A 56,013-nucleotide genomic window follows, 5' to 3' on the forward strand; every position below is an offset into this window, starting at 1 on the left:
CACATAACATAATCGGTATCAACAAACTTGGCACACTATTGAGTTCTCAAACAACAGACACACCCAGCACCACCCAAACCCACAAGGATCCAGGATCGCTCCGGAGCAACTTTCCAAACTTACCCGACCTCCAGGAGCTTCGCAAATCGGCGTTTCCGCGATTCTCTCTGCTCCCAAAACCGGCCCCACCCGCATTCGGCACGCCAAGAGGCGAACCATTTCCAGGCCATTCAGTAAGGGGGTCGGCCGCTATCTTTCCGCTTCAGCNGCCTCCAAGAACATCGCAAATCGGCGTTTCCGCGATTCTCTCTGCTCCCAAAACCGGCCCCACCCGCATTCGGCACGCCAAGAGGCGAACCATTTCCAGGCCATTCAGTAAGGGGGTCGGCCGCTATCTTTCCGCTTCAGCGGCGGCGACTCAGAAAACAATACCCGCCCCCACCCCCCACCGCAAATCGGGACCGCACAGCCCCCCGCACCACCAAAAACCCCGGAATGTCGGGGTTTGTGGCGGCGCAAGCACGAACTTTTCCTTGAATAGCGCCCGGTTACTGCTTCTATGCAGTGGCTCACATCCGCCGAGGTCCTACCCCAGCACCCGGAGGACCAGTTCGAAGTCAGCCTCCCGCGGCTTCAACCGGTACGGCTCCAAGACACCCGGCCCGCAAGCTGCGGTTCCCACACCCCTCAGTGCATGGTCCAGGTAGATGTAGCTGCGGCCGTCAGGAACGAGATCCGGCCGATGGGTTGCCGCGTGCAGAGCCTGCATGCTGTACGGCCGAACGGTCAGCGCAAAGGGTTTCCCGGAAATATGCAGTTCCCCGCCACCAGTGTGCAGAACCGCGGACCGCACGCCGGACCGGGCGCCTGATTCCTGGGGGCGGACATACTCAACATCCAGGTCCGCAAGGGGCAGTTCGAACCATCCCGTCCGTGCGCCTTGGCCGGTGTCCGGGTAGCTCTGGTGCGGACCTTGGCCGAACCATGCCACCGTAGCGGTTTCCGTTCCCAGCACGAGCTCGAGCCCGATCCGCGCCCACTCCACTTCGAAGCCTGCGTTGATCCAGTGGCCCACCGGCGTGACTTGTGTCCGCAATGCCAGCGAACCGGAACTGCTGGACCACAGGTAATCCACCAACACACCGAACTGCTTATCCGCCGCGCCCATCCTCGTGCTGACGCGGAGGTGCTCACCGCCGTCGGGCGTGGATTCCGCGCTGATACCGAGCAGGCGGGTGTGGAGGCGGTCGAGTCCCGCGTCCTTCCACTGGGTGGCAAGGGGCCGTTCATCCGTGCTTCCCCACTCCCGGCCAAGGTCGTTGTCCGTGGGGGCCCACCACAGGACCAGGCCCAGTTTCTCCACGGGCAGTCCGCCGATGAACGTGGGCATGCCGGTGGCCCGGTCGAACACGGCAGGGCCAAGCCGCAGTTCCCGGTCACCGACCTCCACGGAGTCCCGCGCAGGCACCGCCGCGCCTGGAGGAGCGGCGAGGACCACCTGCCCCCAGGCTACCTCGTGGCCTGCAGCCGCCCAGGCAGCATCAGAGGCGAGCAGGGCACTGACCGTGAGCACGGCAGTGTCGTCATCCCGCAGCCCCGCCACGTGGCTGGCAACTTCCGCCGGCAGCTCCACAACGGCCTGGGACTGCGGCGCCAGCGGCGCGACCGCAACCGTTCCTTCAAGGTGAGTCCCGCCGTCGGCCGCTAATTTGTACTGGAAGCGGAACGCGGACGTGTCAGCGAAGTCCTGCCCGTTCCACAGCGTGAAGCTGGTGCACGGGGGCCCGATCTCAATGCGCAGCGGCTCGATCACCTTCTTGAAATCCAACAGCCCGGGGCGGGGATTGCGGTTGGCATCCACCAGCCCGTCCGTGACGAAATTACCGTCGTGGACTTCCTCACCGAAGTCCCCGCCATAGGCGAAGTGCTCGCCGCCAGCCGGGGAGGGAACGGTAATCCCGTGCTCCAGCCACTCCCAGACAAAGCCGCCCATCAGCCGCGGATACTTTTGGAACAGGTCCTGGTACTCGCTCATGCCGCCCGGCCCGTTGCCCATGGCGTGCACGTACTCGCACAGTACGAACGGCATGGCACGGCGCCGCGCATCCAGTTCGACATGCTCCAAAGGCGGTTCGGTGCCCTGCCCAATGAGCGCCGTCTCGGCCTGGCTCGCGTACATCCGCGAGTACACGTCCACATAGGGCGACGACCAGTCGCCCTCATAGTGGATAGGGCGGGACGGGTCGCGGTCCTTGGTCCAGCGCGACATCGCGGCAAGGTTCCGGCCTGTGCCCGCCTCGTTGCCCAGCGACCACATGATCACGGACGGATGGTTCTTATCGCGCTCGACGGTGCGCTGCATCCGGTCCAGCAGGGCATCCTCCCACTGCGGATCATCGCTGGGGTTCTGGGCCCAACCGGCGCTGTGGAAGCCGTGCGTTTCCAGGTCGCATTCAAGGACCACGTAAAACCCCAGCTGGTCTGCCAGCGCCAGGAACTCCGGGTGCGGCGGGTAGTGCGAGGTCCGGATGGCGTTGATGTTGTGCTGTTTCATCAGCCGCAGCTCCGCCTCCACTACATCCCGCGGCACCACACGGCCCAGGCGGGGATGGTGCTCGTGGCGGTTCACGCCCCTGAGCAGGATGCGGCGGCCGTTCACCTTGAACTGGGCGTCCTCGATGGTGATGCTGCGGAAACCCAGCTGCAGTGACACGGTCTCGCCAGCGGTGCTGACCGTAGCGTCATAGAGGCGGGGAACCTCCGCGGACCATGGCTCCACTCGCTGGACACGCTGCTCCACCCCAGCGGGCAGTTCAAGGCCCAGCTCCGGCACGCGTACGACGGCGTCAATCACCTGACCGGCCCGGGTCACCTCAATGCTCAGCGTGCCTTCGCCCGTTCCAGGGTCATAGCCAGCATGGACGAAGACGTCATCGATGCCGTCCACCGGCCGAGCCAGCAGGGTCACGTCCCGGAAGATCCCCGGGAGCCACCACATGTCCTGGTCCTCCACATAGCTCGCGGCGGAGAACTGGGCCACCCGTACGGCCAGGGTATTGGACCCTTCGGCCAGGATGCCCGAGACGTCGAACTCGTGGGCCAACCTGCTCCCCCGCGTGGTCCCTAGTTCGACTCCGTTCAGCCACACGGTCCCCGCGGAATCGATGCCATCGAACCGCAGCAGGGCATGCGGGAAGAACTCCGGGCCGGCTTCAAAGGTCACCAAGTGGTCACCAACCGGGTTGGCGTCAGGCGCGTGAGGCGGTTCCACTGCGAAGGGGAACTGGACGTTGGTGTAGGCCGGTGAGCCGTGCCCGTGCATGTTCCAGCTGGAAGGCACGGGCAGAGGCGTGAAGCCGGACAGTTCCGTGCCGTGCTGCCACCCATCATTGGGGGCCGTCCTGATTCCAGGGCTCAGCCGGAACTGCCATTCTCCGTTGAGTGAGAGCCTGGGTGCGTCCGTCACCAGGTAAGCCCGCGGGGGAACGGTTCCCCGGCCCGGCGCCAGCGATGCCAACACGGCCACCTCCGCAGGACCGAGATCGAGGCTGCGGGCGGGACTCGTGGCCGCCTGGGGGGAGCGGGGGCTGGCAGCTACGGCGGAGGTGTGCACTGACATGCGTTGTTCCTTGCTGGGGAGGGTTCGGAGTGCGCTACGTGAACGTTCACGTGGGTATATCGAGCCTAGCCGTTGATTTCCCGTTTGAGTAGGGTCAGGCGGATTGCCGGACAACCAGCTGGTGCTGGAGGGTGAGGAAGGCCTCGGGACTGCGGTCCTGGATCGACCCCGAGAGCAAACCGTCGAGGAGGTCGACGGCGGCACGGCCAACCGAGCGCAGGTCAAGCGACAGGGTGGTCAGTTCCGGCGTAAGCAGCTCCCCCAGCGGTATCCCGTCCATCCCGATGACAGAACAATCGCCGGGAACGGACGTGCCGGACTCCCGCAGTGCCTTCAGTACGCCCGCTGCCATCAGGTCGTTGAAGGCGAGGATGCCATCGGCACGCTCGCCGCCCGCGGCAAGGAGGGCCACAGCGGATCGTGCGGCGGCGGCTGAGGGGTGTGCCTGGAGGCGGGTGAGCCGGATGCCGGTCTCGGCCGCCACTGCGGCCGCTGCTGCGCTTCGGCTGCTGGCGGGGCCGCCCTGGTCCGAGTCCAGGAAGAGGACGTGACGGCACCCCCTGGAGGCCAGATGGCTGAGGGCCAGCCGCGCCGCCTGGAGATAATCAAAGGAGATCCCGCCGGCAGTGCCTGCATCCGGGGAGTCAAGGGCGACGACGGGACGCCGGCCCATTAGTGCCTGCACCTCGTTCGCGTGAGGCGCGAGGTAACCGATCAGGGCGTCCACCTGCGGCGCAAGCCGGGCGGCGGCGTCCACAGCGCTGCCCGTGCCGTGGCCATAGTCGTCCACCACCACGTTCCATCCACGCTCAGCGGCAGCCTCCACCACGCTGGAGGCAAAGGCCGGGAAATAGGGATTGGTCAGGTCCGGGATGGCGAGGCCAATAGAGGTGCGGGCCCCCTGCACCAGACCTTTGGCAAAGCGGCTGGGACTGTAGCCCATCTCCGCGGCGAGCTTTTGGACGCGCTCCCTGGTCTCCTGACTGATGCCGGCCATGTCATTCATGGCCCGGGTCACGGTCTGGCGCGATACGCTGGCTGCAGCTGCCACGTCCAGGATGGTGGCGCGTTTGCCCCTGGGGCCCGGGGTTTGGGGGGTCATAGACCGTAAGTCTAGGCCCCGGCGGCCTGCAGATTGTTTTGGTTAAATGTGGGAGGCCCCAACCATGTTCTGGTTGGGGCCTCGACCTAATGATTGTCCGGCGGTGTCCTACTCTCCCACACCCTCCCGGGTGCAGTACCATCGGCGCTGTGGGTCTTAGCTTCCGGGTTNCGGCGGCGACTCAGAAAACAATACCCGCCCCCACCCCCCCACCGCAAATCGGGACCGCACAGCCCCCCGCACCACCAAAAACCCCGGAAACCCGGGGTAGGACGAGCCATCGAGGCACTTCGACGGTCTCACGCCGTCGTAATTGACTGGTGTGTGCTGCAGCACAGCGCAGCGAGAGGCGGCGAACCTGCTTGGTGCAGGTTCGCCGTCTCTCCAAGCCGGCTTGGTCTAGGCCCCCTGCCAGCGCAACCGTCCGTCAGTGGCGCGGGCGCAGACCATGGGTTTGCCCGTCTTGCTTATGCCTGTCCCCCCGCTGCAGAACGCTCCCGGCGAGACGTAGTTTGGCACCACTGGCGCAGGAGCGGGCGCGGGGGCCTGAGCGGCCTGCTGCGCTGCTTGCCGGGCAGCCGCCTGCTCAGCAGCCTGCCGGGCTGCTGCGTCCCGCGCGGCCTGGTCAGAGGCAGCTTTTGCAGCGGCCGCCTGGTCGGCGGCGGCTTTGTCCGCAGCCGCCTTCTCGGCCGCAACCTTGTCCGCCGCCGCTTTTTCAGCTGCTGCCTTCTCCGCGGCCACGTCATCGAGATTCTTAACGCCGAGATGCACTGTGGAGCCCTTCGCCGCCTGTGCACCGTTGGCAGGATCCTGCGAGATCACCTGCCAGTTCTTCTCGACCATAATCGACTTGCCCTTGGCGGTGTCCACAGCCTCCACCTTAAAGCCGAGCTTTTCCAGCTGGTCCGTCGCCTTGTCCAGGGTCAGGTTCACTACGGCCGGAACCACGACAGTCTCTGTTGTCTGCGAAACAGCCGTTGCGGTTGCCGTAGCCGTGGCTGTTGCCGGCGTTGCGGCCTGCTTGCCGCCGCAACCCGTCAGCATGAGGCCGGTCAGCACAACCAGAGCCAGCGAGGCCTTCAACCTCCCGATTGCAGGAACGGTTTTTTCTTTCATGTTTCCCCCTAGGAATGCATGTGATGGTAGAAATTGCGACTGGAAAGATCTGGACAGGAGCCTGCCTACTCGCAGGCGATGCCGTCTGAGTCGCGGTCCAGTGCAGGGCGGTAGCCGGCCTGTCCGGCGTACAACGGTGCGGCTCCCGCGGCCCTCGCCGCGGTGCAGTTGGCGAAGTAGACAGCAGCAGGTGCGGGTGCAACGGGCGCGGGTGCAACGGCAACAGGAGCGGGCGCCACTGGAGCAGGTACCGGCACAACGGGAGCAACCGCGGCGGGTGCCGGGTCAGTCACGACCGGCGCCGGAGCCTGCTGGTTCGTCGGCGCCAGTTGACCGGAGCAGTCGCCAAGGATCCTGGCCATCGCGTCGTGCTCGGCCTGGGTGACCCACAGTCCGTACGTTGCCTTCACGGAGATCTGCCGTGCAACGTACTCGCACCGGAAGCCCTTGTTCGGAGGCAACCAGGTGGCTGCGTCGCCGTCGCCCTTTTGCTGATTGGTGGGCCCATCCGTCGCCTGCAGGTTCAGCGGATCGTTCGCAAACGCCGTCCGCTGTTCCGCGGTCAACTGCTGGGCCCCCTTCTGCCACGCGTCGCTCAGCGCCACCACATGGTCGATCTGCACGGCACTGCTGGTGGCCGAGCCCCGCACAAAGCTGATGGCCGAGCCCGTATAAGGGTCCGCCAGGGTTCCCGACTGCACCTTGCACGTCACGCTGTTCGTGTAGGTGATGCCGGTGAGGTCACGCCTGAGGATGTCGTTGCGGGTATCGCAGCCGTTCCGGTCCACGTCCGCCCACGCCTGCCCGAATTGTGCCCGGTCATATCCCGTCTTCGGCGCCCGGCCCTTGATAGGGAGGGTTGCCAGCACGTCCATGGCCTTCGCGGCGTGCGCAGGCTGGGCGTTCGGCGCGGCGGCGGTGACGCCGGCGGCAAGAACATAGGGGCTCTCCGGGTCCAGCGCCTCGCCGCTGGACCCGGAGGTGGGGGTTGGAGTGGACGACGGCGACGCCTTGGCTGTTGCGGTTGGGCTTGCGTCCGCGGGGGCGGGGGCGGCCTTGGCAGTACTTTCGGAGGAAGCCGCCTCAAAATCGGCGCTGGCAACGTGCGGCATCGCCACAGCCCCGCCGATAAAGAGCGCGAAAGACGCAGCGATCGCGACGGCGCCGGCTTTGCGTTTTGCCGGAAGCCACGCCCAGGAGCGCCGCCCGGTGAGAAGGACATACAGGCCGGTGAGTGCCAGCGAGATGCCCAGGAAAATAAGGGATCCGCCAGCTCCTCCGCTCATTGCTCCGAAAGACATGAAAAGCGCGGTTATGCCTGCAACAATGAAAGTTGAAGCACGTGGTTTCCGCGGCGGCTTCGGTGTCGGCGGAGAAGGAACAAACCCCAAACGGGTTTCGTAATCGGACATTTTCCCCCATTTATTAGGGGGCACAAATCACGCCCCCTTATTTGTCGAGCCTGCTGCTAAGCCCGACAAACTCGTCGTCGACGAGCCTATGCTCCGTTCGGAACTGTATAACTTCCTTTTCGTGATCCTCGGCCAACATTCAGCCAGTCTTGATGCGACCTTGAGGAAAGGTTGTAGCAATAGGGGTTTTTGTCCTTAACGATTCGCCCAGGACAGGGCTTTAAGCCGGCCATCGAATGGGCATTCCCCTGGGGCAAGGCGCAAAGATAGAGTGGCCGCATGCACATGCGCCTTGAGGTTGTACAGGTCCCGGTTTCAGACGTCGACGGGTCGAAAGCGTTCTACACGGAAAAGCTTGGCTTTGTCCTGGACCACGATGTGGAATACATCCCTGGCATGCGGGTGGTCCAGTTGACCCCCCCGGGCTCCGCCACATCGGTGGTCATCGGCACCGGGATGACCACCATGACGCCGGGCAGCCTGGAGGGACTGCAGTTGGTGGTTCCAGACATAAATGAAGTCCGCACCGAGCTGGTCAGCCGCGGCGCGGATATCAGCGAGGTGCAGGACCTCGGCGGCGTCCTGTTCGCCTACTTCAGCGATCCTGACGGCAACCGCTGGGTCATGCAGGGCGAGACCCCGCAAGTTGTTCGGGACGCACACAAATCCTAAAAGGTCCGTCTGTTTTGAGCGCGCGGATCGAACAGCCGCCAAACGGAGCGGGCGTCCTCAGCTGGGCTGCCCCGATCAGGCGCGGGGCGCCGCCTCATCCGATTGGGACTCCAGGACGTCCTGGACGACTTCGTTGTGCCGCAGGAACCACGGCTTGAACGGCGGGTCGAAGCGCGCGAATCTGGGTGCACCCACCGGTGTCAGACCGGCCAGGGTTAGCGCCGCCTGCAGGCCGTCGTTGCGCCGCGCGAAGGCCGACGCGGAGCCACTGCCGGAAAAGCGCAGCACTGCAGCGAGGGAACCCGGCACCGCGCGTACTTTGACCTCCGGATCGGTAGGCGTTGGAGCGGTTTCTGTGGTCACGCCGGCCGGTAGGACAAACGCCACCGAAATTTCGGCGGGCTGCTCCCCGGCCCCGGGCAGCGGGCCGCTTTGGAGCACCGGGGCGGTCATGGCGAGCTTCTGCGGTCCCGCCTCCTGGATCACCGGGGCGGTCATGGCCAGCTTCTGCCGGGCAGTGTTGCTGCCGCTGATGTAGTTGAAGAGATGCCGGAAGGCGGCGTTGCCGGCACGGTCAAAATCTGCCGTCACCGTCACCTCGGCCACGACATAATCCGGATACCGGCGCAGTTCGAAATGGGGATAGCGCCGGACCAACTCATAGGGCTGCTGTTCGGTCATGGTGCACCAGAGCCTACGCCCGTGGGGCCGGAGCGGCCAGACCCAAGGCGCGCTGCCGGAACCCTTACACAGTTTTCTTCGTGGCGCGGGCCATGGACTTGGCACGCAGAACAGCGGTGCCAACCAGCAGGACGAAGACGAGGCCAATCGCGCCAAAGAGGACAGTCAGGACAACACCGACGCCCCTGAACCACACGCCGTCGCTCTCGTAGCCCAGCACAATGGCGCGGCCGGGGTCGTTTGCGGCATAGACCACCGTTGCGTCGCTGCCTGTACCCAGTCACGGCCCCCATTCCGCCGGAGGGTGTCACCAGAACCACATCCCCAGCCGTTGCCCGCGGCAAACAAGCAGAGCATAATAGTTAGCAGAACTAATTAGCACTGCTAAGGAAACCCAGCAGGAGGCGCACCCACCCACATGTCACCCACCCAAACCAAGAACCAGGCAACTGCAGACCCCACCGCCCCCGATACCCTCGCCATCGATCTCCGCACCGCCGTCATGCGAACTTCGCGCCGGCTCCGCGTCGAGGCAACCGGCGAAATCATCACCCCCGGCCAGTACACGGTATTGGCCCTGCTGAACGGCAGCGGCCCCAGCACGCTGCGCGCGCTCGCCGAAAGTGAGCACGTCCAGGCGCCATCCATGACCAGGATTGTCAACGCGCTCGCCGAGCAGGGCTTCGTCACCAGGTCCGCGAATCCCGACGACGGCCGCCAGGTCCGAGTGGACATCACGGGAGCCGGCAGGACCGTCCTGGAAGAGGCACGGGGCCAGCGGACGGCCTGGCTGGCCCAGCGCGTGGCAGGCCTCAGCGAGGAAGACCGGCTCACCCTGAGCCGGGCGGCCCGCATCATGCAGGAAATGAGCGGCAAATGAGTGCGATGTTCCGGGCCCTTGAGAACCCCAACTACCGCATCTGGGCCGGCGGCGCGATCGTGTCAAACACCGGCACCTGGATGCAGCGTGTGGCCCAGGACTGGCTGGTCCTGACGGTCCTCACCGACCACTCGGGTGCCGCCGTCGGCCTGACCACCGGCCTGCAGTTCCTGCCCATGCTGCTGTTCGGCCCCTACGGCGGAGTGCTGGCGGACCGCTACCGCAAGCGCATCATCCTCATGTGGACGCAACTGGCCATGGGCTTCACCGGCCTGGCCATCGGCCTCCTGGTGGTCACCGGCACCGCCCAACTGTGGCACGCGTATGTGGCCGCTTTCTGCTTGGGAGTGGCGAGCGCCGTGGATGCACCCGCGCGCCAGGCCTTTGTGTCGGAACTGGTGGGGCAGGAGAACATCTCCAACGCGGTGGCGCTGAACTCCGCGTCCTTCAACACAGCCCGGCTCACTGGCCCTGCCATCGCCGGGGTGCTCATCGCCTGGGTGGGCACCGGCCCGGTGTTCCTGATTAACGCTGCCAGCTTCGCTGCCGTGCTGGTCTCGCTGTTCAGGATCCGCATTACCCAACCCGCCGCCGCAGCAAAGGGCGAGCGGAACAAGCACCAGGTGGCCGAGGGCATCCGGTACGTGCGCCAGAGGCCCGACCTGATGCTGATCATGGTCCTGGTGGGCATCCTTGGCGCGTTCGGCATGAACTTTCCGGTCATCAACTCGCTGATGGCCACCACCGAGTTCAGCATGGGTCCAAGTGAATTCGGGCTCCTCGGCTCGATTATGGCGGTGGGCACCCTGGCAGGCGCACTCCTGGCCGCGCGCCGCTCCGGCCCGCGGCTGCGGTTCCTGCTGGGCGGCGCGCTGGGAATGGGAATCTTCACGATCCTGGGCAGCGTTGCGCCGTCATTCTGGGTCTACGCTGCCATCCTGGTTCCCATAGGCCTGGCCTCCATCACCTTCCTGAACAGCTGCAACACCAGCATTCAGCTCTCCGTGGAGCCGCAGTTCCGCGGCCGGGTGCTGGCGCTGTACCTGGCCATCCTGCAGGGCGGCACGGCCGTGGGTTCGCCGCTGGTCGGGTGGATCGGCAGCCAGTTTGGCGCCCGCTGGTCGGTGGCGGCCGGCGGCATCGTGGTCCTGCTCGCGGGTGTGGCCGCCGTCATAGCGGTCACCAGACGGAACCGGCTCACCCTCCGCCGGGCGCTCCGGATAGCCCTGGGCAGGCGCGAGCCGGCAGTCTGATTGCTGGTGTTCGGGGTACTGGCGCCCGCTGGCACGAACGTCATGGCCGTGGGCCGGTCCCCCATAAGTGGCACCGGCCCACGGCGGTGGCCCATAGGATGGGCCACCTATTGTCTGTTGCGCAGCGCGTGCCGCAGCAGCAGACGGTCTCAGTCTCCTGAGGCGACCGGAAGCGCAGCGCGCCGTGTGAGCTCCTGGTCGACAAGGCGCAGGAGGTCCGAGGCGTGGTCGGGCCCGGAGGCGAGGGTGCCGCGTTCCACCGCATGTCGGAGAAGAAGCAGGTCGGCGGCCGGGACGAGCGGCCAGCCGCGGAAGGCGTGGAAGATCCTGCCCTGTGAGGTGGTGCCGGGACGGATTTTCCCGGTAAGGGGTCGGTCAGCTGCGGAGTCCATCAGTCGCACTCATGAGTGTCCTGCCAGCTGACTGCTCAACCGCGAATAAGGAAAAGATAGCCAAAACAGGACGTATAAACTATGCAGTTTCTATAAGGTGTGGATTTATTACGCGAACTTGTTGACGATATCCACGGAGACTTCCACCGCAGGGACCGTTCCCCGGTTTTCGAGCCAATGGGTGGTGTTCCTGTCCTCTGGCCAGCCGGGTCCAGGCCCGTATACCGTAGCCACACCGTCGCGGTGGTCGGTGATGGTCCCTTGCAGGATGTAGACCGTTCCGGGCTGACCCACATGGTCGTGGAGAGGGCCGAAAATACCGCCGGGCTCGATGGTCACCTTCCGCATCCGCAACTGCCGGCCGTCCATGCCCTCGATCTCGCCGGCAAGGTCAACCGTTGCCAGCAACTCCACCGAGACGCCTTTTGTCTCCGGTGCCACTTCTTCCACGCCCATTGCCTGTTCCGTCCCTCCGGCCCCCTTACGACGGCGGCGCCGGCCTGCCGCTGCCACGCACCCACGTGCGGGTGCTTTTGGGCGGCAAGTGCCGGCGTCGTGCGCTATGTGCTGAGCCTGCTGCCGCAGGCACGGCACGTCAAGACGAAATCGCGGAGATGTTGAGGATGTTGCCCTCGCTGTCGAGGAACCAGGCCGCTTGGCCGTAACCCTCCATCGTGGCGATGCCGTTCTCGGTCTTCAGCCCAGGCATGTCATAGTCTTCGAAAACCACACCCCGGGCGCGGAGTTCATCCACGTCCCGCTGAACGTCATCGGTGGCCCAACCAATTTGCGTGTTTTTGGCCGAACCGGCGTTGTCCGTCTGGTAAATCAGGAACGAGGTCCCTTTCCCGCACCGGTAGACAAGGCCGCCGTCACTCATGGTCCGCTCGGGCTCAAACCCCAGTTTGTCCCGATAAAACTCCCTGGCCCGGTCGATATCCTTTGCAGGCAAAATAGCCATGACTTCCATATCTTTGAGCATGACAAACAACTCTCCTTGCAGTTGCAATGGCGTTGCTCTCCCCCGAAAACAGTCCGGCCGTCCCCCGCCGGGCCTCGTGGCCGTCCTTCCCGCCGACTGCCGGGGCGGCCACCCGAGACCCCACTTTCCGCGGTGGCAGCAGCCATCGCCGCGGGGTCCCCGAAGTCTACGAGGCCATTATGGAACTGAAATCCCCGCGGCGAAATAGGGGATTTTTAAGCGGGACCGAGCCGCTTCCGGCACCTATTTCCGTGCCGCGCGCACCGCTTTGCGCAACGCCGCGCCCGCTGCCGTCACCAAGGGAACCAGGCACACCAGGGTGGCGATGGTGTTGGGGCGGAAGACGGGTTCGCCGTTGACCGTGCGGTAGACGCCGAGCGGCACAACAAACCCGCCGCCTCCTCCACCGGAGGCGCCTTCCTCCGCTTCCATGCCGCCGCCGAACGCGAAAGACACCAGCGCCACGGGCACGATCTCCTCCCCGCCCACGTTCACCGGGGTGCCGTAGGCGCGGGCCACGCCCATGTTCTTGAAGGACTCTGCCAGGAGTGCAAGTGTGTCAGCCATGGCCTCACGTTAGGCAGCCTTGCGTTGGAACCGGAAGGACCATAAGTCCCGCTGGCCCACTCCGTTCGAAGGTGCCCGCCCGCGCCTGGCGCGTGCCGGCGTCGTAGGTTGCTTTACCGCCGGATTTCCGCCAGCCGCAGCCGCACGATGTCCTCCAGCACGTCATCCGGAACTGGTCGGTCCACGGTGAAGCGGATGGTTCCCTTGGACAGTGAGTACCCCACCAGCCGGTTAGCCACCGCTTCCACCACCGCTCCGGAGAACGGAAAGATCGAGAGATGCCTGGCAGTGGCCACAGCCGCCAACAGGGGTTTGCCGTCCAGTTTGAGGGCCGGCATGCCGTAACTCATGCCCTCCGTGGCGTCGGGAGCCAGGGACCGCGCAATCTCCACCACATGCTGCAGGCAGCCGCGCTGCGGTTGGTCGGTTGCGGCAAGCGCTTCGTCGACGGCGCCCAATGAAGCTTCAGCTCTTCTTGGCCACAACGGTGGAAGCCAGCGCGGCCAGTCCGCGCTCGTAGTCTGCGCCCACCATCTTGTCCATGTCCATGAACAGCGCGAACACCCTGCCAAGGCCCTTGTTCTCGCCGGTCATCAGCCAGGTCACTTCGGTGCCGCCCGGAGCCTGGGCAAAGGTGAACGTCGTGGGGTTCACCGCCTTGAAGGGCTTGGTGAACTCCAACCGGATCCGGATCACGTTGGACGGTACCGACTCCACGATCTCCATGGTTCCGCTGCCGGCCTTGCGGTTGCCGCTCCACCCGTACCCGGCCCCCGCACCGTATTCGCTGCCGAAATAGCGGCGGCTCATCCCTGGGTCGATGGTTTCCCACGGGGACCAGGCGGTCCACTCGTGGAAGTTGTTCACCAGGGGGAAGATCTCCTCGGGGGCGGCGGGGATGACGGCACTGCGGCGGACTTCGAATGTGGACATGGGCCAAGCATAGGGGCGGAAGCAGCTGCCGTTAAGGGATGACGACATTCAAGGGTTCCTTGCCCTCGAGCAGCAGCCCGATCTGCTTCCTGAGCAGCCGGACCATCCGGGGGAACATGGCCGAGCTGGCGCCGCCCACGTGCGGGGTGATGAGCACACCGGGAGTGGTCCACAGCGGGTGGCCTGCCGGGAGCGGTTCCGGGTCCGTCACGTCCAGAGCAGCCCGGAGGCGGCCCGTCGAGGTCTCGGCCAGCAACGCCCCGGTATCAGCCACCGGGCCGCGGGCCACGTTGACCAGCAGCGCGCCGTCCGGCATGGCCGCCAGGAACTTCGCGTCCACCAGTTGCTCGGTCTGCTCGCTCAGGGGCACGCTGACTACCACGACCTCGTGCAGCGGCAACTGCTCGTAGAGCGAGTCGATCCCATGGATAATTCCGTTCGCGTCCTCGCGGGCCCGGCTGGCCATCCGGGTGACTTCGGTTTCGAACGGCAGGAGCCGGGCCTCGATGGCCTTGCCCACTCCCCCGTAGCCCACCAGCAGCACGCGCCGGTCGGCCAGGCTGGGCCGCTGGTTGTTGTCCCACGCTCCGGTTTCCTGGTTGCGAACAAAGTCCGGAATCCCGCGCTGGGAGGCGATCATCATGCCCACGGCAAGCTCCGCCGTCGAGGTCTCGTGGACTCCGGCCGCGTTCGAGAAGGTGACGCCTGCCGGCAAAACCGAGGCGACGCCGTCGTACCCGATGGACTGGCTCTGCACCAGGCCGACGTCGGCACCCTGCAGCGCCGCGAGCGCCGTTGGCTTGCCCATGTAACCGGGGACCAGCAGGTCAAGCCGGCCCTCCGGAGCGGGCCCGGTCAGGTCCCAGAGGACAAATTCGACGCCGTCGATGGGCGCGAGCGCGTCCATCAGGTTTTGGGCGGGCAGGCACACCCGCAGCCGGGCGGTCATGCGGCGACCATAAGCTTACGGCGGGCAGGGCAACAGGTGCTCATGGGGCCTCCAGGCCTTTCGGGCCCGGCACAGGGGGCGACGGGCGTTGAAGTTCCATCACCAACCTACCTGCACACACCCGCGGGGTCGTTTTCTTTACACGCAACAGTCACCAGGAAGGGCCTGTCACGTCTGTGACACGGGCTTTGATCCGGTAAATTTAATGGAGGAATTGTCCGGCGAGCCGAGCCGTGTTCCAACCCCTCCCCTTGAATGGATCACCCCCATGTCTTCCGCGATTCCCGCGCCGGCACCTGCCCGCTTTCCCTATGCCGCAATGGTCGTCCTGGCCACCATTGCGTTCACCGCCATCACCACGGAACTCCTGCCGTCCGGGCTGCTGCCCCAGATCAGCAGCGGCTTGGACGTCTCCGAGCCGGTGGCCGGTTACTTGGCGGCCGCCTACGCCGCCGTCATCGTGGTCACCGTGGTTCCGGCAGCCCGGTTGCTGGGGAAGATCCCGCGGCATGCCCTGCTGGTGGGGCTGGTGCTGACCTTCGCTCTCAGCAATGCCCTGGTGGGGCTGGCACCGGACTTCACCGCGGCGATGATCGCCAGGCTGGTGGGCGGGCTGGCGCACGGGCTGCTCTGGACCACAATGGCGCCGTTCGTATCGCGGGTGGTTCCGGCAGACAAAGTGGGCAAGGCCCTGGCGATTGTGTTCAGCGGCAACAGCCTGGGCCTGGCCATCGGTGCCCCCGTGGGGACGGCGCTGGGCGGGTTCCTGGGGTGGCGTGCTGCATTCCTGGTCCTTGCCGGATTTGGCGTAGTCCTTACCGTACTCGCGTTCTGGCTGCTCCCCCGGGTCCAGCGCATCACGGACGCCGCCCGGCCGTCCCTTCGCAAGGCGATCGGGCAGCCGGGCGTGAAGTCCGTGGCCGTCGCGTGGCCGCTGCTGGTGCTGGCCCACTTCGCCCTGTTCACCTACATCGCACCGTTCATCCGCGAGGCGAGCCTGCCGGACTACGCCATCAGCCTCTCCCTCACGGTGCTGGGCGGGTCCGGATTGCTGGGCATTTGGATTGCGGGGCTCACCGTGGATTCCCGTCCACGGCGTTCGCTGCTGATCACGACGGCGGCCATTGCCGCATCGATGTTCTTCCTGCCGTTCGCAGTGGGGAACCTGCCCCTGGCCCTGGTGCTGATGACCATTTGGGGAGCGGGCCTGGGCGCCATCGGCATCTACAACCAGTCTGCAATCCTGCGGGCCGGTGGGGAATACAGCGAGGCCGCTAATGGGCTCACCGTCCTGACCATTCAGCTGGGTATCACCATCGGTGCGCTCTACGGTTCGGCGGCCCTGGTGGTGGGTGGCCCGCTGATGGTCCCGGTCGCAGCGGGGATTCCCGTCGTTGCAGCCCTGGTGATCACCTTCGCCGGAAAGAGGTACGCGTACCCGCCCGGACCGCGCGAGCGGATCTGGCTGGAGCCCCGGCCGGTGAAGGACAGCGTCAACGACCGCGCGTAACCGCTGCTTCGATTGCCCGATGAGGCCCGCGCAGATGAACACATGACAAAATCGTCATATGATTCTCGGAACCCCGTAACCTTTGTGACCCGAATTTCGATCCATTAAGTGCGGGGGCAAATCCTGCGCAGTTGATCGCAATCGAGAAATTCGTCAACGGAGGGTCTCAATGTCTTTATTCACTTTTTCAGGTAACAAGCTCGCCCTGGCCGTGCTCGCAGCTGGAGCCCTTGCGGTTGGCGGGACGGGCGTAGCTGCCATGGCAGAGTCATTGCCGGACGCACCGTCGGTCCTGGCCGAAACCGAATCGCCGGAGCCCAGCCCCCCGGCAACCGAAACCGAATCGCCGGAGCCCAGCCCTACGGCAACCGAAACCGAATCGCCGGAGCCCACTCCTACCGAAACAGAGACGGAGGCTCCGGATCCCACACCTACGGAAACGGAGTCACCGGAGCCCGCTCCCACTGATGCCCCTGCCACCCCGGAGCGGGACCGGAAGCAACAGCAGCAGGTACTGGAGCAACGCCAGGAAGCACCTGCAGTCAGCGACGCCGGGCACCAGGCCGGTAGCGAAGCCAAGCACTCAGGCCGGGGACACCGGTAGCCTGTCAGCAGGTCGGGCTGAGCCGGGACGGCCTCATCGTCCGGCTCAGCCAGAACGCTGCAAGTGAATCTGCCGCAGGGGGCGGATGCAAAAGATGGAGCGTGAGGCAACGAGGCGCGTCGGAGCTGACGAATCGATCTTTTGTGCTGCCTACAGTGAATTTGCGCCTGGAGTACTGAGCTACCTTCGATCACGTGGCGTCGAGGACCCCGAGGGTCTGACCCAGGATGTCTTCCTGGCCCTCTTTCCGCGGCTGGGGGACGTGCGGGGAGGGATAAAGGGAGTCAAATCCCTGGTATTTTCGATTGCCCACGCCCGTTATGTGGATGAGCACCGGCGAAGGCTCAAAGCGCCGCCCACCATTGACTATGACCCTGCCCAGGACCGTCGCTGCAGCAGTTCGGCGGAGGATCAGCTGCTGGAGATGGAAGCGTCGGGAAACGTCAAAGATTTGCTGAATGGGTTGCAGCATGACCAGCAGGAGGTGATCGCGTTGAGGATCGTGGCCGACCTGTCTGTGGAGACCACAGCGGAGATTATGGGCAAGACTCCGGGCGCCATCAAGCAACTGCAACGGCGGGCCCTCTGCCGGCTCCGCAAGCTCCGCCCCTTAGGGGAGGACCCGTCATGATGAGTGGTGACACACCCGGGCAGCAGCTCAGGCTGGACGACGAGCGCGCTGTGGAGGCGCTGCAGGCCGAGTCGGGCTTCCCCGGCGATCCCGGGCTCCGGCAGGTGCTGCTGCAGCTCCGGGCGCTCCGGGTCACCGAGCCGCCTGAGCCGTCAGGCGAGCTCGCAGCACTTCTCGCTGGGCCCGAAACAGCGGACGGGGCCCGGCTGGAGCCCAGCACGCCCCAGAGGAAACAACGCATGCTGTTCACCGCGCTGGCCGTAGCCGCTTCATGCGGCATCGCCGGCGGTGCCGCAGCGGGAAAGTACCGTCGTTGACTGGTTTTCGCCTGCGGTTCCAGCAGCCCCGGCACCGGCTGTCCCCTCCGGAGACGCAACGCCGGGAGCCAGGCCCGACCACGCACGATAACTCCGGGCCGGGGACCTTGACCGGCATCGGCAGCCTGCTGGGCCGGCACGCGCGGCCCCAGAAGGAGGTCAGTCCCGGTACTTGGCCACCGTGAACAGGAAAGTGGAGTCCTGTTCCGCGCCCAGGCTGTGAAGGCCGGGCGGGACGATCAGCAGGTCGCCGATCTTCCCCTGCCAGGACTCCCCGCCCGCTCGCAGGGTCACGCAGCCCTGGATCACAAAGACCGTGGCGTCGCCCGGGTTCTGGTGCTCGCTTAGCTGCGTGCCGGCTTTCATGGCCATGACGGTCTGCCGGAGGATCTTTTCGTGGCCCCCGTAGACGGTGTCGGCGGCGCGTCCGTTGGTGGAGCTGACCGCTGCCTCGAGCTGCTGCCGGGCCAGCGCATCGATCGATATCTTCTGCATGCGCCCAAGGCTACCCGCGTTCTCCCCGGAAAAGCCCGGTTTTCCTAGGTAATAGCTGCGGGGCACTACCCACGAAGTGGGACAGCGTTCCGGGAACCCTGACGGCTACGGTTCTTGCACCGGTGGCCCTGCTCCTGCAGCCGCTCGGGCCGGACCAGCAGCTTGGGCGTGCTCCGCGCAGGCGGCCAAGGCGCCGGACGGACACGCCACCGGCCATCCCGATTTCCGAGGCGCGGCGGAGGCTTGATAGACGTTAAAGTATGCCAGATGTCCTGAATCCTGCCCTGCCCTTCATCGCCACGGCCCTGGCGGTGGTGGCTGGGCTTGCGCTGTCCTGGCTGCTCCGCAAGGTTGTCCTGCGCCTGAACCGCAAACGGCCCGAGCTGCAGGCCACCTCCCGTGTGGCCCGCCAGCCGCTGCGGCTGGCACTGTGCCTGGTGGGTGTCCGGACCGCGCTGGGGCTGACCGCTGGAAGCGAAAGCTGGCACGCCGGCGTCGACCATCTCCTGCTGCTTGCGATGATCGGTGCGTTCGCGTGGCTCGCCATCGCAGTGCTGCTCATCGTGGAGGCCGTGGTGCTGAACCGGTACAGCGTGGACGTGGCGGACAACCGGAGGGCGCGGCGCCTGCGGACGCAGATGATCCTTGCACGCCGGATCGCCGCAGCACTCGTGGTGGTGCTCGCCGTCGGCACGGCCATGTTGACGTTCCCCGCAATCCAGGCGCTGGGTGCAGGACTGCTGGCGTCCGCAGGTGTCATCTCAATCGTGGCCGGACTGGCCGCGCAGACGTCCCTGGTCAATGTGTTCGCCGGCATGCAGCTGGCGTTCACCGACGCCATCCGGGTTGACGACGTGGTGGTGGTCCAGAAGGAGTGGGGCCGGATTGAGGAAATCACGCTGACTTACGTGGTGGTGCATATCTGGGACGACCGCCGGCTGATCCTCCCCTCCACCTACTTCACCACCACGCCCTTCGAGAACTGGACGCGCCGCCAGTCCGAGGTGATGGGCACCGTGGAGTTCGACCTCGACTGGCGCGCCCCCGTGGAGGACATGCGCACCGAGCTCCGCCGGGTCCTGGCAGGGACCGAGCTATGGGATGAGCGCGTGGGCGTCCTGCAAATCACCGATGCCACCGGCGGCTTTGTCCGGGTCCGGATCCTGGTCAGCGCTGCCGACAGTGCCGCGCTCTTCGACCTGCGCTGCCTGGTCCGCGAAACCATGGTCACGTTCCTGCAGCAGAACCACCCGCAGGCCCTGCCGCACCAGCGCTGGGAGCAGGCAGTGGACGACGGCGGTACGGCCGCCGGGCGCAGGGCACCGCTGCGCAGGCTGGGCTCGCCCACTGCCGATGGTTCCCAGCTCCCGGCTGACCCGCATGAATCGCAGCTGTTTACGGGCTCCATTGAGGCTGTGGAGCGGTCCCGGGCCTTCACGGGGCCTGGTGATGAAGTGTTCGAGGAGCGCGACCGGACCTTGGCCTCCCGAAACTGAGCCGGCCCGGCAAAACCCTTGATACGTGACCATATAGTCACCTATCATTGATGGCATGGACGACGTGTTCAAGGCACTCTCCGACCCCACCCGGCGGGACCTGCTCGACGAGCTGTTCCGCGAGGACGGCCAGACCCTGAGCGCACTTGAGGCACGGTTCGACATGACCCGGTTCGGGATCGCCAAGCACCTCCGCATCCTGGAGGACGCAGGCCTGGTGGTCTCCCGCCGTCGCGGTCGGGAAAAGCTGCACTTCCTGAACCCGGTCCCCATCCGCCTGGTCCACGACCGCTGGGTCAGCAAATACGCAGAACCATGGGCCGCTGCCCTCAGCGACCTCAAATCCAGATTGGAAAGTCCCATGGAAAAGATCTTCGAGATTTACATCAAGGCCACCCCGGAGAAGCTCTGGGAAGCCATCACGGACAGCGATATCCGCAGCAAGTACCAGTTCGGGAACACCCTCACGTCTGACTGGACGCCGGGCGGCCGTTTCGAAATGGGCAACCCCAAGGCAGGCCAGGTCCTCGGCGAAGGCGAAAACCTGGAGGTTGACCCGCCCCGGAGGCTGGTCCAGACCATGCGCGCACTGTGGGGCGAGGACGTCAAGGCCGAGGGAACGTCCAAGGTCACCTGGGAGATCGAGCCCGTGGGCGATTCCTGCCACCTCACGGTCACGCACAGCGACCTGCGCGAGGGCGCCAACGAACAGCTCTACGGCGGCTGGCCGATGATCCTCTCCGGCCTGAAGACCTGGTTGGAAACCGGCGAAAAACTCACTACGCCGGGCTCGCTCATGTACACGTAAGGCACGACGGCGGCGGCCGCCCTGGGGGGCAGCCGACGCCGTCGACGCACTTCCGGGACTACGCCTTGGGGATCCGGACGATGACCGGGCCGGTCCGGTCAGGCGACAGGGTAACTTTGAGTCCGTCTGCGGTGGCCTCGACCGTTCCGCCGTCGCCCTCCGCTGACGCTTGTGACAATGAGAACCTGCCCGCGTCCAGCTTCAAGGCAGCTTCCGTTCCCCCGCCCAGCAAGTCAAGGAAGGCCACGGCCTCCGTTCCGCGGTCCACCCATCGGATCCAGGGGTCGTCGCTGCTTGCCATGGTTCCGGTTCCTTCCTGAAACGGACGGGCCCCCACGAGGTATTGCTTGGCGGAAGCCATCCAGTGGCCAAGATCGGTCAAGGCCTGGCGCTGGATCTCAGGAATGGTCCCGTCCGCCCGTGGACCTACGTTCAAAAGGAAGTGGCCGCCGCGGGAGACCACGTCCGTGAGGTGGCGGGCCAACTGATGGCCGGTCAAGGACTGCTCCGGACCTTCCACCTGGTTGTAGCCGAAGGAGAATCCGATGCCCCTGCAGTTCTCCCACTCGGATTCAGACTCGTTCTCCCTGGAAGCTTCATACTCGCTGGTGGCATAGTCCTTGTGGGTGGCGCCCCAACGGTCGTTCACCACGCCTTGCGGATTGATCGAGTAGAAATGCTCGAACAGCCTGCCGAGCCCGTACTCGCCAAAGTGCTTGCCGGCGTCGGGCCACTCAATGTCGTTCCACAGGACGTCTGGCCGATACTTGTCCACCAGGTCCACCACGTGGTTGTAGGCGTATTCGGCGTAGCCGGCGTCCTTGGGGCGGGAAGTGTCGTGGACGCTTTCGCTGGTGACGTGCGGCGGGAACGGGCGAACATGCCAGTCCAGTCCGCCGGAATAGTACAGCCCCAGCTTCAGGCCCTTGTCATCCACGGCCCCGGCGATTTCGCCGATCAGGTCCCTGCGCGGTCCGCGCTGGACCGTGTTGCGTTCGCCTGTCCCCGGAGCATCCCAGAGCGCGATGCCGTCATGGTGCTTCGTGGTGGGCACCACGTAATCGGCACCGGCGAATTTGAACAGTTCCACCCAGTCCCCCGGATCGAACTGTTCCGCTTTCCACTGGTCCAGGAAGGCGTCGTAGTCCTCGCCTCGAAACACGTCCTGGTGGTGCTGCTGGGCAGGGCTGCCGTCAATGCGGATGGTGTTGTAGTACCACTCCGCATAGGGGTTGTGGGTAAACCACTCGCGGTCCTCGATGGTGCCCAGGGCGCCGATGGGTTCGGCCCAGGCGGGAACGGAGTAGGCGCCCCAGTGGATGAAGATGCCGAACGGCGCGTTCTGGAACCACTCCGGCACGGGCCGGGACAATTTGCTCCAGTCTTCAGGCGTAGCTGTGCTTTCAGACATGCTGCACTCCAATTTCAGATGGTTGATTTGGGAATTCCGGGGGTCAGGGTGGTGCTCAGCGGCCGCCGAATCCGCCCATGCTGACGCCCTTTACCAACTGGCGCTGCAGGAGGATAACGACCAATAGGCTGGGGATCACGGCTACGGTTGCGGCGGCCATCAACGGCCCCCAGTCCGTTCCGCGTTCGCCGGAGAACATGGACAGGCCGAGCGGAATCGTGGCCTGCGAGACGTCATTGATGACGATCAGAGGCCACAGGAAGCTGCTCCAGTAATCGATGAAGCTGAATACAGCCACCACCGCGAGCGGGGCGCGGACCAGTGGCAGGATGACGCTCCACAGGATCCGGATGGACCCCGCACCGTCTATCCGCGCCGCTTCTTCGAATTCGACCGGGAGGGAAAGCAGGAACTGCCGGATGAGGAACGCACCGAACGCACCAAACGCGAACGGAACAATAAGCGCCGGAAGGGAATTCACCAGGTCCAGCTTGTTCATCATGATGTACAGCGGGATGACCAGGACCTCCTGCGGCAACACCAGGGTGCCCAGGAAGACAAGAAACAGCTTGTCGCGGTGCCTGAACTGCAGCCGTGCGAAGGCATACGCAGACAGCAGCGACACCACGGTGGTCAGGGCTGCTCCGGCAATGGACACAAGGAAGCTGTTGGCGATCACCTGTGCGAACGGTATGGCAGTCCAGGCGGTGACATAGTTGGACCATTCCACGCGGGAAGCCAGGAAGTTTGAACCCGTCGAAAAGACCTCGGAAGTCGGCTTCAGGGAAGTAGCCACCATCCAGAGGAACGGGAAGAAGAAGACGAGGCCTGCCAGGATAATGGCCACCCTACTGATGTAGGTGCCCGGCCGCTTCTTTCTCCGACGCGCAGGGGGTTGGTGTTTCAGGGCGCCGGTGTTCGGGGTGGCGCCCTTCGCCATGGTTTCAGTTGTCATAGTTGACCAACCTCTTCTGCTGGGAGAACTGCACAGCGGTGATAAGCATGACGATCACAAACAGCGCCCAGGCCAGCGCCGATGCGTAGCCGAGCTTGTCGAAGGAAAATCCGTTGCGGTACAGGTAGAGCACGATGGTGTTGGTGGATTCTCCGGGGCCGCCTAACGTGAGCAGGTATGGCTGGGTGAAGACCTTGAAGGAACCGATGATGGTCATCACCGTGCAGAAGAAGAGCGACGGCGACAGCATGGGCAGCACCACGCGGAAGAACCGTTGCCACCCCCCGGCACCGTCAATGCGGGCTGCTTCCAGCAGGTTTGGAGAAATCCCGTTTAGCCCCGCGCCGAGGACGATGATGTTGTAGCCGATTCCCTGCCACAGTGACATGGCAATCAATGAGCCCATGGCCAGCTGGCTGTTGCTGAGCCAGGACGGTCCATGGATGCCGAAATTGGCCAGGAAGCTGTTGACGACGCCGTCATCGGTGAGCATGAGCCGCCATACCAGCGCGTTGGCAACCATCGGCGTGACAACCGGGACGAAAAACAGGACGCGGAAGAACGGGCCCCAGCTCCCCAAGTTGTGCAGCCACGTGGATACCGCCAGTGCCAGGACAAGGTTCAGCACGGTGTAGCAGACAGCGAAGAACAACGTGTTGCCCAGGACCGTCCAAAAGACCGGATCCCCGGTCAGCATGCGGGTGTAATTTTCCAGTCCTACGAACTTGGGTGTGCCGAACAGGGGCCAGTCGAACAGGCTGATCACCAGGGAGGCGACGAGAGGCACCACGATAAAGATAAGGAACCCCAGCATGCCGGGGGCAAGGTAAGCAGCGGCGAGCTTCCCGTGGCCGGTAACCCTGGCCGGCTTCTTTGCGTTCTTTACGGCGAGCGTCGGTATAGCAGTCATCATTGACCTATTCCTTAAGCGGGGCAGGCTCCAAGCGGGAGCCCGCCCCGAGAGGATTACTTGGCTGAGTTGGCGATGGTGGAAAGGATTTCCTGGGCTGACTTGCTGCCGCGGAACCCGTCGCCGGAGTACTGCGTGAAGTTCGTTTCCACCTGGTTCCAGGTGGGGGTCGTCACCAGGGGCCGCCCGGACTTCAGCAACGCCTCGACCACGGCGACGTCGGCCGCCGGCTTGTTACCGGCCCAGTCCTTGACCGCGGACTCCACGGACGGCACCGTCCCGCGGGCGGCCCCGACGGCGCCAACGACCTCAGGCGTCGTAATCTTCATGATGTTCTTGAAAGCCGTTTCCTTGTCCTTGCAGGATGCCGCGATGGCGAAGGCGGAGCCTTGGATCATCCCGATGCCTTGTCCCGAAGTCGAAGGAATGACTGCGATACCCACCTTGCCCTGCGTCTTCGTGGTCAGTGAGTCGTACATCCAGGGGCCGTCGATGATCATGGCCGCCTTGCCGCTCATGAACTGCTGCTCCGGAACATCACTGCCATCCGATGCCTGCGGAGCGGTGGCCACCTTTTCCTTGGCGGCCAGGTCAAAAGCGAACTGCTGGTCCTGCACGAGACCTTGGTTGGTCAGGTCCAGCTTCCCGTCCTTGACCGGTTCATTGCCGTTGGCAAAGGCCAATGGCAGGCCGGGGCCGGCGCCGAAGCCCGGCGGAACGGCCAGGCCTGTGACGCCGTCCTTCGTCAGCGCCTTGAGGTCGGACGTGAACTGGGCGGTGGTGTAATTGAGCGTTGGTTCCCTCACTCCCGCTGCCGACAGGACGTCCTTGTTGTAGTAGAGGACCACCGGCTCGGCGTCGTACGGGATGCCGCGGAGGCTTCCGTCCACAGTCAAGCCAGAAATCATCGCCTTGTTGTACATGGACACGTCGACGTTGTTGCTCTTGACCATGTCGTCAAGCGGAACCGTCAGGTCCTTAAGCTCCTGGGCACGGGCTGCCTGCGTGGTGATGATGCACGGCGCACCGGAACTGGACAACCGCGTCTTCACTTTTGTCCAGTAGTCGGTGAAACTGGGGCCCTCGAGCGTCAGGTTGAACGCCGGGTCTTTCTTCTTGGCCGCATCCACGAAGGCCTGCCATTGCGCCCGGTCGTTTTCATTACTGATCCACGTGTACATCGAGGAGGCTTCCTTGCCCCCATCCGATGACGAACCTGCGCTTGAACCGCAGGCGCTCAATGTTCCCACTGCGAGGGCTGCCACCGCTGCCGCTGTCAGCAGACGGCCGGTAACGCGGTTGTTCGACACGATGCATGTCCTTTCATAGCTGGGGACAAAGGTTGCCCGGCGACGTCCTCGTGGCCTGCCTGGTGTGATGTACGCAACCCCTGTTCCAACAGAATGACCCCGCAGATCTGGGTAAGTCAAGCAAATCATCTGATCTTTATTCGGAAATTTGAATCAGAACGGCATGCCTCAAAAGCTTTCCGGTCTTTTGGGGAAACAAGATCAGATGAATGCGGGTTAGTTTGACTCATCGCCGTCACCGAAGACTGCCACAGCATCGCGGACCTGTCCTTCAAGGTCCGGTTCGGGGATGGCCGTCACATAGTCCTCCACCGCATAGAGGTGGTTGGCCATCCGCGTCCTGGCGCGGTCCACGTCATGGCGGCGCAGCGCCTCCAGGATGCCAAGATGCTCGCGATGCGTGGCCAGCAAGCCCTCGCTGTCATGAATGGACCGCCACATTCGCCCCCTTATGGTGTTCGTGGACACGGTCTCGATCAACGCGGACAGCACGTGGTTGGCAGATGCCTCGGCGATCAACCGGTGAAACTCCACGTCGCACTGCATCGCCGCTTCATGCTGGACAGGGGCCGCATGAATCGCGGAATAGGCGCGCTCAAGGATGAGTTCGGCCTGGTCCAGCTGGTCTTTCCCGATGCAGATGGCCGCGGCAGCCGCTGCCTCCGTTTCCAGTGCCCTGCGGACGGTATGGACCTGATTGGCCCGCTCCCCATCCTGGAGCCCTACCCAGAATTCCATTGCAGAAAGGAGGGCCGACGGTTCCAGCCGGGTGACGAAGGTTCCGGCACCCTGCCTGGTTTCCAGGATGCCCATCGTGGAGAGGGCGCGCACGCCCTCCCGCAGCGAGCCGCGTGATACCTGCAGCTCTGCGGCCAGGTCCTTCTCGATCGGCAGCCGGTCGCCTGGGCGAAGCCGGCGGGAGGACAGCATCCGCTTCACGCCCGTGATGACCACATCGGTCTGGGACATCGCACCATTGGGTCCGCCGTTCGCCATCTCTGCCGCCTTTCGTTGTGTTTCGTCAGGGGTTCCCGCTAGGGAAATCCACTTTCATCCGATGTATTCCTTGGAAAATCAGGTTCACTCTTATATTCTCATCAAATACTTCCCAATACATCAGATGATGCTCGCAACGTTGTGAAGCGTCATCTTCACAGCCTGACCCTGGAGGGCTCACCATGCCACACATCACCGGTTTTGACGTGTTCGACGTGCGGTTTCCCACCTCGCTGTCGGCGGACGGCTCGGATGCCATGAACCACGATGCGGACTACTCCGCCGCCTATATTGTGCTGGAAACAGACGACCCGGGAGTGTACGGCTGCGGGTTTACCTTCACGATCGGCCGCGGCAACGACATCTGCGCCGCCGCCATGGAACTGCGGGCACGTCCCCTGATCGGAGAGGACGTCGACGGGATTTGCGGCGACCTTGGGGAAACATACCGGGGCCTGAAACGCGATTCCCAGCTCCGCTGGCTCGGGCCGGACAAGGGGGTGGAGCACCTCGCCCTCGGAGCCGTGATGAATGCCGTCTGGGACCTCGCCGCTCGGCGGGCAGGAAAACCCCTGTGGCGGTTCCTGGTGGACATGACCGCGGAGCAGATCGTCAACGCAGCGGACCTAAGCTATCTTTCGGACGCCCTGACCCGGGAAGAGGCCCTGGGCCTGCTGGGGCGCCTTGCGCCAAGCCGGGACGACCGCATCCAGCAGCTGACCCAAACCGGCTACCCGTGCTACACAACATCCGCCGGCTGGCTGGGCTACTCCGACGAGAAGCTCCGACGGCTTTGCCAGGAGGCCGTGGACCAGGGCTACCGGCATATCAAGCTGAAAGTGGGAGCGTCCCTGGAGGACGACATCCGCCGCCTCAGCATCGCGCGCGCAGTCATCGGACCCAAGGGCAACCTCATGATCGATGCGAACCAGGTCTGGGATGTCCCGCAGGCCATCGACTGGATCAAGCAACTTTCTGAGTTCAACCCGCTCTGGATCGAGGAACCCACCAGCCCGGACGATGTCCTGGGCCACGCCGAAATCCGCAGGGCAGTCCAGCCCATCGGGGTGGCCACCGGCGAACATGGCATGAACCGCGTGCTCTTCAAACAGCTCTTCCAGGCCGCCGCGATCGATTACTGCCAGCTGGACGCGTGCCGTCTGGCCAGCGTCAACGAAGTACTCGCCGTGCAGTTGATGGCAGCCAAGTTCGGCATCCCCGTGTGCCCGCACGCCGGCGGGGTGGGCCTGTGCGAGCTCGTCCAGCACCTCTCCATCTTCGACTTCATTGCCATTTCAGGCGACCTTACCGGCCGGGTCACCGAGTTCGTGGACCACCTCCATGAGCATTTCGTGGACCCGTGCATCATCAAGGACGGCGCCTACGTGATGCCGGAGAAACCCGGATATTCGGCCGAGCTCAAGGAGCAGACGCTGCAGGAATACGCATTTCCCTATGGCAGCTACTGGGCAGGAACTGACACCGGCCAGGCAGAACAGGCCTGGCGGGCGGGCAACCCACCCGGCCGGGTGGCCTTCGCCAGCGTACGGCGGGAGGTGGAGGCGTGATCAACTACACCCTGACCCATCCCGGTCTGCTGGCCGCGCTCGCAGAATCCGGCCACGGCTCGCAGATCCTGGTTGCAGACGCCAACTACCCGCACAACACCGGAGCACCCGCATCTGCCCGTCGTATCGCCCTGAACCTGCGGCCTGGCCTGCTGACGATTGACCAGATCCTCGACGTCCTGGTCGACGCCGTCCCGCTGGAAGCAGCAGCGGTCATGACACCTCCGGACGGAAACTGGACGGAGGCCATCAAGGGTTACGAACGCACTCTTGGCACAAAGGTCCCCATCACGGCCCATCAGCGCTTCGAGTTCTACGACGCCGCACGCTCAGCGAACGTCGCCGTCGTCATTGCCAGCGGCGACACCCGGCACTATGCCAACCTGCTGCTGACCATCGGCGTGCGGCCCGAGGGCACGGCCTGATGGGGGCACCGTCATTGCAGGTGATCGATTCCCACGTCCACATCTGGGATCCGGCCATGCTGGACTATGACTGGCTGGCGGACGCTCCTGCCCTGAATAGGCCCTTCCTGCCGGCGGACCTTCCCCATAGGCCAGCAAATACACGGGGAGCGGTATTCGTGCAGGCTGACTGCCGTGATGACCAGGCGCTGAAGGAAGTGGACTGGGTTGCCAGCCTTGAAGAGGGCTGGCCTCAGCTGGCCGGCATTGTGGCTTTCGCCCCCATCAGCCGGGGTGATGCCGTCACGGAGGACCTGGGCCGGCTGCTGGAACGGCCCCTGGTCCGCGGGGTGCGGCAGTTGCTCCAGGACCGTGACGAATCTTTCATGTTGCACCAGTCGACGCTTGCGGGCGCCCGGCAAGTGGCCCGGGCCGGGCTGGTTTTCGACGCCTGCATCCGCGCCTGGCAGCTCGCCGCGCTGGTGGAATTTGCCCGCCGCGCACCCGGCCTCGTGATCGTGCTGGACCACATGGGCAAGCCGCCCATCGCGAGCGGAGAGCTCACCGCGTGGCGCAGCGGCATGCAGGAACTGGCCCGGTGTGACAATGTCGTCGTCAAAATCTCGGGGGCCGGCGCAGAAGCTGCCCCGGACCGCCCATTGGCACCCCAGGCACTGCCGTTCATCCAGGAAACGCTGCGCCTCTTCGGAGCAGAACGCTGCATGATCGGCAGTGACTGCCCTGTCTCCCTCACAGGACCAGCCGCCTACAAGGACTGGATCACCACCGTGGAACAGGCTATGGCGGGCGCGTCCGACGGCGAGCGCAACAACGTCGCGCACGGAACCGCGAGCCGCGTTTACGGGCTCCAGGCATACGCAGAACAGAGCGCCATGAACCAGGAAAAGGACTGACCATGCAAGCAGAAACCCGCACCATCCCCGGCACCGATGTCCAACTGCCGGTGCTCGGCTTCGGCGGGGCCCCCATCGGCAACCTTTACCGGCAGGTCCAAGAGCAGGACGCAGTCGACGCCGTTACCGCGGCCTGGGAGGGCGGCGTCCGCTACTTTGACACCGCGCCGCACTACGGGCTGGGGCTCTCCGAACGGCGTCTGGGTGCCGCGCTGGCCGGGAAGGACCGCGACAGCTACGTGCTCAGCACAAAGATTGGGCGGCTGCTGCGGCCCAACCCGTCGCCCGGAGGTAAGGACACGGAGGGCTTCGACGTCCCTGACGATATACACCGGGTCCGCGACTACTCGCGTGACGGGGTGCTTCGCTCCATCGAGGAGAGCCTGCAGCGGCTGGGTACCGACAGGATCGACATCGTCTACATCCATGACCCGGATGACTACTGGGCGGAAGCCCTCGAAGGCGCGGCCCCGGCACTCTCCGCGCTCCGCGACGAAGGGGTCATCCGCGCCTGGGGTGCGGGGATGAACCAGTCCGAAATGCTCCACCGGTTCGTCACCGAGACAGACATCGACGTGGTCATGCTCGCCGGCCGGTACACGCTGCTGGAGCAAGGCGCGGCCAGGGACCTCCTCCCGGCCTGCCGGGAACGCGGCGTCGGCGTGGTGAATGTGGGCGTCTTCAATTCCGGGCTGCTGTCCAAGGAACGCCCCGCCGCCAACGCCACCTACAACTACGCACCTGCCCCACAGGACCTGCTGGACAAGGCGAACCTGCTGGCTGACATCTGCGCATCGCACGGCACTACGCTCCCTGCAGCCGCCCTCCACTACCCGTACCAGCACCCGGCCGTGACCAGCGTTGTGGTGGGCATGCGGACCCCGGCGCAGGTGAAGCAAAACCTGGACCTGGCCTCGCAGGCCGTCCCGGACCGGCTGTGGGCTGACCTCCGGGACCGCGGGCTCATCAGCTGACAGCACAACCGAGTACTACCGAGAAAAGAAGAAACGAATGCAATTTGCGCGCATAGGTGCCACTGGCAAGGAAATCCCCGCCCTGCTCCAGGACAAGAAGTACTACTCCCTGGAGCAGGTGACGCGGGATATCGACGCCGACTTCTGGGAATCCGACGGGCCGGCGCGTGCTGCAGCGGCACTGGCCGCCGGCGAACTGGCGGAACTCGCCCTTGACGATGGGGCCCGGATTGGTGCTCCGATCGCCCGGCCGTCCTCGGTGATCTGCGTGGGCATGAACTACGCAGCCCACGCAGCGGAATCGGGCTCCGCACCGCCTTCGGTTCCCATCATCTTCCACAAGGCCCCCAACACCGTGGCCGGGCCATTCGATCCGGTGGCCATTCCACGCGGTTCCACCAAGACCGACTGGGAAGTGGAACTCGGCGTGGTCATCGGCCGGCGCGCCTCCTACCTGGACTCTCCCTCCCAGGCCCACGACTACATCGCAGGCTTTGTTACGGTCAACGACCTGTCGGAGCGCATGTTCCAGCTGGAGGTGTCCGGCGGCCAGTGGTCCAAGGGAAAGAGCTGCGCAGGTTTTTGCCCCACGGGACCATACCTGGTGACCCCGGACGAAGTGGATGCCCGCGACCTGCGGCTGCGCAGCTGGGTCAACGGCGAAATCCGCCAGGACTCCTCGACCCGAGACCTGATCTTCGGCGTGGAGCAGGTGATCTATGACCTCAGCCAGTTCCTGGTCCTGGAGCCGGGTGACCTGGTCTGCACCGGCACCCCGGAGGGAGTAGCCCTGTCCGGTCGCTTCCCCTATCTGAAGGCGGGGGACGTCGTCGAACTTGAAGTGGCGGGACTGGGCCGCCAGCGCCAGGAATTCTTCCAGGGCTAATTACGAAAGGACCAGACAATGGAGTTTGCGGGAATCAAAGCAATCGTCACCGGCGGAGCCTCGGGAATCGGAGCCGCCACAGCCAAACTGCTCCAGGAGCGCGGGGCTGAGGTCGCGGTACTGGATCTGAACCCTGACCAGGCACCGGCGGGAGTCAAAGCCATCCACTGCGACGTCTCCGACGACGCGTCCGTCCGCAGTGCCGTCGAAGAGGCTTCGGAGCAACTGGGCGGGATCGACGTGGTGGTCAACAATGCCGGGGTGGGCGCGCAGGGCACCATCGAGGCCAACGACGACGACGAGTGGCACCGGGTGTTCGATGTCAACGTGCTGGGCATGGTCCGTGTCTCAAGGGCGGCCCTGCCGCACCTGCGCCGGTCCAGCCACGCGGCGATCGTCAACACCTGCTCCGTTGCAGCCACCGCCGGGCTCCCCCAGCGCGCCCTTTACAGCGCAACCAAGGGTGCGGTGTTGTCGCTCACCCTGGCCATGGCCGCCGACCACCTGCAGGAAGGCATCAGGGTCAACTGCGTGAACCCGGGGACTGCCGACACTCCATGGATCGGGCGGCTCCTTGCCAGCGCAGCGGATCCCGCCGCCGAGCGCGCGGCGTTGGAGGCCCGCCAGCCGCACGGACGGCTGGTATCCCCTGAGGAAATCGCGGCAGGCATCGTTTATCTGGCCAGCCCACTCGCCGGGTCCACCACCGGTGTGGACCTGGCAGTCGACGGTGGCATGCAGGCACTCCGGCTTCGGCCACGCTCCGCCGCCTCCTGACGGCCTCCGACGAGTCAGGCGCCACCGGAGCCATGGATCGGTAAAGTCATGTCATGGACAGCGGCGCCCTGGTCAATATTGCGTTGGTTCTCGGTTTCGTGCTGCTGGGAGGTGTATTCGCGGCGGCGGAGATGGCCCTGGTATCACTGCGCGAAAGCCAGGTGCGCAGCATTGAAAAAACCGGCGACACTGGGGCCAAGACTGCCGCCCTGGCCCGCAACCCCAACCAGTTCCTCTCCACGGTCCAGATTGGTGTCACCCTGTCCGGGTTCTTCTCGGCGGCCTATGGCGCCTCGGCGATCGCGCCCGCCGTCGTGCCGATCCTCGAAGCCATCGGGCTGGGTGCTGCAGCCGGTCCTGCGTCCGTCATCGGCATGACGCTGCTGGTGGCCTACCTGTCCCTGGTGCTGGGCGAGCTCGCCCCCAAGAGGCTGGCGCTGCAAAAACCCGTCGCCTTCACCAAAGTGCTGGCCGTGCCGCTGATCGGCCTTTCGAAAACCATGAGGCCCGTCATCTGGCTCCTGTCAGTATCCACGGACGCCGTGGTGCGGCTCCTTGGCGGCGACCCGCACGCCAAGCGGGCGGGCATCAGTTCCGAAGAGTTCTGGGACATGGTGGCAGAAAGCGAACTGCTCGAAGAGAGCAGCCGGAATATCGTTGCCGATGTGGTCGGCGCCGGGGACCGGACGCTGCAGGAGGTGATGCGCCCACGCACCGAGGTGACATTCATCGACGGGGCGATGAACATTGCCGACGCCCGCGCGATGGTCAGGGACGGCCCGTTCTCGCGGTTCCCGGTGATCGGGAGGAGCCCGGATGACGTCCTGGGCTTCGTGCACATCCGCGACCTGATGCCCAGGGATGACCTGCAGGACCGGTCGCCCGTGCGGGACATTGCCAGGGAGATCCTTCCGCTGCCCGGGACCAACCGGGTACTGCCGTCCCTTTCCCGGATGCGCAAGACCAACCAGCACATCGCCCTCGTGGTGGACGAGTACGGCGGCACGGACGGTGTGGTCACGCTCGAAGACCTGGTGGAGGAACTGGTGGGCGAAATCTATGACGAGTATGACACCGGCGCCGAGCACGAAGACCGCGTCCATGTGGCAGACGGATTCATCGACGTCGACGGCGGCCTGATCCTGCAGGAGTTCCAGACCGCCGCAGGGATCGCCCTCCCTGAAGGCCATTACGAAACGGTGGCCGGCTTCATGATGGACCGCCTGGGCCGCCTTCCGCACACCGGCGACCGGGTGCCGATCCCCGGATACGTCCTGACGGTCCTTAGCATGGACCGGCTCCGGATCGCTCGCGTCCGGGTCACCCCTGTCGCGGCCCGGCCTGCCTGACAGGGCTGAGGGCGGAGAGGCACGACGGCGGCCCTCGGGTTGCCCTTCGAAAGGGTCCCTGCGGCCCAGGCACCAGGGATCGCCATCGGGGACCAATGGCCCTACGAACTCCCGCCGGCCGGTCACACAGTTGAGTTGCGGCCAGCCGGCAGGTTCCGTCAGGAGAAGTGGGGCTGCTGTCCGTTACCTACAGAAACGGGGCACAGGGCACGTGCTCCCCCAACATCGGCAGGCAGGACACGTCACGATGTTCACGAAACGCACCACCCTCATTGGCGCCGCCTTGGCACTCGGCTTTGCAGCCGTGGCAGCACCGGCACAGGCCGCGAGCGGCAACGGCGCCGAAGTCACCAAGTACAACGAGTGCCAGAGCGGGCAGGATTACAGCTACTGCCGCACGGGTACGGCGGTCAGCCACCATGTCTCGACGCCCAGCGGCATGGAGTCCACCTCGTCTTCCAGTAACCACGTCGATACCTCCACCTACAGCGACGGATCGCAGAACGTCATCGCCACCCAAACGCACTTCCACATCCTTGTCCGCGACGGTCAGCTCGCCGAACTGGGCCAGCACTATCGGGAGCAAACCACGCAGACAGGCCCGGACGGCACCCGGCAGTGCTGGGAGAGGGAGGATTCCCACCAGGTGGGGAACTCCGTGCAGTACCACCGTGAGGCGCGCTACTGCCCGTGACCCCCGGCTGCCGTCTCCAAAGGTGAAGTGCAGCCGCCGGTCCTAGGCCCCCAGGCTCCGCTCCAGGAAAGCGAGCGTGCGGGCCCAGGAATCGGCGGCCGCATCGCCGTTATAGGTGTACCTGTTGGTGTCGTTGAAGAGAGCGTGGCCGGTGCCGGGATACACCACGGCCTCGAAGTCCACCCCGGCTGCCCGCATCCGTGACCTCAGCCCGGGCAGCTCCTCGATGAGGGCGGTGTCCTGCTGCCCGTAGAACGCCAGGACAGGGCAGTTGATGGCGCGCAGTTCGGCGTCCTTGAATTCGGCGTGGCCGTAGAACGGAACGGCGGCGCGCAGCCGAGGCTCGGCAACCGGCCAGAGGCCGGTGTGCCACCTGCTCCGGACAACAGGTCCGGCGCCACCGCCAGGTAGCCTTCGGCAGCGAAGCGGTCTGCCACGTCTTTGGTGTGGCCCACCAGCCCCCATACTTCATGGACCACCAGCAGCCCGCCTTTGGGAGTCCCGGCCGGTTCACTGACATACGCCTGGACGGACGTTTCGGCGTTACCCAGAGTCATCATGTTTCCCATGCGGCCAGCATGCCACGCTCCCCCGGCGCCTTCCTAGGGTAGGGCCTACGCCTTTTGCTGCCGCCAGAACACGGAAATTCCGAACGTCACCGCACAGAGGACAAGCATGGCCAGCACCATCCGCATCCAGCTGTCCTGGTGAACCCCGCCGGACGCGAAGACCCCGATCATGACCGTTGCGGTGATCGCACCCACGTAGCGGCAGGTTTGGTAGATGCCGGCAGCCACGCCGCGGTCCTGCGGCCGGGTGGACACAAACATGCCCTGGTTGGAGGCGATGCTCACGGTGCCGTAGGGGATGCCCATCAGTGCGGTCAGGATCACCACGATCGGGATGGCCAGCGTGCCGGTCAGCAGCCACATGAGTGCCGCCACCGCCGTTAGGAGGACGACGCCGGCGAGCAGCACGCGCCGGACACCGAACCTTCCCATCGCGGAGACTGCCCACGGGGTGGCCACCACGGACATGCCGGCGAGGGGCAGCATCAGCAGGCCCACGACGCCGGGACCGTAACCGCCAGCCTCCTGCAGCAGCTGTGGAAGGCCGAAGAACACGAAGTAGTAGACGCTGCTGAACACGGCGAAGGCGAGATACACCAGCATCAGGGGCCTGTTCCGGCCCAGCAGCCGCAGGTCCAGGAACGGCTTGGCGAAGCGCAGCTCCCGCCAGGCAAACAGGGCTGCGAGGACTGTCCCGGCGCCCAGCATTTCCCAGCGGTAGTCCGGCGCCACGTTCAGCGCCGCCATCATGACCAGCAGCAGGGCACCAATGAACCCGGCGATCCCTGGAATGTCGGAGTCACGCAACAGCTGCGCCACGCTGCCGTGCTCCCGGACCTGGTCCGCGGGGGCTGCTTTCCGCACGATCAGCAGAGCGGCCAGCGCCAGCGGGACGTTGACCAGGAACAGCGACTGCCAGCCCACGAAGCCCACCAGCAGGCCGCCGACGACGGGCCCCACCGCGGCTGCGGACGTGTTGGCCATCTGCAGCCGGCCCAGCGGGCGGGCCGCATCGACCTTGGCCTGGTGCGCGAGGGCACCCACCATCACCACGGCGCTGGGGTAGGCCGTGGCTGTGCCGAGTGCCATGACCGCCCGCGCCACGCAGAGCAGCGCGAAGTTCGGGGCCAACGGAGCCAGGGCGCAGGTGATAGCCACCAGTCCCATGCCCAGCATGAACATCCGCCGCGGTCCGAACCTGTCGGCCAGTCTGCCCATGACCGGCTGGCCGGCCGCCGAGGCAAGGTAAAAGGACGTGACCACCCAGGTGACGGCAGCGACGTCGAGCCCAAAGTCGGCGCGCAGCACCACCAGGGCGACGGCGATCATTGAAGAGTTCAGCGGGTTCAGTGCCGTGCCCAGGCTGAGGCCGGCGACGGCCAGGGCAGTCCGGGGGTTGTTGCTCACGGTAACAGTCTGGCCTACAGCCTGCGCCGGAGACGATTCGGCGGATTGCCAGCGTGGTGTGGCGTTCGCTACTTGCCCGCCAGCACCACCGGGAACAATGCGTCCTCCACCGCGCGGGTGAGATCGCGGATCACCTCGGCCTGGCGGTCATCCGCCACCCCTCCAGGGTTCTCCGTGTAGATCACCAGCGCGAACGTGGACCCGCGGTAACTCAGGAGCGCGGCGTCATGGAGCTCGCCGGACACTTCCCCGTACTTGTGGTGAACATCCACGCCGGCCCTTGACCCCGCCGGGATGAGGTCCTCGTTGTTGGTGTCCTGCATGTAGCTGAGCAGCTGCGCCGTGTTGTCCTTGTCCAGGAGCTCCCCCGCGTACAGCTTCTTCAGGATCAGGGCCATGTCGGCCGCGGTCAGGAGGTTTTGTTCGGGGTCGTACGTGACGCCGATCGAGTCCGCGTAGGCAATGAGCTGCGGGTAGCCCACGGCGTCCATCAGCAGCAGCCAGGAGTCGTTGTTGCTGTCATTGACCATGGCTTTGAGCTGGAACGCGGCGTCGTAGTCCCCCATTGGATCGTCCAGGCTCGCCTGCCCGGTTTCCACCAAGTGGTAGTAGGCGGCGGCGGTCAGGACTTTCGCCGTGCTGGCCGCAGTGAATGTGTCTTCGTCGCCGAACGTCCGTTCCGCGCCGCCGGACACGTCGGCGAGCGCCAGCCCGATCCGGTATTCGTCCGCTTCGCTGAGGATGTTGTCCACGCTGTCCTGCAACGACGGCGGGGCTGCCGCCACCGGGGACGCCGGCAGGGCCGGCTGGGTGGGGACAACCGCACCCGACGGCGCCTCGGACCGGACCACGGCCAGGGCGATGGTGCCAACGATGACCAGCACCACGGCCAAGGCCAGTATCAGCAGCCTCCTGTTGCCCTTCCTCCTGGCGGAAGATGGTTTGCCCGGCACTGGCGGCGGGGCGTCGCGGCCCGGTTTGGGCACCACGGGGTGCACGGACATACAAAGGGCTCCTGTCCCACCTCGGCGTTCACAAACAACGTCAGCACGGCGTTGAGCCGCGCTGACAGATGCTGATTAAATCACCGCAGGTTGGGAGCTTCCTGAAGGCTTGCCGGGGGTTCCGCGGGACTGTGGCCGGGTGGCCGCGATTCCTTTTTCGACCGTTTCGCGATTCGAAAAATTGATTCAGCCGCGGGTGCGGGCAGCGATCGCTGTCTCCAGGAATTCCAGGTGGACCGGCGCAACAGCCACCACGCTGCCCAGGTATTCCGGGTGCTTTGCCAGGAACTTCTTGATGAAGGGGCACACCGGGACGATGCCAATGCCGGCCTCCACGGTGCTGTCCAGGGCAGCCGTGGCCAGGCGGCCGGCAAGGCCCTGCCCGCCGTATTCCTCGTTGATCACCGTGTGGTAGAAAATCCGCTGCGGCGACTCCCCGCCGTCGTACTCCTTGTACGCCGCCTTGCCGATCACGTTGCCGGCATCGAGGATCTCGAAACGCTCACGCTGGGGATTGTGGCGGACGGTGATGTCGCTCAAGGGAACTCCTTCAGTTGCGGATTTGTGCTGCCCGTGCAAAGCCTAACCCGGCCCGGGCAGCAGGTATTTCCGCAAGCAAGGGGTCCCTGGCGACATCCCCGCCCGCCCCCGCGTCAGCTCAAGTAGCCGTTCGGGTTCAGGACGTACTTGGTGGCTGCTCCGGCGTCGAACTCCGCGTAGCCCTTCGGTGCCTCCTCCAGCGGAATCGCCTTGGCATTGACGTTCTTGGCGATGCTGACCCTGTCATTCAGGATGGCCATCATCAACTGCCGGTTGTACTTCATCACCGGGCACTGGCCGGTGGTGAAGCTCAGGGACTTGGCCCAGCCGGTGCCAAGGCTCAGCGACAGCGCGCCCTTCTTCGCGGCCTCGTCAATGCCGCCCGGGTCCCCCGTGACATACAGGCCGGGGATGCCCAGGGCTCCGCCGGCTGCCGTGAGCTCCATGAGGGAATTCAGGACCGTCGCGGGCGCCTCCTTGGCGTCGTGCCCGTGGCCCTTCGCCTCGAACCCTACGGCGTCGACGCCGCAGTCCACCTCGGGGACACCGAGGATCTGTTCTATCTGGTCCTTCGGATCGCCCTTGGACAAGTCCACGGTTTCACAGCCAAAGCTGCGCGCCTGAGCCAACCGGCCCTCATTCATGTCGCCCACAATCACGACGGCGGCCCCCAACAGATGCGCACTGGTCGCCGCTGCAAGGCCCACCGGACCGGCCCCGGCCACGTAGACGGTGGAGCCAACGCCAACACCGGCCGAAACCGCACCATGGAACCCGGTGGGGAAGATGTCCGAGAGCATGGCCAGGTCCAGGATTTTCTCCATGGCCCGGTCCTTGTCCGGGAACTTCAGCAGGTTCCAGTCAGCGTACGGAACCAGAACGTAGTTGGCCTGGCCGCCCACCCAGCCGCCCATGTCCACGTAGCCGTAGGCGCTGCCCGGCCGGTCCGGATTGACGTTCAGGCAGATGCCGGTTTTGCGCTCCTTGCAGTTCCGGCAGCGGCCGCAGGCGATGTTGAACGGCACCGAGCAGAGGTCGCCCACCTTGATGAATTCGACGTCGCGGCCCACCTCCACCACTTCGCCGGTGATTTCGTGGCCCAGCACCAGGTTGGGCGGGGCCGTGGTGCGGCCGCGGACCATGTGCTGGTCCGAACCGCAGATGTTGGTGGCCACCGTCTTAAGGATGACCCCGTGGTTGACTGGACGCCCGACGTTGGCCGGATTGACCCCCGGGCCGTCCTTGAGCTCGAACGTGGGGTAATCAATGTCAATTACTTCGACCTTGCCGGCTTCTTTGTAGGCAACGGCTTTGTTCCCTGTCATCTATCGCTCCTATAGTCAGGCGTCCGGTAAGACGGCCGTGATCTGGGTAGGTGAGACACCCCTGAAGGGGAACAGCCCTGGCCAAATGGTGCTTCCCGATGTTGGCCGTGGTCAGGTACCGGTCCCGGTGGGGATTCGCCCAGTCTAGGCACGGCCCCGGGAGTGGTCTAGGGGTAGCAGCCCCTAGTTTTCAGGAACATTCCCAAGGTGAAGCGCCTATAGTGTCGTACGCTGCACCACCCGGCCTCCAGAGTTCGGGAAACGAACGCCGGCTGGCCGGTTCCCAGGCAAGTTCTACCGTTGAGGAGAACGGCATGAAAACACGCACCATTGGACAACTGACAGTCTCCGCCCTTGGCCTTGGCTGCATGGGCATGAGCGAATTCTATGGCGACGGCGACGAGCAGGAGTCGGTTGCCACCATCCACGAATTCCTGGACGCCGGCGGCTCCCTGCTGGACACAGCCGACATGTACGGCCCCTTCACGAACGAACAGCTGGTGGGCCGGGCCATTGCCGGACGCCGCGGGGACGTCGTGCTCGCCACCAAGTTTGGCAACGAACGCCGCGAGGACGGTTCCTGGGTAGGCATCAACGGCCGCCCCGAATACGTCGGGTCCGCGTGCGATGCCAGCCTCCAGCGGCTGGGGGTGGACCACATCGACCTGTACTACCAGCACCGGGTGGACAAGACCGTTCCCATCGAGGACACGGTTGGCGCCATGGCGGAACTGGTGCAGGCCGGGAAGGTCCGGCACTTGGGCCTGTCCGAGGCATCCGCAGAGACCATCCGGCGGGCCCACGCGGTGCACCCCATCACGGCACTGCAGACTGAGTATTCGCTGTGGGAGCGTGAGCCCGAAACCAAAGTCTTTCCCGTGCTCGCGGAACTCGGCATCGGGTTTGTGCCCTACAGCCCGCTGGGCCGCGGGTTCCTCACGGGCCAGATCCGGAGCGTCGACGACTTCGCCGAGGACGACTTCCGCCGGCACTCCCCGCGCTTCCAGGGGGAGAATTTCACCCGGAACCTGGAACTCGTGGACCGGGTGAAGGAGCTTGCCGACCGGAAACAGTGCACCCCCGGACAGCTGGCCCTCGCCTGGCTGCTCGCGCAGGGCGAGCACATTGTCCCAATCCCGGGCACCAAAAAACGTGAACGGCTGCACGAGAACCTGGGCGCCGTAGACGTTGAGCTCAGCCAGGACGAACTCCAACTGCTGGACCAGCTGGCACCAGCGGGCTCGACTGCCGGCGCGCGCTACCCCAACATGTCCACCATCGACACGTAACGCAACTGCTGTCCGCAGGGGAGCACCCGGGGGTGCGGCATGTGCCGCCGGGCGCTTTCCCACCCAGGACCGGAGTTTACGGCCGCGGGGCGGGGCTGGCGTAGGGTGGTTCGTACGGCTGAAGCAAGCGGCCGCTGGTTTCTTCCGTGCGGAGCCCCGTTTCATGTCCGACGACCCTGCCCTGCGGGCCCTTGCCGCCGCGTCCTTCAACCTGCCGGACCTCCGGGACGGGCAGTTGGCCGGCATGACCGCCCTCGCCAACGGCCGCGACGTTCTCGCCGTCATGCCCACCGGATATGGCAAATCCGCCATCTACCAGGTCGCAGCCCTGCACCTGCACCACACAACGGGACGTCCCGCCGTCGTGGTGTCACCGCTGATTGCCCTGCAGGAGGACCAACTGGACCGGCTGATGCAGGTCCTCGGACCGGACGCCGCGGTGGCCATCAATTCCTCGCGCAGTGACACCGAAGTCGAGGCCGCATGGGAGACGGCTGCGGACGGCACGGCTGTGTTCCTGTTCCTCGCCCCGGAACAACTGGCCAAGCAATCAACCGTGGACCGGATCAAAGCCCTGGACATCTCCATGTTTGTGGTGGATGAGGCCCACTGCGTTTCTTCCTGGGGCCATGACTTCCGCCCCGATTACCTGGCCCTTGGCGATGTCCGGGAGCAACTCGGAAACCCGCCCGCAGCCGCTTTGACCGCTACCGCCTCCCCGCCGGTGCGGGACGAGATTGTGGAGCGGCTGGGCATGAAGGACCCTTTGGTCCTGGTCCACGGCTTCGACAGGCCCAACATCACGCTGGACGTGGTGCGGCATCATGAGGACAAGGGCAAGCGCAAGGCCGTTCTGGAACAGGTAGCGGACCTGGCCCGGCAGGGTCACGGGCTGCTCTACGCTGCCACCCGGAAGGACACGGAAAAGTACGCTGCCAAGCTGGCCACGCAGGGTCTGCGCGCGGAGGCCTACCATGCGGGCCGTCCCGCCGCGGACCGGGAACACATCCACGAGCTGTTCCTTGACGACAAGCTGGACGTGGTGGTCGCCACCACCGCGTTCGGCATGGGCATCGATAAGCCGAACGTCCGCTTTGTGGTCCACGCCGACATCCCCGAATCGCTGGACTCCTATTACCAGGAGATCGGGCGGGCGGGCAGGGACGGGGAGCCCGCATCGGCGGTGCTGCATTACCGCTCGGAGGACCTGGGCCTGCGGAAATTCTTCGGCACCCACTCCCCCGATCCCGATTCCCTCCTTGCGGTGCTGAAGGTGCTCAAGGCGGCACATGCGGCCACCCCCAAGTCCTCCCTCGCTGAGTTGACCGGTTTCAAAACCCGCCGCATCACGGGCCTGGTGAACCAGTTGGAGGAGATTGGTGCCGTGGCCACCGGCACGCGCGGTGTCCGGCTGATCTCCAAGGCCAAGCTGCCCACGCTGGTGAGCGACGCCGTCGAACTCGCCGAGGCCCGGCAGCGGGTGGACCAGTCCCGCCTCACCATGATGCGCGCCTACGCCGAGACGGACGGCTGCCGCCGGCAGTTCCTGCTGGGCTACTTCGGCGAGGACCTGCCGGCGCCGTGCGGCAACTGTGACGGCTGCACGGCGGTTGCCGCCACCCGGGATGACGTGGCGCAGCCGGGCAAAACGTCCGACGGCGGCGGCATGGTTTCCGCCGTCGACGAACCTTTCCCGCTGCAGTCCACGGTGGTCCACAAGGAGTGGGGCCCCGGACTGGTGATGCGGCACGAGGACGATGTCATTACGGTGCTATTCGACCAGGAAGGGTACAAGACGCTGTCCCGGTCTGCCGTCATGGAGCACAAGCTGCTGAAGCCCGCTTAGGTAGGCTGGGGGAACCTCCGACGAAAGGCCCGCCGCGTGGAAGTACCTGCGTATGTCTGGACCCTGACCATTGCGGGAATCGTGGGGCTGCTGGCGTTCGATTTCTTCTTCCATGTCCGCAAGGCCCACACCCCGTCCCTCAAGGAATCTGCCACCTGGTCGTCGATCTACGTGGGCATCGCGGTTCTGTTCGGGCTGGGAGTGCTGCTGTTTGGCGGCCCCGCCATGGGCACCGAGTACTTCGCAGGCTATGTCACGGAGAAGGCGCTGTCAGTAGACAACCTCTTCGTTTTCCTCATCATCATGGCCAGTTTCAAGGTGCCCCGCGCGGACCAGCAAAAAGTGCTGCTGTTCGGCATCGTGTTCTCCCTGATCGCGCGCACGGCGTTCATCTTCCTGGGCGCGGCACTGATCAACAGCTTCGCCTGGGTGTTCTACATCTTTGGGCTCATCCTGCTGGTCACGGCCGGCAACCTGCTCAAGCCGGACAGCCACGACGACGACTCCGACGGCCTGGTGGTCCGGCTCGCCAAGAAACTCCTGCCGGCGTCCGAACACTACGACGGCGACAAGCTCTTCACAGTGGAGAACGGCAAGCGGGTCCTGACGCCCATGCTGCTGGTGATGCTGGCCATCGGCGGCACGGACATCCTGTTCGCTTTGGACTCCATTCCGGCGATCTTCGGCCTCACCCAGAACGTGTTCGTCGTGTTCACCGCCACCGCGTTCTCGCTGATGGGCCTACGCCAGCTGTTCTTCCTGATCGATGGGCTCCTGGACCGGCTGATCTTCCTCTCGTTCGGCCTGGCGGTCATCCTGGGCTTCATCGGCGTGAAGCTCATCCTGCACGCCCTGCACGAGAACACCCTGCCGTTCATCAACGACGGCGAGCACGTCAGCGTGGTGGAGGTCAGCACCGGCGTCTCGCTCGGCGTGATCCTGGGCGTCCTGCTGGTCACCATCCTGGCGTCCATCTTCAGCCCCAAGGGCAAGGCCAAAAACGCCGTGTCCGGCGCCAGGCGCCACGCCACCGAATACCTGGACCTCAACTACGAGACGGACATGGCTGAACGCGACAAGATCTTCGCCAGGATGTGCCGCGAGGAGGACCAGATCCGCAAGCTTCCCGAAAAGTACAAGCGGCTGGTCCGGCATGAAACCGAGTTCATGGACCTGATCCGGAGCGCCCACTCGGAGCACGACAAAGCCCAGGTCCGGGCTGCCGCCGCAGAGGGCTGACCCTCACCCCAACTAGGTAGCAGTAACTGTCGTTTTAGGGGCTCAAAACGACACCTGCTGCGACCTACTTTGGTTCAGCGGCTGAGGGCTGCCGCCCCGTTGGCCAGTTTAGTGATCCGCCCCCAGTCCTTGGCCGCGACGGCGTCTGCCGGGGTAAGCCAACTGCCGCCCACGCAGGCCACGTTGGGCAGCCTAAGGTAGTCCGGCGCGGCGGCCAGGCTGATACCTCCGGTGGGGCAAAACTGCACGTCCGGGATGGGCGCGCCGACGGCCGCCAGGTAGGACGGGCCGCCCGCAGGCCCGGCCGGGAAGAACTTCATGGCGTCCAGGCCCTGTTCCAGGACCGCCAGGACCTCCCCCACCGTGGCGACTCCAGGAAGCACCGGGACGTCCAGGGACAGCATCGCGGTGAGCAGGGCCGGGGTGACCCCTGGACTGACCAGGAATTTGGCACCCGCCTGCACGGCGGCGTCGGCCTGTGCGGGCCTGAGGATGGTACCGGCGCCCGCCAGGATCTCCGGCACCTCCTCGGCGATCAGTTTCAGCGAAGTCAGCGCTGAGTCGGTGCGGAGGGTCAGCTCGATGATCTTGACCCCGCCGTCCGCCAGCGCGCGGGCCAGGGGCACCGCGTCCTGGGGATCGTCAATGGTGACCACCGGGATGACCGGTGAGACGCGGAGGACGGCGGATGCGTCAGCCATGGTTGATCTCATTTCCCAGGCCTGCGAGCCTGTCGTCGATAGTGCCGTTGGTGTCGATGATGCGGTACCAGTGCAGGAGCAGGTCCCGGAACCGTTCGTTCACGCCCAGTCCAGGCTCGACGACGGGCCGGAACCCGAGCAGGGCCGGCACCACGGTGTCAGCGCTACGGGTTTCGGGAAGTGCTGCCTGCAGTTCCGGGGCCAGCGGATCGTTCAAGTCCGCTTCCGGGGTGTTGGCCACATGGTGCATCCACGCGGCGACGGCGAGCGCGGCCCACTTCGGTTCCCGGCCGGCATCGAGCGTTCCGCGGACGGTCCCCAGCAGCCGCAGGCCGATCTTTTGCGAACCATCACTGCCCACCTTCGCGGTGGTGTGGCCGAGGGCCGGGTTCGCGAACCGGCGGAGCACCTCTTCGCAGTACTGTTCCCCGTCCAGCCCGGCCGGGAGGGTGATGCTGGGCAGGGCCTCGTCAATCATCATGCGCCGGCACGCGGTGCGGAACGCGTCCACGGCTACGGCGTCGCTGATGCTCCCCTTGCCGGTGGCCAGGCCAAGGTAAGCCAGCATGGAATGGCTGGCATTGAGCAGCCGCAATTTGGCCGCTTCCCAGGCGGCCACGTCGGTGCTGAACAGCGCCCCAGCGTCCTCCCACCGCGGGCGGCCGGCAGCGAAGTTGTCCTCGATGACCCACTGCTTGAAGGGTTCGGCCACCACGGCGGCTTCGTCACGCAGGCCAAGTTCGCGTTCGACGGCGGCAAGGTCGCCTTCGGTGGTGGCCGGCACCATCCGGTCCACCATGGTGGACGGGAAGGTGGCGTTGCCCGCCAGCCAGGCAAGGAGATCGTCGCTTTCGGCTTCCGGCAGGGCTGCGGCGAAGTTCCGGACAATCGTGGCGGTCAGTTCGCCGTTGCCGGGCAGGTTGTCACAGGACACCACGGTGATGGGCCCAGCGCCGGTGCGGGAACGCTGCTGCAGGCCCCGGGCGATCTGTCCGACGGCGGTACGCGGGCCCCCGCCGGCCACGTCCGCCTGGACGTCGGGGTCGGCCAGGTCCAGGGTGCGGGTTTGCGGATCGAAACGGTACCCCTTTTCGGTGATGGTGAGGGTGACGATCCTGGTGGCCGGGGCGGCGAGGCGGTCCACCACCAGCTGGGGATTGTCCCGCCCCGAGATGGCTTCCACGATGCTGGACACCACGCGCACCGGGGCAGCCACTTCCCCACGCTCCGCCACCGAGAACAGGCCGTGCTGCGGGGCGAGCTGCCGGGCCACGGTGTCCGACCGCTGGGTGACGCCGACGATTCCCCACTCGAGGTCCCCTGAGGCGAGCATCGCGTCTTCCGTGAACACGGCAGTGTGGGCGCGGGCGAAGGCACCCAGGCCAAGGTGGACAATGCCGGGCCGGATCTTGTCCCGCTGGAGGGCAGGTTCCTGGCCGCTCCCGGCCAGGGACCCGTTGCTTAGGCGTTCGATGACACGGCCCCTGCCACGAAGGTGCCGGCGGCATGGGCCCGGGTCTGCTCGAACGTGGGGATGAAGCCTGTGCCGCCCTTGCCGCCCACCACCAGCGAGGAAGCGGCAGCGCCGTAACGCGCCGCCGTCGGGAAGTCATCTCCCAGTACCAGCCGTGCGGTCAGGGTACCGACGAACGCGTCTCCGGCGCCGGTCTGGTCCACGAGGGCAGGCGCCGGAACCGCCGGAACCCACGCGGACACGCCATCCGCTTCGAGCTGGACTCCCTTCGCGCCGCAGGTGACGGCGACGTTCGCGGCGCCCAGGGCACGGAGCTTGCTTGCGGCTTCTTCCGCCGAGGACACGCCCAGCAGCGCGCCCGTCTCACCGGGGAAGGACGGCGTGACCAGGAAGGTCTGCGGCGCCAGGTAGGTGAGGGCCGCCGTCGCATCCTCCACGGAGGTGAGGCGGGGACGGAAGTTGGGGTCGTACACAAAGCGCTTGGCAAGCCCTGCGGCTTTGACGACGGCGGCGCGGGCCGTCGTCGAGATGGCGCAGGCGATGCCGCCGGCCACCACGGCGCCAGCGGCCTCGAAGACTGCCGGGTCGACGTCGTCCGGTCCCAGGGTGGACCCCACGCTCCCGCTGCGGGCGTAGGAGAACTCGCGTTCGCCGTGGGGGTCGCTGTGCACCAGGTAGACGCCCTGCTGGCCGCGGCGGAACGTCAGCAGGTTGGTGGAAATACCCAGTTCGGCGATCCGGGCCGCGATTGCCCGGCCCAGTTCGTCGTCGGTCAGCACGGAAAGAAGTCCAACCTTGGCACCTGCTGCGGCCGCGGCCGCTGCGACGTTGAGCGCGTCCCCTGAGATGCCCAGTTGCGCCGGAACGCCGTGGGCGAAGGGCAGGTCGGTGGCGACCTCGACGAGGATTTCCCCCATCACCACCACGTCGAAGCTGTCGTGAATAGCGTTCACCAGTCGTGCACCGATCCGTCCAGGCGCCGGTTTACCGGCAGGTATTTGGCGTCGAAGGGGAAGCGTGCGGCGGCTTCCTCGTTGAACTCTACGCCCAAGCCTGGGGCGTCGCCCGGGTGCATGTAGCCGTCGTTGAAGGTGTAGGAGGTTTTGAAGACTTCGCCGGCCGGGTCGCGGTGGCCCATGTATTCCTGGATGCCGAAGTTGGGAATGCCCATGTCCACGTGCAGCGCGGCGGCGAGGGAGACCGGGGACAGGTCGCCGGCGCCGTGCGAGCCGGAACGGACGCCGTAGAGCTCTGCCAGCGAGAAGATCCGGCGCAAGTGCGTGATGCCGCCGGCGTGTGAGACGGAGGTGCGGATGTAGTCGATGAGGCGTTCGGTGATGAGCTGCTGGCAGTCCCAGATGGAGTTGAACACCTCACCCACGGCAACGGGGGTGGTGGTGTGCTGGCGGATCAGGCGGAACGCCGACTGGTCCTCTGCCGGCGTCGGGTCCTCGATCCAGAACGGCCGGTACTCCTCCAGCGACGCGCCCAGCCTGCCCGCCTCGATCGGCGTGAGCCGGTGGTGGACGTCATGCAGGACATGGACGCCGTAGCCGAACTGCTCCCGGACATGGGCCATCATTTTCGGCGCGAAGTCCAGGTACGCGGTGGTTTCCCACGTGTCCTCCTGCGGCACGTTGCCGCTGGCCGGCTCGTAGAGCTTCCCGTCCACCGGAGCGATACCGTAGGTTTTGTCCAGGCCCGGCACCGCTGCCTGCGCGCGGATGGCCTTGTAGCCCAGGTCCAGGTGGTGCTGGAAGTCCGCGCTGAGGTCATCAAGCGTGGAGCCGCTGGCGTGGCCGTAGACCATCACGCCCTCACGCGCCGCGCCGCCCAGGAGTTCGTAGACGGGCATGCCGGCAGCCTTGCCCTTGATGTCCCAAAGCGCGACGTCGATCGCGGCGATCGCGGTCATGGTCACCGGGCCGCGGCGCCAGTAGGCGCCCTTGTAGAAGTACTGCCAGGCATCCTCGATGCGGCGGGCGTCGCGGCCGATCAGCAGCGGGCAAAGGTGCTCGGAAAGGTAGGACGCCACAGCCAGCTCCCGACCGTTCAGGGTGGCGTCGCCGATGCCGGTGATGCCGTCCTCGGTTTCAATTAAGAGCGTGACGTAGTTCCGTCCGGGCGACGAAACCACTACCCGTGCGTCGGTGATCTTCACTGGGGGTCCTTTAACTTCAGGGGGCGTCTTGCAAGTAGGTCGCAGTAGATGTCGTTTTGAGGGCTCAAAACGACATCTACTGCTACTTAGTTGGGTCTGGTGGTCAGTCCGCGCTGAGGCGGAGCATGACCTTGCTGCTGTTCGCGGCGGGGTCGGCGGCGGTGCGCATGGCTTCCTCCGCGTCGTCGATGCCGAACTTGTGCGTGATGAGCGGGGTGACGTCCAGGCCGCGGGCCATAGCCGCCAGCGCGTCGTTGATTTCATTGATGAACCGGTAGGACCCGATCCACGTGATTTCCCTGGTGACCAAGTCGCCGAGGGCAGCGGGAGCTGGCGCGCCCGGCAGGTTCCCCACCTGGACGATGGTGCCGCCGCGGGCGGTGGCCCGCAGGACGCCTCCCAGCACGGCGGGGATACCGGTTGCCTCGAACACCAGCTCCACGTCTGCCGGCAGCGGGTTGCCCGAAACATTGAGCACTTCGTCCGCGCCCATTGCCTTGGCGATCCGCAGGGAGGCATCACTGATGTCCGTAGCGATCACGGTCCGGGCACCGGCATACTTGGCGGCTGCCGTGACCAGCGACCCGATGGGCCCTGCGCCGTTGACCAGCACGTCGCGGCCACGAAGGCTGCCTGCGCGGCTGACGGCGTGCATGGCGACGGCGAGCGGTTCCGCCAGCGCCCCGCGGAGCGTGTCCACGCCGTCGGGCAGGGGACGGACCTGGAACGCCTTGGCAAGCTTCCGCTCGCTGAACCCGCCGTCGGAGTGGGGGTCGAACGCTGCCGAGCCGAAGTACCGGATCTGCGGATACAGATTGGTCCTGCCCGCAAGGCGTTCCGGCATGGCGCCGTCCCCCACGGGTTCGGCGGGATGCACCGTGACGGGCTGGCCCACTTCAAGATGGTCGACGCCGGCACCCAGCTTGGCGATTCGGCCTGCCACTTCGTGCCCCAGGACGAGCGGTGACTTCAGCGCCGCCGTCCCCGACACTCCATGGCGCCAGTACGAAAGGTCACTTCCGCAGATGCCGCCCCATTCGACGTCGAGCACTACTTCCCCCGGCCCGGCAACGGGCTCTGGCCGTTCATCGACGCGGAGGTCGTTGGCGCCGTGGACCACTACTGCTTTCATACGGCATCCTCGAGACGGACCATGTCGCGGCCGCGGACCTCGGGGCCAACAGCGGCAGAGACCAGGGTGATCAGCGAGTAACCGATGAGCATCGCGGCGAGCGGCCACCAGTGACCGGTGACGGCCGTGAGGGTGGCCGCCAGGATGGGGCCAATGGCGGTGGCCAGGATGCCGCCGATTTCCTTGGCGAGGGCAAGTTGGGTGAAGCGGGTGCGGGCACCGAAGAACTCGGCCATGGTTACACTCTCCATGGCGAACAGGCTCAGCACGCCGAGGTTCAGTCCGATCACCATGGCGGTGGTAATGACGGCAGGGTTGCCGCTGGTGATCATCAGCATCATGGGGACGGCGTATACGGCGGTCAGCGCGCTGAGGACCAGGTACAGCGGGCGCCGGCCGAAGCGGTCGCCCAGGAAGCCGACCAGCGGGATGGTGGCGAAGCCCAGCAGGGAGCCGTACATGATGGCGTTGGTGCCCACGGTCTTGTCGGTGAGCAGGACGGTGGCCAGGTAGCCCACGAGGAAGGTCTGTACCAGTCCGGAGTTGCCCGCCTGGCCAAAGCGCAGGCCGAGTGCGATCAGGAAGGCCTTGCCTTTCTTCTGGTGCAGGGCGGCCTCGATGGTGCTGGTTCCGGCGAGTTCGGGGGCCTTGGCAGCGGCGCTCTTGATCCTGTCCTTGGTGAGGGCCACGCCGTCCACGACGTCAGCCCGCTGTTCGAAGACGGGGCTTTCCTTGATGGAGCGGCGGATCCAGACGGCGAAAATCATGATCAGGAAGCTGGCCAGGAACGGGATGCGCCAGCCCCAGCTCAGCAAGTCCTCTTGGGAAAGCGAAGCGACCAGGAGTGCCCAGAGGGCCGAGGCGCCAAGCGTTCCGGAGTTGGTTCCCAGGCAGACCAGGGAGGAGATGATGCCGCGGCGGCGGGCCGAAGCGAACTCCGCCAGCATGACGGTGGCACCAGCGATTTCCGCGCCGGCTCCAAAGCCCTGGATGAGGCGCAGCGCCACCAGCAGGATCGGCGCCCAGATGCCGACCATCGCGTAGGTGGGAAGGACACCGATCAGGGTGGTGGAGGCGCCCATCAGCGCGATGGTGATATAGAGGACCTTCTTGCGGCCGATCCGGTCGCCCATGCGGCCGAAGTAGACGGCACCGAACAGTCTGGCAACGTAGCCCACACCGTAGGTGGCCATGGCGGCAATCAGGCCGATGACCGGACTGACGTCCGGGAAGAAGATCTTGTTGAAGACGATGGCAGCTGCCAGGGAATACAGCTGGAAATCCATGAATTCCATGGCGGTTCCAAGCCAGCCGGAAGCGGCCACCTTGGCGAGGTCGCGGGTGTTGCGTGCCTCTGACTGGTCGGCCGCGGGCCGCGCAATGCTTTCGGTCATCAGTTGCTCCTTTGCAGGCGATGCTGTCGAACGGGGATGAAGAGCGTGGGAGGGGGATGTGAACGGCGGAAAAGGTTTGGCCTGCCGGAGCCGCGACAAGGGGCACCACTGACCGGCAGTACGTCGATTCTACTACCATACAAGCACTACCATTCTAGTGTGTCAACAAGCTAGACTGATCGCATGGCAACGGACAAAAGAGGGGCTGCCCCCCGGATATCGGTGCGGGACCAAACCCTTGAGACCCTTCGCCGACGCATCATTTCGCTGCAACTGCCCCCTGGCGAGCCACTGTCCGAGAACGAGTTGGCGCAGGAGCTGGGCGTCAGCCGGACGCCGGTGCGTGAAAGCCTCATCCTGCTCCGCGAGGAAGGGCTGGTCCAGGTCTTCCCCCAAATCGGCTCGTTCGTCTCGCTGGTGGACCTGGGCCGCGTTTCGGAGGCCCAGTTCGTCCGCGAAGCCATTGAGTGCGCCTCGCTGCGGGACCTTGTTGTGGACAGCACCGGCATCACCGGGCTGCGGGAGATCCTGCAGGCACAGTCCGACGCCGACGCCCGGGGCGACGTGGAGGAATTCTTCCGGCTGGACGAGGACTTCCACCGCGAGCTCCTTCGCCTTGCCGGGCATGAATCCGCCTGGGCCGCGGTCAACTCCGCGAAGGCGCACCTGGACCGGGCACGCCGGATGAGCCTGCTGGATACCCGGCCCGTGTCCACCCTGATCGAGCAGCACACCGCAGTGGTTGACGCGCTGGAAGCCGACAACATGTCCGATGCGGACAGCAGCCTGCGCCTGCATTTGCGCGCTGTGTTCGAGGACGTCCAACGGATCCAGGAAGCCACCCCTGAGCTGTTTTCCGACGGCGCCGCCCGGCGCCCTTCCCGGCGAAGTGTTGCCCGCCTCACCTAGCGGGTCTCCAGCATCGCTTCCGCCGTCGTCAAGGGTGCGCCGATCACCGGGCCCCCTTATTGTCAGTCCCTCTTGCTACGTTTGACTCCAGGCCAAGGGAACCTTCCCTGGGCCCGCGAACAGTTGGAGAGGCCCTGTGTTTCTGCTCGACGCTGCCGGTGTTGATACCGGCTCGGGTGCGCCGCCGGACCTGGTCTTTTCGGCCAGCGACCTGGTGGCCGCGTCCGAGTGTGAGTACCGCACGCTCCGGGTTTTGGACGAAAAGTTGGGACGCACCCCCAAGGCAGAATTTCCCGTTGACGAGATGCAGAAGCGTGCCGGAGAGCTGGGCGACCGGCATGAGCAGAACGTGCTCGCAAGCCTGGTGGCCAAGTACGGCGAGTGGGACGCCAGCCGTTCCTCCGGCGTCTACTCGCTGGCGCGTGGCCAGAACCTGCGCGGCGAACTGCAGGCAAAGCATGCGGAAACCGAACTCGCGCTCCGGTCCGGCGCGGACGTGGTGTTCCAGGCCACCTTCTTCGACGGCGAATTCCTGGGGTACGCGGACTTCCTGGTCAATGAGGCCGCCGGCACCGGAAACCCCGGCCGCTACGAAGTCTGGGACACCAAGCTTGCGCGCCACGCCAAGGTGGGGGCGCTGCTGCAGCTTGCCGCCTACGGCGACCAGTTGCTCGGAATGGGCCTGGACCCCTCCCCTGCCGTCACGTTGGTACTCGGCACGCGCATCGGCGACGACTGGCTCCGGAGCAGCCATTCCCTGCCGGACCTGCTGCCCGTCTTCCGGGAACGACGGCGGCGCTTCCGCCATCTCACGGCCGCCCACCGCGCCGCTGATGCCCCCGTGCAGTGGCAACAGCCCGGCGTCGTGCACTGTGGACGCTGCGACTACTGTGCCGAGCAGGTGAAGCTGCACCGGGACCTGCTCATGGTGGCGGGCATGTCCGTTATCCAGCGGCGGAAACTCCACACAGCGGGCATCACCACCATCGATGAACTGGCAGCCATGCCCGCCGCCAGGGCAAAGAACTCAGTGGTCCGGCTCCGTGCCCAGGCCAGGATGCAGCTGGGCCTGGACCAGCCGGCGGGATCGCGCACCTTCACCAAGGACGGCGAGCCGCACACGGTCTCCTACACGGTCCTTCAGGACAACACGATCGGATCGCTTCCTGCTCCCAGCGCCGGGGACATCTTCTTCGACTTCGAGGGCGATCCGCTATGGCAGGACCCCGCCACTGGAGCCTGGGGCATTGAATACCTCTTCGGCGTCATCGAGGCCCCGGTTGCAGACTCTGATGGTGATCCGGTGTTCCGCCCATTCTGGGCGCACTCCCGCTCCGGGGAACGGCGCGCTTTCCTGGATTTCCTGGACTACGTGGAGAAGCGCCGTGCCCGGTACCCGGAGATGCACGTCTACCACTACGCCCCGTACGAAAAGACTGCGCTGCGGAATCTTTCCCTCGCGCACCAGGCCGGTGAGGACACGGTGGATGACTGGCTCCGGAAGGGGCTGCTGGTGGATCTGTATGCGACGGTGCGGCATTCCCTCCGGATCTCGGAGGCGTCGTATTCGATCAAGAAGCTGGAGCCGCTTTACATGGGCGACAACCTGCGGTCGGGGGACGTCAAGGACGCCGGCGCCTCTGTGGTGGCCTACGCCGCCTACTGTGCCGCCCGTGATGAAGGGCACCAGGACGAGGCCGCCTCCATCCTGGCGTCCATTTCCGACTACAACCAGTACGACTGCCTCTCCACCCTTCGGTTACGGGACTGGTTGCTTCAGCTGGGAGGGCAAGCCGGTGCCCCAGGGGAGCCTGCCGCTGGGGAGCGTGCCCCTGGGACAGTTGCCGGAGGTGCCACTTCCGAGGCGGCGCCCGCCGACGAAACCCTGGAAGAGCAACGGCTTCGCGAGTATCTTGCGGGCCTGCCGGACAACCGCCCCTGGACTGATGACGAACGTGCCATCTCCATGGTGGCCGCCGCCACCGGATATCACCGGCGGGAACGCAAGCAGTTCTGGTGGCAGCACTTCGACCGGGTTGAGGCGCCCTTGGATAGCTGGTCCGACCAGCGGAACGTGTTCGTCGTGTCGTCAGGGGACGTGGTGTCCGACTGGTCCCTGGCAAAGCCACGGGAACGCATGCGTACCCGTGTCCTGAAGCTCCGCGGGACCATGACGGAGGGTTCCGATTTCCGCACCGACTCCACCTGGTGCCGGCTATACGATGCACCGGGACCTCACGGGATGACCACTCCTGAGGCTGTCCCCGGCACCAGGGCTTTTACATTCGGAACCAGGATCAGCGGGCTGGAACCAGCGCCGGACAATCCGGAACACATCCTGATCACCATCGCCGAGCGGGAGACCGGCAAAGTCGCCGCCTACCCGCATTTGCCGCTGGCACTGACAGAGGACCAGCCCCTGGCCACCGCCAGTATTGAAGCCGCCATAGCGGACATAGCCCGTACCGTCGGGGCCTCGGCGCCCTCCCTTCCCGCACAGCCCGGCCTGGACATCCTGCGCAAGCTGCCGCCGCGGTTCCGCACCGGCCAGGGGCCGGTGGGAGTGCTCCACGGTGAAAATGGTGCGGTTGATTACACAGGGGCGATTACCGAATCCCTGCGGAACCTGGACCACTCCTATCTGGCCGTCCAGGGGCCTCCGGGGACGGGCAAGACCTACGTTGGTGCCCATGTGATCGGCCGTCTGTTGGCCGAAGGCTGGAAGATCGGGGTGGTGGCCCAATCACACAATGTCGTGGAAAACCTGCTGTGCCGGGCGATCGAGACCGGCGGAGTGGATCCGCAGTTGGTGGGCAAGAAACTGGCCTCTCCCCACCACGTTCCCTGGAACTTTACGTCGGAAGGCGATGTGGCCCGCCTGCTGTCATCGCCGGGCGGATGCCTGGTGGGTGGCACCGCGTGGACCCTGACCGGCAAGGAAGTTCCGGCCGGATCTCTTGATCTCCTGGTCATTGACGAGGCGGGCCAGTTCTCGCTGGCCAACACCCTGGCGGTCAGCCGCGCCGCCAAGCGGCTGCTCCTGCTGGGTGACCCGCAGCAGCTCCCGCAAGTTTCACAGGGCGCACATCCGGAACCGGTGGATGAATCGGCGCTGGGCTGGCTGGCGGCGGGGCACGCCACCCTTCCCGCGAGCCTGGGCTACTTCCTTGCCGACACCTGGCGCATGCATCCGGAGCTGTGCCGGGCAGTGTCCAACCTCAGCTACGAGGGAAAGCTGAGGTCAGCTCCTGCCGCGTCCCTGCGCAAACTGGAGGAAGTGGCACCCGGGGTGGAGACGGTGTTCGTGAACCACGCGGGCAATTCCACAGCGTCAATTGAAGAAGCGGAAGAAGTGGTGCGCCAGGCCCGCCGCCACCTCGGCCTGAAGTGGACTTCTGGCCCGGAGAGCGAGGCCCGCCCCCTGGAACAACAGGACCTGCTGGTGGTGGCCGCCTACAACGCCCAGGTCCATCTGATCCGCAAGCACCTGGCAGAGGCGGGACTGCCGCGGGTGCGCGTTGGAACCGTCGACAAGTTCCAAGGCCAGGAAGCTCCGATAGTGCTGGTTTCAATCGCGTGTTCGGCGGTGGCCGAGGCCCCACGGGGTGCAGAGTTCCTGCTGAACCGGAACCGCATCAACGTGGCGGTGTCCCGCGGCCAGTGGCGCGCCGTCATCATCCGCTCCCCGGAGCTCACCAGCTACATGCCGAACAAGCCGGCGGCATTGGAGGAGCTCGGGGCCTTCATCGGCCTGAGCCCCCGGGACTAGGAGGGGAATGCGTCAGCCCACGCGGAAGCCGCGGAAACTTCCGCCGGCCTCCGACATGGAAGCGTCCACCCGCTCCACCCGGCCGGGAGTCCGGTTCGAGTTCAACCAGTCCAGGAGATCCCGGATCTGCGGTTCGGGGCCTTCGGCAATCACGGAAACCGAACCGTCGTCGAGGTTCTTCACCTGTCCGGACAGCCTTAACTCCTCGGCTTTGCCCATGGTCCAGTAGCGGAAGCCCACCCCCTGCACCATCCCGAACACACGGGCGTCGAGCCGCACAACTTCCTGCGCTTGGCGTTCGTGCCTGCCCATGATGCTCCTCCCTCCGAACCGGCCGCCGCTTCCCGGCTGGGTCAACGTCAACGCACTGGAAACACGATTCCGCGCTCCTACGTGCCGACCGAGCCGGGAAGAGGGCGGCGGCTAGTTGATGGTGATGTCGCGGGTGGCGTGGTTGTAGCGGATGGTCACCGTGCCGCCAGCGTGGTGGAGTTCGTGGTTGGGACCATCGAAAGCGCCGAAAGCGCCGTAGTTTTCCTCCCAGGAGCGGTTCAGGGCGATCTTGAAGGTGTAGTAACCGGCGGGAAGCTCGGCGCTCTTCTTCCACAGCTGGTCCAGGAAGTCGAACTCCATCTGCGCTTCGTCGTACTGCGGTGCCCAGTTCTCCGGGGCGCCCAGGATGGTGTTGAAGTCACCGGCCAGGGCCACAGCTTCGGGCTGGGGCAGGGTTTCGACGTCCGGGCCCTCGAAGGACTCAGCAGTACCAGCCGCGGCAGGGGCAGCCGCGGCTTTGTCCTTGGCCGGCGCCTTGCCCTTGCGGACGGCCTTCACCACGGGCTCCACGGCGTCTTCGATTGCCTTGGCTGCCTTGCCCACAGCGGCGGCGGCCTTCTTCGCGGGAGCCTTCCTGGCGGTCCTCTTCGGAGCTTCCTCCTTGGCCGGAACCTCCAGGGTCGCCGCAGCGGCGGAAACCGGGCGGACAAAACCTTCGGGAGCCGTGGGAACGGGGGCGTTGGCAGGGACCGGAGTGCCGGCGTCGAGCGCTGCTGCGAAGGAGTCCGCGTCAGGGAAGGCGACGGTGGCGCGCATCCCGTCCTCGGTGATGGTCCAGCCCGAGCGGCCCTTGACCAGCCAGCCGGCCTTGACCAGCTTGGCGGTGGCCGAGGTGAGGGTCTTGTGTCCCCGCGGAATGCCGCCGCTGAGGAGTTCGGATTCATGCTCATTGAACGGCACGCGGGCCGTTGCTTCCGCCAGGACCTGGCCAGCATTGAGTGCATCGCCGGACCACACGCCTTCGGTCAGGACATCCAGTACGGTCTTGAGTCGAAGGTAAGTGTTTTCTGCGGTGGACTTGGCCATGATTCCCCTTATATAAAAGCGATCGGTCTTAGGCATCTTGCCAACTGCCCATTAAATCGCGCGACTTTAATTGGTTAACTCTGCGTGTCGTGACCGACTATGAAGCGGATCGTGCCGGAAGTGAGGCGGAGGTCTCGGGTAAGGGCTGTCTGCATAACCCTCAAGCGCTGACATGGGTGCTTCCCTGCACTCCCCAGACACGCCTGCGGCACCTAGTTTACCGGGCAAAAAGCCCCGGTGTTGCGCCCGGCACAGCAGGGGTCAGTCAACCACTTCCCTGCCGTTCAATTCCGCCAGCAGTTCCGCCTTCCGTTCCTCCGATGCGAAG

56 protein-coding genes (1 of these 56 only partly in view) are annotated in these 56,013 nt (G+C 65.5%); 22 read left to right on the forward strand and 34 right to left on the reverse strand.

All coding sequences use genetic code 11. The annotated features are described in order from the left end of the window. Positions 1-586: 586 nt before the first annotated feature. From IEW19_RS11855 to IEW19_RS11870, 4 genes are all read right to left on the reverse strand, one after another. Positions 587-3,619, reverse strand: coding sequence for a glycoside hydrolase family 2 TIM barrel-domain containing protein (locus tag IEW19_RS11855; RefSeq protein WP_188571832.1), 3,033 nt, complete (start codon positions 3,617-3,619; stop codon positions 587-589). Positions 3,620-3,713: 94 nt separating this feature from the next. After that, complete coding sequence (locus tag IEW19_RS11860) at positions 3,714-4,721, reverse strand: LacI family DNA-binding transcriptional regulator (RefSeq protein WP_188571833.1); 1,008 nt, start codon at positions 4,719-4,721, stop codon at positions 3,714-3,716. A 399-nt stretch (positions 4,722-5,120) separates the two neighbouring features. Beyond that, positions 5,121-5,837: a PASTA domain-containing protein gene (locus IEW19_RS11865; protein ID WP_188571834.1), complete on the reverse strand. Its 717-nt coding sequence runs from the start codon at positions 5,835-5,837 to the stop codon at positions 5,121-5,123. A gap of 65 nt (positions 5,838-5,902) precedes the next feature. Then, entirely contained in the window at positions 5,903-7,123 is a 1,221-nt protein-coding gene (locus tag IEW19_RS11870) for a GmrSD restriction endonuclease domain-containing protein (RefSeq protein WP_373283598.1), read from the reverse strand. A 405-nt stretch (positions 7,124-7,528) separates the two neighbouring features. Between IEW19_RS11870 and IEW19_RS11875 the strand changes: the two genes are divergently transcribed. Continuing rightward, a complete protein-coding gene (locus IEW19_RS11875; RefSeq protein WP_188571836.1) occupies positions 7,529-7,921 on the forward strand; it encodes a VOC family protein in 393 nt (130 codons plus the stop codon). 75 nt (positions 7,922-7,996) lie between these two features. On the opposite strand, the gene IEW19_RS11880 is transcribed toward IEW19_RS11875, so the two are convergent. Both IEW19_RS11880 and IEW19_RS11885 read right to left on the reverse strand, forming a co-directional pair. Continuing rightward, positions 7,997-8,602, reverse strand: a complete 606-nt coding sequence (locus IEW19_RS11880; protein ID WP_188571837.1) for an SOUL family heme-binding protein — start codon at positions 8,600-8,602, stop codon at positions 7,997-7,999. 64 nt (positions 8,603-8,666) lie between these two features. Continuing rightward, the gene (locus IEW19_RS11885; RefSeq protein ID WP_188571838.1) at positions 8,667-8,858 is read right to left on the reverse strand and encodes a hypothetical protein; all 192 of its coding nucleotides are present in this window, start codon (positions 8,856-8,858) and stop codon (positions 8,667-8,669) included. 162 nt (positions 8,859-9,020) lie between these two features. Between IEW19_RS11885 and IEW19_RS11890 the strand changes: the two genes are divergently transcribed. Both IEW19_RS11890 and IEW19_RS11895 read left to right on the forward strand, forming a co-directional pair. Further along, positions 9,021-9,482, forward strand: a complete 462-nt coding sequence (locus tag IEW19_RS11890) for a MarR family winged helix-turn-helix transcriptional regulator (RefSeq protein WP_188571839.1) — start codon at positions 9,021-9,023, stop codon at positions 9,480-9,482. Next, positions 9,479-10,735, forward strand: a complete 1,257-nt coding sequence (locus IEW19_RS11895) for an MFS transporter (RefSeq protein ID WP_188571840.1) — start codon at positions 9,479-9,481, stop codon at positions 10,733-10,735. The genes IEW19_RS11890 and IEW19_RS11895 overlap by 4 nt, the downstream gene beginning before the upstream one ends. A 149-nt stretch (positions 10,736-10,884) precedes the next feature. Here IEW19_RS11895 and IEW19_RS11900 read toward each other — a convergent pair whose 3' ends face one another. From IEW19_RS11900 to IEW19_RS11930, 7 genes are all read right to left on the reverse strand, one after another. Continuing rightward, the gene (locus IEW19_RS11900) at positions 10,885-11,127 is read right to left on the reverse strand and encodes a hypothetical protein (RefSeq protein WP_188571841.1); all 243 of its coding nucleotides are present in this window, start codon (positions 11,125-11,127) and stop codon (positions 10,885-10,887) included. Positions 11,128-11,235: 108 nt separating this feature from the next. Beyond that, positions 11,236-11,583 (reverse strand): cupin domain-containing protein, encoded by a 348-nt coding sequence (locus tag IEW19_RS11905; RefSeq protein ID WP_188571842.1) that lies wholly within the window; start codon positions 11,581-11,583, stop codon positions 11,236-11,238. A 139-nt stretch (positions 11,584-11,722) separates the two neighbouring features. Then, complete coding sequence (locus IEW19_RS11910; protein WP_188571843.1) at positions 11,723-12,109, reverse strand: VOC family protein; 387 nt, start codon at positions 12,107-12,109, stop codon at positions 11,723-11,725. Positions 12,110-12,352: 243 nt separating this feature from the next. Beyond that, on the reverse strand, positions 12,353-12,676 hold the full coding sequence (locus IEW19_RS11915) for a hypothetical protein (RefSeq protein ID WP_188571844.1): 324 nt from the start codon (positions 12,674-12,676) through the stop codon (positions 12,353-12,355). A 113-nt stretch (positions 12,677-12,789) separates the two neighbouring features. Further along, positions 12,790-13,134 carry an iron chaperone gene (locus IEW19_RS11920; protein WP_188571845.1) on the reverse strand — a complete coding sequence of 115 codons (345 nt, stop codon included), beginning with the start codon at positions 13,132-13,134 and terminating at the stop codon, positions 12,790-12,792. Positions 13,135-13,141: 7 nt separating this feature from the next. After that, on the reverse strand, positions 13,142-13,609 hold the full coding sequence (locus IEW19_RS11925; RefSeq protein WP_188571846.1) for an SRPBCC family protein: 468 nt from the start codon (positions 13,607-13,609) through the stop codon (positions 13,142-13,144). A 31-nt stretch (positions 13,610-13,640) separates the two neighbouring features. Next, positions 13,641-14,558: a 2-hydroxyacid dehydrogenase gene (locus IEW19_RS11930; RefSeq protein WP_188571847.1), complete on the reverse strand. Its 918-nt coding sequence runs from the start codon at positions 14,556-14,558 to the stop codon at positions 13,641-13,643. A gap of 268 nt (positions 14,559-14,826) precedes the next feature. Between IEW19_RS11930 and IEW19_RS11935 the strand changes: the two genes are divergently transcribed. The 4 genes from IEW19_RS11935 to IEW19_RS11950 all read left to right on the forward strand — a co-directional run bounded on the left by IEW19_RS11935 (position 14,827) and on the right by IEW19_RS11950 (position 17,620). After that, complete coding sequence (locus tag IEW19_RS11935; protein ID WP_188571848.1) at positions 14,827-16,068, forward strand: MFS transporter; 1,242 nt, start codon at positions 14,827-14,829, stop codon at positions 16,066-16,068. Positions 16,069-16,237: 169 nt separating this feature from the next. Then, positions 16,238-16,672, forward strand: coding sequence for a superantigen-like protein SSL4 (locus IEW19_RS11940; protein ID WP_188571849.1), 435 nt, complete (start codon positions 16,238-16,240; stop codon positions 16,670-16,672). An 85-nt stretch (positions 16,673-16,757) separates the two neighbouring features. Then, entirely contained in the window at positions 16,758-17,303 is a 546-nt protein-coding gene (locus IEW19_RS11945; RefSeq protein WP_188571850.1) for an RNA polymerase sigma factor, read from the forward strand. Further along, a complete protein-coding gene (locus IEW19_RS11950) occupies positions 17,300-17,620 on the forward strand; it encodes a hypothetical protein (RefSeq protein WP_188571851.1) in 321 nt (106 codons plus the stop codon). The genes IEW19_RS11945 and IEW19_RS11950 overlap by 4 nt, the downstream gene beginning before the upstream one ends. Positions 17,621-17,779: 159 nt before the next feature. Here the strand turns inward: IEW19_RS11950 and IEW19_RS11955 are convergent, their stop codons facing one another. Continuing rightward, positions 17,780-18,115 carry a cupin domain-containing protein gene (locus IEW19_RS11955; protein ID WP_188571852.1) on the reverse strand — a complete coding sequence of 112 codons (336 nt, stop codon included), beginning with the start codon at positions 18,113-18,115 and terminating at the stop codon, positions 17,780-17,782. Between the two features lie 260 nt (positions 18,116-18,375). Here IEW19_RS11955 and IEW19_RS11960 point away from each other — a divergent pair, with 260 nt between their 5' ends. Beyond that, positions 18,376-19,611 carry a mechanosensitive ion channel family protein gene (locus tag IEW19_RS11960; protein WP_229748448.1) on the forward strand — a complete coding sequence of 412 codons (1,236 nt, stop codon included), beginning with the start codon at positions 18,376-18,378 and terminating at the stop codon, positions 19,609-19,611. Between the two features lie 55 nt (positions 19,612-19,666). Continuing rightward, positions 19,667-20,419 carry an ArsR/SmtB family transcription factor gene (locus tag IEW19_RS11965; protein ID WP_188571853.1) on the forward strand — a complete coding sequence of 251 codons (753 nt, stop codon included), beginning with the start codon at positions 19,667-19,669 and terminating at the stop codon, positions 20,417-20,419. Between the two features lie 58 nt (positions 20,420-20,477). On the opposite strand, the gene IEW19_RS11970 is transcribed toward IEW19_RS11965, so the two are convergent. From IEW19_RS11970 to IEW19_RS11990, 5 genes are all read right to left on the reverse strand, one after another. Continuing rightward, positions 20,478-21,830 (reverse strand): alpha-L-fucosidase, encoded by a 1,353-nt coding sequence (locus IEW19_RS11970; protein ID WP_188571854.1) that lies wholly within the window; start codon positions 21,828-21,830, stop codon positions 20,478-20,480. Positions 21,831-21,885: 55 nt separating this feature from the next. Then, positions 21,886-22,785 carry a carbohydrate ABC transporter permease gene (locus tag IEW19_RS11975; RefSeq protein ID WP_188571855.1) on the reverse strand — a complete coding sequence of 300 codons (900 nt, stop codon included), beginning with the start codon at positions 22,783-22,785 and terminating at the stop codon, positions 21,886-21,888. Next, complete coding sequence (locus IEW19_RS11980) at positions 22,775-23,698, reverse strand: carbohydrate ABC transporter permease (protein WP_229748449.1); 924 nt, start codon at positions 23,696-23,698, stop codon at positions 22,775-22,777. The genes IEW19_RS11975 and IEW19_RS11980 overlap by 11 nt, the downstream gene beginning before the upstream one ends. Positions 23,699-23,751: 53 nt before the next feature. Further along, positions 23,752-25,005 (reverse strand): extracellular solute-binding protein, encoded by a 1,254-nt coding sequence (locus IEW19_RS11985; protein WP_229748450.1) that lies wholly within the window; start codon positions 25,003-25,005, stop codon positions 23,752-23,754. 216 nt (positions 25,006-25,221) lie between these two features. Then, complete coding sequence (locus tag IEW19_RS11990; protein WP_188571856.1) at positions 25,222-26,001, reverse strand: FadR/GntR family transcriptional regulator; 780 nt, start codon at positions 25,999-26,001, stop codon at positions 25,222-25,224. 182 nt (positions 26,002-26,183) lie between these two features. Between IEW19_RS11990 and IEW19_RS11995 the strand changes: the two genes are divergently transcribed. The 8 genes from IEW19_RS11995 (at position 26,184) to IEW19_RS12030 (ending at position 33,567) form a co-directional block, all read left to right on the forward strand. Next, the gene (locus IEW19_RS11995) at positions 26,184-27,569 is read left to right on the forward strand and encodes an L-fuconate dehydratase (protein ID WP_188571857.1); all 1,386 of its coding nucleotides are present in this window, start codon (positions 26,184-26,186) and stop codon (positions 27,567-27,569) included. After that, a complete protein-coding gene (locus tag IEW19_RS12000) occupies positions 27,566-27,994 on the forward strand; it encodes an RbsD/FucU family protein (protein WP_188571858.1) in 429 nt (142 codons plus the stop codon). Before IEW19_RS11995 ends, IEW19_RS12000 begins: the two co-directional genes overlap by 4 nt. Then, complete coding sequence (locus IEW19_RS12005) at positions 27,994-28,887, forward strand: amidohydrolase family protein (protein ID WP_229748451.1); 894 nt, start codon at positions 27,994-27,996, stop codon at positions 28,885-28,887. The genes IEW19_RS12000 and IEW19_RS12005 overlap by 1 nt, the downstream gene beginning before the upstream one ends. A gap of 2 nt (positions 28,888-28,889) precedes the next feature. Continuing rightward, complete coding sequence (locus IEW19_RS12010) at positions 28,890-29,861, forward strand: aldo/keto reductase (RefSeq protein ID WP_188571859.1); 972 nt, start codon at positions 28,890-28,892, stop codon at positions 29,859-29,861. A 37-nt stretch (positions 29,862-29,898) separates the two neighbouring features. Beyond that, complete coding sequence (locus IEW19_RS12015) at positions 29,899-30,747, forward strand: fumarylacetoacetate hydrolase family protein (protein ID WP_188571860.1); 849 nt, start codon at positions 29,899-29,901, stop codon at positions 30,745-30,747. Positions 30,748-30,765: 18 nt separating this feature from the next. Next, complete coding sequence (locus IEW19_RS12020) at positions 30,766-31,524, forward strand: SDR family NAD(P)-dependent oxidoreductase (RefSeq protein ID WP_188571861.1); 759 nt, start codon at positions 30,766-30,768, stop codon at positions 31,522-31,524. A 53-nt stretch (positions 31,525-31,577) separates the two neighbouring features. Further along, positions 31,578-32,873, forward strand: a complete 1,296-nt coding sequence (locus IEW19_RS12025) for a hemolysin family protein (protein ID WP_188571862.1) — start codon at positions 31,578-31,580, stop codon at positions 32,871-32,873. A 247-nt stretch (positions 32,874-33,120) separates the two neighbouring features. Beyond that, positions 33,121-33,567 (forward strand): hypothetical protein, encoded by a 447-nt coding sequence (locus tag IEW19_RS12030; protein WP_188571863.1) that lies wholly within the window; start codon positions 33,121-33,123, stop codon positions 33,565-33,567. Between the two features lie 42 nt (positions 33,568-33,609). Here the strand turns inward: IEW19_RS12030 and IEW19_RS23520 are convergent, their stop codons facing one another. The 6 genes from IEW19_RS23520 to fdhA all read right to left on the reverse strand — a co-directional run bounded on the left by IEW19_RS23520 (position 33,610) and on the right by fdhA (position 38,412). Further along, a complete protein-coding gene (locus tag IEW19_RS23520) occupies positions 33,610-33,852 on the reverse strand; it encodes a dienelactone hydrolase family protein (protein ID WP_229748455.1) in 243 nt (80 codons plus the stop codon). Continuing rightward, positions 33,774-34,136, reverse strand: a complete 363-nt coding sequence (locus tag IEW19_RS23525) for a dienelactone hydrolase family protein (RefSeq protein WP_308419992.1) — start codon at positions 34,134-34,136, stop codon at positions 33,774-33,776. The genes IEW19_RS23520 and IEW19_RS23525 overlap by 79 nt, the downstream gene beginning before the upstream one ends. 45 nt (positions 34,137-34,181) lie before the next feature. After that, a complete protein-coding gene (locus tag IEW19_RS12040) occupies positions 34,182-35,543 on the reverse strand; it encodes an MFS transporter (RefSeq protein ID WP_188571864.1) in 1,362 nt (453 codons plus the stop codon). A gap of 68 nt (positions 35,544-35,611) precedes the next feature. Beyond that, positions 35,612-36,547, reverse strand: a complete 936-nt coding sequence (locus IEW19_RS12045; RefSeq protein ID WP_188571865.1) for a serine hydrolase — start codon at positions 36,545-36,547, stop codon at positions 35,612-35,614. Between the two features lie 186 nt (positions 36,548-36,733). Then, positions 36,734-37,087 carry a GNAT family N-acetyltransferase gene (locus IEW19_RS12050; protein ID WP_188571866.1) on the reverse strand — a complete coding sequence of 118 codons (354 nt, stop codon included), beginning with the start codon at positions 37,085-37,087 and terminating at the stop codon, positions 36,734-36,736. Between the two features lie 113 nt (positions 37,088-37,200). After that, on the reverse strand, positions 37,201-38,412 hold the full coding sequence (gene fdhA / locus IEW19_RS12055; RefSeq protein WP_188571867.1) for a formaldehyde dehydrogenase, glutathione-independent: 1,212 nt from the start codon (positions 38,410-38,412) through the stop codon (positions 37,201-37,203). Positions 38,413-38,726: 314 nt separating this feature from the next. Here fdhA and IEW19_RS12060 point away from each other — a divergent pair, with 314 nt between their 5' ends. The 3 genes from IEW19_RS12060 to IEW19_RS12070 all read left to right on the forward strand — a co-directional run bounded on the left by IEW19_RS12060 (position 38,727) and on the right by IEW19_RS12070 (position 42,786). Continuing rightward, positions 38,727-39,701 (forward strand): aldo/keto reductase, encoded by a 975-nt coding sequence (locus IEW19_RS12060; protein WP_188571868.1) that lies wholly within the window; start codon positions 38,727-38,729, stop codon positions 39,699-39,701. 163 nt (positions 39,702-39,864) lie between these two features. Beyond that, a complete protein-coding gene (locus IEW19_RS12065; protein WP_188571869.1) occupies positions 39,865-41,547 on the forward strand; it encodes a RecQ family ATP-dependent DNA helicase in 1,683 nt (560 codons plus the stop codon). A gap of 36 nt (positions 41,548-41,583) precedes the next feature. Further along, a complete protein-coding gene (locus tag IEW19_RS12070; protein ID WP_188571870.1) occupies positions 41,584-42,786 on the forward strand; it encodes a TerC family protein in 1,203 nt (400 codons plus the stop codon). A 74-nt stretch (positions 42,787-42,860) separates the two neighbouring features. Here IEW19_RS12070 and eda read toward each other — a convergent pair whose 3' ends face one another. From eda to IEW19_RS12100, 6 genes are all read right to left on the reverse strand, one after another. Then, a complete protein-coding gene (eda, locus tag IEW19_RS12075; RefSeq protein ID WP_188571871.1) occupies positions 42,861-43,487 on the reverse strand; it encodes a bifunctional 4-hydroxy-2-oxoglutarate aldolase/2-dehydro-3-deoxy-phosphogluconate aldolase in 627 nt (208 codons plus the stop codon). Continuing rightward, a complete protein-coding gene (locus IEW19_RS12080; RefSeq protein WP_229748452.1) occupies positions 43,480-44,838 on the reverse strand; it encodes a mannitol dehydrogenase family protein in 1,359 nt (452 codons plus the stop codon). The genes eda and IEW19_RS12080 overlap by 8 nt, the downstream gene beginning before the upstream one ends. Before the next feature lie 110 nt (positions 44,839-44,948). Next, the gene (locus IEW19_RS12085) at positions 44,949-45,878 is read right to left on the reverse strand and encodes a sugar kinase (protein WP_188571937.1); all 930 of its coding nucleotides are present in this window, start codon (positions 45,876-45,878) and stop codon (positions 44,949-44,951) included. Positions 45,879-45,910: 32 nt separating this feature from the next. After that, a complete protein-coding gene (manD, locus tag IEW19_RS12090) occupies positions 45,911-47,122 on the reverse strand; it encodes a D-mannonate dehydratase ManD (protein ID WP_188571872.1) in 1,212 nt (403 codons plus the stop codon). A 103-nt stretch (positions 47,123-47,225) separates the two neighbouring features. After that, positions 47,226-48,254, reverse strand: coding sequence for an L-idonate 5-dehydrogenase (locus IEW19_RS12095; protein ID WP_188571873.1), 1,029 nt, complete (start codon positions 48,252-48,254; stop codon positions 47,226-47,228). Further along, positions 48,251-49,648, reverse strand: a complete 1,398-nt coding sequence (locus IEW19_RS12100) for an MFS transporter (RefSeq protein WP_188571874.1) — start codon at positions 49,646-49,648, stop codon at positions 48,251-48,253. The genes IEW19_RS12095 and IEW19_RS12100 overlap by 4 nt, the downstream gene beginning before the upstream one ends. Positions 49,649-49,831: 183 nt before the next feature. Between IEW19_RS12100 and IEW19_RS12105 the strand changes: the two genes are divergently transcribed. Both IEW19_RS12105 and IEW19_RS12110 read left to right on the forward strand, forming a co-directional pair. Next, positions 49,832-50,557 (forward strand): GntR family transcriptional regulator, encoded by a 726-nt coding sequence (locus IEW19_RS12105; RefSeq protein WP_188571875.1) that lies wholly within the window; start codon positions 49,832-49,834, stop codon positions 50,555-50,557. A gap of 136 nt (positions 50,558-50,693) precedes the next feature. Beyond that, on the forward strand, positions 50,694-54,326 hold the full coding sequence (locus tag IEW19_RS12110; RefSeq protein ID WP_188571876.1) for a TM0106 family RecB-like putative nuclease: 3,633 nt from the start codon (positions 50,694-50,696) through the stop codon (positions 54,324-54,326). A gap of 12 nt (positions 54,327-54,338) precedes the next feature. Here the strand turns inward: IEW19_RS12110 and IEW19_RS12115 are convergent, their stop codons facing one another. From IEW19_RS12115 to IEW19_RS12125, 3 genes are all read right to left on the reverse strand, one after another. Further along, positions 54,339-54,638, reverse strand: coding sequence for an acylphosphatase (locus tag IEW19_RS12115; RefSeq protein WP_188571877.1), 300 nt, complete (start codon positions 54,636-54,638; stop codon positions 54,339-54,341). A 111-nt stretch (positions 54,639-54,749) separates the two neighbouring features. Beyond that, complete coding sequence (locus IEW19_RS12120) at positions 54,750-55,685, reverse strand: pullulanase X25 domain-containing protein (RefSeq protein ID WP_188571878.1); 936 nt, start codon at positions 55,683-55,685, stop codon at positions 54,750-54,752. A gap of 261 nt (positions 55,686-55,946) precedes the next feature. After that, positions 55,947-56,013, reverse strand: partial view of an adenosine deaminase gene (locus IEW19_RS12125; protein ID WP_373283602.1) — the 3' end only. It continues 968 nt past the right edge of the window; only the last 67 of its 1,035 coding nucleotides appear in the window; its start codon lies beyond the right edge, outside the window; its stop codon occupies positions 55,947-55,949.

Source organism: Arthrobacter liuii (genome assembly GCF_014639275.1).
GTDB classification, from domain to species: Bacteria; Actinomycetota; Actinomycetes; order Actinomycetales; family Micrococcaceae; genus Arthrobacter; species Arthrobacter liuii.

Coding starts and splice junctions, on each gene's coding strand:
- IEW19_RS11855 (WP_188571832.1), bottom strand. CDS start 3,619: ATGTCAGTGCACACCTCCGCCGTAGCTGCCAGCCCCCGCTCCCCCCAG.
- IEW19_RS11860 (WP_188571833.1), bottom strand. CDS start 4,721: ATGACCCCCCAAACCCCGGGCCCCAGGGGCAAACGCGCCACCATCCTG.
- IEW19_RS11865 (WP_188571834.1), bottom strand. CDS start 5,837: ATGAAAGAAAAAACCGTTCCTGCAATCGGGAGGTTGAAGGCCTCGCTG.
- IEW19_RS11870 (WP_373283598.1), bottom strand. CDS start 7,123: ATGAGCGGAGGAGCTGGCGGATCCCTTATTTTCCTGGGCATCTCGCTG.
- IEW19_RS11875 (WP_188571836.1), top strand. CDS start 7,529: ATGCACATGCGCCTTGAGGTTGTACAGGTCCCGGTTTCAGACGTCGAC.
- IEW19_RS11880 (WP_188571837.1), bottom strand. CDS start 8,602: ATGACCGAACAGCAGCCCTATGAGTTGGTCCGGCGCTATCCCCATTTC.
- IEW19_RS11890 (WP_188571839.1), top strand. CDS start 9,021: ATGTCACCCACCCAAACCAAGAACCAGGCAACTGCAGACCCCACCGCC.
- IEW19_RS11895 (WP_188571840.1), top strand. CDS start 9,479: ATGAGTGCGATGTTCCGGGCCCTTGAGAACCCCAACTACCGCATCTGG.
- IEW19_RS11900 (WP_188571841.1), bottom strand. CDS start 11,127: ATGGACTCCGCAGCTGACCGACCCCTTACCGGGAAAATCCGTCCCGGC.
- IEW19_RS11905 (WP_188571842.1), bottom strand. CDS start 11,583: ATGGGCGTGGAAGAAGTGGCACCGGAGACAAAAGGCGTCTCGGTGGAG.
- IEW19_RS11910 (WP_188571843.1), bottom strand. CDS start 12,109: ATGCTCAAAGATATGGAAGTCATGGCTATTTTGCCTGCAAAGGATATC.
- IEW19_RS11915 (WP_188571844.1), bottom strand. CDS start 12,676: ATGGCTGACACACTTGCACTCCTGGCAGAGTCCTTCAAGAACATGGGC.
- IEW19_RS11925 (WP_188571846.1), bottom strand. CDS start 13,609: ATGTCCACATTCGAAGTCCGCCGCAGTGCCGTCATCCCCGCCGCCCCC.
- IEW19_RS11930 (WP_188571847.1), bottom strand. CDS start 14,558: ATGACCGCCCGGCTGCGGGTGTGCCTGCCCGCCCAAAACCTGATGGAC.
- IEW19_RS11935 (WP_188571848.1), top strand. CDS start 14,827: ATGTCTTCCGCGATTCCCGCGCCGGCACCTGCCCGCTTTCCCTATGCC.
- IEW19_RS11940 (WP_188571849.1), top strand. CDS start 16,238: ATGTCTTTATTCACTTTTTCAGGTAACAAGCTCGCCCTGGCCGTGCTC.
- IEW19_RS11945 (WP_188571850.1), top strand. CDS start 16,758: ATGCAAAAGATGGAGCGTGAGGCAACGAGGCGCGTCGGAGCTGACGAA.
- IEW19_RS11950 (WP_188571851.1), top strand. CDS start 17,300: ATGATGAGTGGTGACACACCCGGGCAGCAGCTCAGGCTGGACGACGAG.
- IEW19_RS11955 (WP_188571852.1), bottom strand. CDS start 18,115: ATGCAGAAGATATCGATCGATGCGCTGGCCCGGCAGCAGCTCGAGGCA.
- IEW19_RS11960 (WP_229748448.1), top strand. CDS start 18,376: ATGCCAGATGTCCTGAATCCTGCCCTGCCCTTCATCGCCACGGCCCTG.
- IEW19_RS11965 (WP_188571853.1), top strand. CDS start 19,667: ATGGACGACGTGTTCAAGGCACTCTCCGACCCCACCCGGCGGGACCTG.
- IEW19_RS11970 (WP_188571854.1), bottom strand. CDS start 21,830: ATGTCTGAAAGCACAGCTACGCCTGAAGACTGGAGCAAATTGTCCCGG.
- IEW19_RS11975 (WP_188571855.1), bottom strand. CDS start 22,785: ATGACAACTGAAACCATGGCGAAGGGCGCCACCCCGAACACCGGCGCC.
- IEW19_RS11980 (WP_229748449.1), bottom strand. CDS start 23,698: ATGATGACTGCTATACCGACGCTCGCCGTAAAGAACGCAAAGAAGCCG.
- IEW19_RS11990 (WP_188571856.1), bottom strand. CDS start 26,001: ATGGCGAACGGCGGACCCAATGGTGCGATGTCCCAGACCGATGTGGTC.
- IEW19_RS11995 (WP_188571857.1), top strand. CDS start 26,184: ATGCCACACATCACCGGTTTTGACGTGTTCGACGTGCGGTTTCCCACC.
- IEW19_RS12005 (WP_229748451.1), top strand. CDS start 27,994: ATGGGGGCACCGTCATTGCAGGTGATCGATTCCCACGTCCACATCTGG.
- IEW19_RS12010 (WP_188571859.1), top strand. CDS start 28,890: ATGCAAGCAGAAACCCGCACCATCCCCGGCACCGATGTCCAACTGCCG.
- IEW19_RS12015 (WP_188571860.1), top strand. CDS start 29,899: ATGCAATTTGCGCGCATAGGTGCCACTGGCAAGGAAATCCCCGCCCTG.
- IEW19_RS12020 (WP_188571861.1), top strand. CDS start 30,766: ATGGAGTTTGCGGGAATCAAAGCAATCGTCACCGGCGGAGCCTCGGGA.
- IEW19_RS12025 (WP_188571862.1), top strand. CDS start 31,578: ATGGACAGCGGCGCCCTGGTCAATATTGCGTTGGTTCTCGGTTTCGTG.
- IEW19_RS12030 (WP_188571863.1), top strand. CDS start 33,121: ATGTTCACGAAACGCACCACCCTCATTGGCGCCGCCTTGGCACTCGGC.
- IEW19_RS23525 (WP_308419992.1), bottom strand. CDS start 34,136: ATGGGAAACATGATGACTCTGGGTAACGCCGAAACGTCCGTCCAGGCG.
- IEW19_RS12045 (WP_188571865.1), bottom strand. CDS start 36,547: ATGTCCGTGCACCCCGTGGTGCCCAAACCGGGCCGCGACGCCCCGCCG.
- fdhA (WP_188571867.1), bottom strand. CDS start 38,412: ATGACAGGGAACAAAGCCGTTGCCTACAAAGAAGCCGGCAAGGTCGAA.
- IEW19_RS12060 (WP_188571868.1), top strand. CDS start 38,727: ATGAAAACACGCACCATTGGACAACTGACAGTCTCCGCCCTTGGCCTT.
- IEW19_RS12065 (WP_188571869.1), top strand. CDS start 39,865: ATGTCCGACGACCCTGCCCTGCGGGCCCTTGCCGCCGCGTCCTTCAAC.
- eda (WP_188571871.1), bottom strand. CDS start 43,487: ATGGCTGACGCATCCGCCGTCCTCCGCGTCTCACCGGTCATCCCGGTG.
- IEW19_RS12085 (WP_188571937.1), bottom strand. CDS start 45,878: ATGGGGGAAATCCTCGTCGAGGTCGCCACCGACCTGCCCTTCGCCCAC.
- IEW19_RS12095 (WP_188571873.1), bottom strand. CDS start 48,254: ATGAAAGCAGTAGTGGTCCACGGCGCCAACGACCTCCGCGTCGATGAA.
- IEW19_RS12100 (WP_188571874.1), bottom strand. CDS start 49,648: ATGACCGAAAGCATTGCGCGGCCCGCGGCCGACCAGTCAGAGGCACGC.
- IEW19_RS12105 (WP_188571875.1), top strand. CDS start 49,832: ATGGCAACGGACAAAAGAGGGGCTGCCCCCCGGATATCGGTGCGGGAC.
- IEW19_RS12115 (WP_188571877.1), bottom strand. CDS start 54,638: ATGGGCAGGCACGAACGCCAAGCGCAGGAAGTTGTGCGGCTCGACGCC.
- IEW19_RS12120 (WP_188571878.1), bottom strand. CDS start 55,685: ATGGCCAAGTCCACCGCAGAAAACACTTACCTTCGACTCAAGACCGTA.